This window comes from Rhodanobacter sp. Soil_C_14, from assembly GCF_057657335.1.
The window spans coordinates 512294-569288 of sequence record NZ_JBDGIQ010000002.1 but is presented as its reverse complement, the minus strand read 5'-3'; the positions used below and the strand labels follow the sequence as shown (position 1 = coordinate 569288).

The following is a 56995-nucleotide window of genomic DNA, read 5'->3' as shown; positions in this document are numbered from 1 at the left end:
CAGCAGCGCCAGCCACACGTTGTTGCGGCTGTCGTCCTTCGTGGCGTAACGGCGGCTGCCGAAGCGGTGCGCCAGCGAATTGATCGTCACCGTGGCGTGGAACAGCACGACGGTGGAGACGAAGAAACCCCACACCAGCATCTGCCCGCCGCTGGTGCCCAGCTGCGGCGCCACCTGTTGCAGCAATGCGCCCAGTCCGTACATCGCCACGGCCAGCAGCAGCGGCACCGCGATGTCGAAGCGGTCCAGCCAGCGCAGCTCCGGATACTTCGCCAGGTCCGGCACGCGCGTCAGGTCGGTGCGGAAATTGCGTGGGGTCAGGAACCAGCCGACGTGGCTCCACAGGAAACCGTGCAAGCGCGGCGAATGCGGGTCGGCCGGTGTATCCGTAACCCGGTGGTGCTGCCGGTGATGCGCCGCCCACCACAGCGGTCCGCGCTGCACGCAGGACGCGCCGATCAGCGCGAACACGAACTGCACCGCGCGCGAGGTCTGGAAGGTGCGGTGCGAGAAGTAGCGATGATAGAACCCGGTCAGCGCGAACATCCGCACCGCGTAAAGCGCGCCCGCCACACCCAACGCCACCGGCGACACGCCAACCCCGATCACCGCGAGACAGGCCAGGTGCATCGCCACGAACGGTGCGGCGCGCAGCCAGTCGATCCGGTCCTCGCGACCCTCGTCCACCTGCACGGTGGCGCTGGTATCAAACCAGCGACGCAGGGTGCGGCCCAGCCAGGAGCGGCCATGGCCGGCCAGCATGCCGGGCGGGCTGGCGGGTGCGCTGGAAGGGGCGGGTGAACGGGGCATGCGGCGTACCTGTGGGCGAGCGGCAAGTAGGGCTCGATGACAGATACGGGGGAAACGGCGGAGTGGATGCGTGGGATGGCTCGCAACGTGGCTCTTGCCGGGCATGGCCGTTGCGGGGGGGAGGGGGGCCGCTCAGCCCGGTTGCGCCGGATTCGCGGCCGTTCGACGTCTGGCGCGCGGATGGCGACGGGAACGTTCGTTCACAGCGGATGCTGGCGATAGAACAGCTCGAGTTGCCGATAAACCGCCGGCAGGTGTTCGCGCAAGGCGGCGGGCGCTTCGAAGAACTGTTCGCTGAGGACGGCGAAGAATTCGGCGTGGCTTTCCAGGCCGTATGGATCGATCGGCAGCTCGATGCCATGGCGCCGGGCTTCGCTCAGCTGCTCCCACGCGCTGGTGAAAGCCTGCGCCCATGCGCGTCGATCCATGCGCCGGTGCAGCGGCGGGAAACCGTCGGCGTCGCCGTTCAACATGTCGAGCTTGTGCGCCATTTCGTGGACGACCACGTTGTGCCCGGGTTGCCGCCCGATCGCCTGCACGTCATCCCACGACAGGATCACCGGCCCGCGGTTCCAGGCTTCGCCGGCCAGGATGTCGCGGCTGCGGTGCACCACGCCCGCGTCGTCCACTCGTTCGCGCTGCGGGCTGAAGGCGCGCGGGTAGACGATGATGCTGTGCCAGCCGTCGTACCAGTCGAGCCCGAGTTTCAGGATCGGCAGGCAGGCGTGGGTCGCCAGCAGGACGCGGTCGGCGTCGTCCAGATGCAGGCCCTCGACCGGCTCCAGCGACTTGCGTTCCAGGAACAGGGTGACCAGCACGCGCAGACTGGCCTGGTCCGAGGCACCTAGCCGGCGCGCGGCGGCGCAGCGTCGCAGCGCGTCGCGCCAGAGTCCTTCGGCGATCGGTCGTCGCGCGACGAGGCGTCGTATGCGCCAGTTTCTGATTCTGTCGAACATGAGCACATCCCGAAGAGTCGTACGAACGCGAATTGGCGGCGTCGGCGGCGAGTCCTGTTCCGATGCCTGGCGGGCACGTGCTGGCGAAGCGTTGCCACGGCCTTTGGCCACGAACCCAGGAGATGGGGCGGACGCGGGCTCTTCACAATGCGCAGGCGGGAGCTTCCGCACAGTTGCCACAAACACGCTCCGCTACGGGAGCCCCGCACGCACGCATATCCGGAGCCAGGCATGACGCACGCGAAGCAGTTCCTCGGTCTGGTCGGCTGGCTGTTGCTGAGCTTCGTGGCCGCCGCCATCGGTGCGGTGGCTTCGGTACAGGCGGCCGATTTCTATCAGCAGCTGGCCCAGCCCTCGTGGGCGCCGCCGTCCTCGGTGTTCGGCCCGGTATGGTCGGTGCTGTATGCGCTGATGGGCATCGCTGCGTGGCTGGCCTGGCGCGAAGGCGGCTGGCACCGGCAGCGTGGCGTGCTCACGCTGTTCGTGATCCAGCTGGCGCTGAACGCGTTGTGGAGCTGGCTGTTTTTCGGCTGGCATCGCGGTGCGCTGGCCTTTGCCGACATCGTGGTGCTGTGGCTGCTGATCGTGGCCACGGTGCTCGGCTTCTGGCGCGTGCGAGCGCTGGCCGGCGCCTTGCTGCTGCCGTACTTGGGCTGGGTGAGTTTCGCCTCGGCGCTGAACTTCGCGGTGTGGCATCTGAATCCGCAGATGCTGGGCTGATGCTGCGGCGGGTTTCGATGTCAGCGGGCCAATGCCGTGTAGGCATCCAGCGCCTGCTGGCGTGACTGGCCGAGGTCGACCATCGGCGCCGGGTAACCGCTACGCCTGAGCAGGGCCGCGTCCTTCCACGGTTCGTGCAGCAATGCCACGGGTGCGTCAGCCAGTTCCGGCAGCCAGCGGCGCAGGTAAGCGCCGTCGGGATCGAACTTCTTCGCCTGGGTGAGTGGATTGAACACGCGGAAATACGGCGCGGCATCCGCGCCGCAGCCGGCCACCCATTGCCAGCCCAAGGTGTTGTTGGCCAGGTCGGCGTCGACCAGGGTGTCGTGGAACCAGCGCGCGCCGTGCAGCCAGTGCTGGCGAAGGTTCTTGGTCAGGAAGCTGGCCACGATCATCCGCACGCGGTTGTGCATCCAGCCGGTGTGCCACAACTCGCGCATGCCGGCATCGACCAGCGGAATGCCGGTGCGGCCGCGTTGCCAGCGTTCGATCACGACTTCGTCGGCAGCGGCCCAGGCGAAATCGTCGAAGCGCGGGTTGAAGTTTTCCGTGAGCGTGTGCGGAAAGTGGAACAGCAGGTGATGGGCGAACTCGCGCCAGCCCAGTTCGCGCAGGAACGGTTCGAGGTCGGGTCGGCGTCTGGTGTCGATGGCGCGGGCGCGGCGGTCCAGCTCGAAGTGGATCTGCCGTGGCGAGATCTCGCCGAAATGCAGATGCGGCGACAGCCGCGAGGTGCCGTGCCGCGCGGGCAGGTCGCGGGCCTGGGCGTAGTCGCTGATGGCGTCGTCGGCGAAAATTTCCAGCAGGTCGCGCGCGCCGGTTTCGCCCGGCTGCCAGTGCGCGTGCAGGCCGCCGGCCCAATCGATGCGCGGCAGCAGATCCAGTGCATCGAGCGGAACGCCGCCGGGCAGTTCGCGCCAGCCCGGAACGCGCGGTGCGGGCAACGGTTCGACCGGTTGCAGTTCCGGCCGCAGCTTGCGCCAGTACGGCGTGAACACCTTGTACGGCTGGCCTTGCCCGGTGGCGATCCGCCATGGCTCGCACCACAACGCCGCGTTGTGGCTGTGCACCGCGATGCCGTCCTGCCGCAGGGCGCTCTTGAGCTGCGTGTCGCGCTCGATCGCGGCCGGCTCGTACAGGCGGTTCCAGTACACCGCGCCGGCACCGCTGCGACGGATCAGTTCGCGCAGGACGGCCAACAGCTCGCCACGGCGCAGGTGCAGGGCGGCACCGGCGTCGCGCAGATCCCGGTCCAGCGCGCGCAGCGCATGATGCAGCCACCAGCGGCTGGCGGAACCGGCCGGGCAGGCTTCGTCATCGGCATGGATGAACACCGGCAGCACGTGGGCATGCTCGGCGCAGGCCGAGCTCCACGCGGGATTGTCCGCCAGGCGCAGGTCGCGCCGGAACAGCACCAGCGCCGTGCTCATCGAGGCAGGCTCCGCGGCGGCACCGCGCTCAGAACCCGAACAGCGGCTGCAGCGTGCGCGCCATCCAGCTGGAAAACACCAGCGGGGCATCGGTGGCTGCCACGCAGATGCACGGCACGCCGGGTGAGGTCACCGGCTGGTGCAGGGTCTCGCCGTCCAGGTCGGCCACGTCGCCGGGGCCGAAGTGGCCGAGCAGGTCGTCGTAGGCGCCATCCAGGATCATCGTCAGTTCGCTGCCGCCGTGGCTGTGCAGCGGCAGTTTGCTGCCCGGCGCGATGCGCAGCAGCATCAGGTCGCCGCCGGCGATGCCGCTGGCGCGGATGCGCTGCACGCCCGGCGCCACGCGGCGCCAGCGCAACGCCCGCATGGACGGGCCGAACCACGGGTGCAGCGCGCTGGGCAGCCGGTCCGGGTTCCGCTCCTCGATGACCTCGGCGGGCGCCGTCGGTAGCGCCTCGGCCGGTTCGGCGTCGAGCAGGGCCAGCATCGCGGCGCGCGCATCGTCGGCCGGTACGTCGACGCGTTGCTGCTGCATCAGCACGCCACCGATCCGGTCGGCGTCGAGCAGGCGCTCGCGACAGGTGGTGCAGCGCTCCAGGTGGGCGGAGGCGACCACCGCCAGCGCGGCCGGCAAGGCGCCGGCGGAATAGCTGAGCAGGGTGGCGTCGTCGAGGTGGCGATTCGGCTTCATCGCGGGGCCCTCATGCTGCCCTGCAGTTTGGCAAACGAGCGCCGCAGCGAGGACTTGACCGAGCCCAGCGGCATGTCCAGCTCGCGGGCGATCTCGCTGTGACTTTTGCTTTCGAGGTAACACATGCGAACAAGCTTGGCCTGCACGGGTGGAAGGTGATCGATGGCCTGCTTCAGCAGATCCTGGTCGAAGGAGGATTCGGGTTGCGAGTCGAGCCGACCGGATTCGAGATGGTCGAGCCGGTCAAGACCTTCCTGGATCGGCAGCCAGTGCGGCTCCCTGCGCACGTGGTCGATGTAGAGGTTGCGTGCCACGCGATACAGCCAGGTGGCGAGGCTGGCGCGCGCCGGATCGAACATCGCGGCCTTGCGCCACAGCGTCAGCAGTGCCTCCTGCACCAGCTCGTCGGCGATCGACTCGGCCACGCCCAGGTTGCGCAGGTAGCGCTGCAGGCGCGGCGCGAAGTGATCGTAGATGCGCATGAAACTCGCACGGTCGCGCTGTACCGACACGGCCGCCATCTGTGCCGACCAGTACGATGCATCAGGCGCGCTGTGGTTCATGGGAGCGGACACGGATCGTTTGGCCCCGGCGGGCGTCATCCCGGTGACAGAGTGGTTCCGAACCATCATACGCAACTTCCCGCCCACGGCTGCGGCGCACCCCGACGCGAGGGTGTGCTCCATGCCGGTGCATACGGAGAAGCTGCGGATTCGGATTCATCGCAACCGGGGCGATGGTCGGAGATGCCGCATCACGAGTGGTGGGCCCACGAGGACTCGAACCTCGAACCAAGGGATTCGCGTGTTCCGGAGGTTTCCCTTCGGCGCGGACTATCTCTTCACCCTTCACACGTTGCATGGCTTCGTGCGGTTGGGGTGCGGGACGCTCTAGCCTGTCATCAAGGGCGCTGAAGCCCTCAGGTAGTCTCTGCACCTTCCGCCGGTGTACCGGCGGCTTGGCTCAGGGTTGCCACCGGCCGCGTCTGCGCCGCTGAGGTTTCCCTGAATTCATCCCGTTCCCGTCCATGCATTCCTGCACGGCGGCACCTTTCGATGAGTCCCCTGCTCTAACCATTGAGCTATAGGCCCGTATGCCTATGGTAGCAACGCCCGCAGGCAAAGCCACGCCTTGCGCGCGCTTTGGATTATGCTAATAGGATGAAATCCGAACTTGCCTGCATGGTGTGCGGTGCCATCCTGACAGGCAGGCAGCGCCGATTCTGTTCCCGGGTCTGCAAGAACCGGGATACCAATCATCGACACCAAAGCTACTCCAGCCAGCAGTTACGCGGCCTGTTACGCAAACGGCAACTGGTTGAGTCAGCAGGCGGATGCTGCGTGCGGTGTGGCTATCGCGCGAATCTTGCAGCGTTGACCTGGCACCATGGCAAACACGCACGCAAATCATTCAACCTCGACCTGCGCGCGCTCTCGAATCGGAGCATGGCTGAAGTCGAGCGCGAGCTGACCAAATGCATCTTGTTGTGCGCCAATTGCCATGCGGAAGAGCATCACCCCGAAATGGCCACGACAAATCGTGGTTCCAGAAAAGACAACGGCCGCATGCGCGACCGTTGAAAAGAAGCATCGCGGGCGAGCAGCTGTTACTCGACGTCGAGGAACGAGCGCAGCTGTTCGGAGCGGCTGGGATGACGCAGCTTGCGCAACGCCTTGGCTTCGATCTGGCGGATGCGCTCGCGGGTGACGTCGAACTGCTTGCCGACTTCTTCCAGCGTGTGGTCGGTGTTCATGTCGATGCCGAAGCGCATGCGCAGCACCTTCGCTTCCCGCGGGGTGAGGCCGGCGAGCACGTCGCGCACGGTTTCCATCAGGCCGGTTTCCGTCGCCGAGTCGATCGGCGAGCTGGCGTTGCCGTCCTCGATGAAGTCGCCCAGGTGGGAATCCTCGTCGTCGCCGATCGGGGTTTCCATCGAGATCGGTTCCTTGGCGATCTTCAGCACCTTGCGGATCTTGTCCTCGGGCATCTCCATTTCCTTGGCCAGTTCTTCCGGCGTGGCCTCGCGGCCGAACTGCTGCAGCATCTGGCGGGAAATGCGGTTCAACTTGTTGATCGTCTCGATCATGTGCACCGGGATGCGGATGGTGCGCGCCTGGTCGGCGATCGAGCGGGTGATCGCCTGGCGGATCCACCAGGTGGCGTAGGTCGAGAACTTGTAGCCGCGGCGGTATTCGAACTTGTCGACCGCCTTCATCAGGCCGATGTTGCCTTCCTGGATCAGGTCGAGGAACTGCAGGCCGCGGTTGGTGTACTTCTTGGCGATCGAGATCACCAGGCGCAGGTTGGCCTCGACCATTTCCTTCTTGGCGCGACGGGCCTTCGCCTCGCCACTGGCCATGGCGCGGTTGATGTCCTTGATGTCGATCAGCGGCAGGAACAGCTTGCGCTCGATAGCGGCGAGCTTCTCCTGCTCGGCGTCGATCGCTTCGCGATGGGTCTTGATGTTCGGCGACCACTTCTGGCGCTTGCGGCCCAGTTCGGCCGCCCACTCGAGGTTGCCCTCGTTGCTGGGGAAGGTCTTGATGAACTCGGCCTTGGGCATCTTCACCTGCTTGACGAAGATGTCCAGCAGCACGCGTTCGTGATGGCGGATGTCGCCCACCACTTCGCGCAGCTTGCGCACGAAGCCGTCGATCAGCGCGCTGGGCAGCTTGAGCTTGAGGAATTCCTCGGCCATCTGGTCGCGCAGCTTGACGATCTTTTTGTCGGTGATGCTGGCGGCTTTCGGGGCGGCCTTCTGGAACTTGCCGTAGTAGTCGCGCAGCAGCTCCATGCGGCGCTTGACCTCTTCCGGGTCGGGACCGCTGGGGCCGGCTTCTTCCTCGTCCTCGGCGGACTCGTCCTCGTCCTCGTCGCCTTCCTCGCCTTCCTCGACTTCGGGCGCGAGCAGGGCGGCGGCTTCCTTTTCCTTGCGGGCGAGGTCGGCGGCTTCTTCCAGGTCGAGGAAGCCGGCCAGGATTTCGCTGAGGCGGCGCTTGCCGTCCAGGTGCTGGTCGTATTCTTCCAGCAGCAGTTCGATGGTCAGCGGGAAGCTGGCCAGCGCGGTCTGCACCTGGCCGAGGCCTTCCTCGATGCGCTTGGCGATGGCGATCTCGCCTTCGCGGGTCAGCAGCTCGACCGTGCCCATCTCGCGCATGTACATGCGCACCGGGTCGGTGGTGCGGCCCACTTCGGCATCCACGGCGGAGAGCAGGGCCACCGCTTCTTCGGCGGCCGAGTCGTCGTCGCCGGAGCCGCCACCGGGGGCGGCGCCATCGGAGATGGTGTCGGTGTCCGGCGCGGCGTCGTGCACTTCGATGCCGACGCCCTTGAGCACCGCCATGATGTCTTCGATCTGCTCCGGATCGACGATGTCGTCGGGCAGGTGGTCGTTGATCTCGGCGTAGGTCAGGTAGCCCTGCTCCAGGCCCTTGGCGATGAGCGCCTTGATTTCAGACTGTTGCTCGTGGGGAGCTTTGCTATTCATTCACCGACCGCCGCAAGGTTCAAGAACCGGACATTATAGCGATGTGCTGCTTTTTTGACCAGTTTTCAAGTAGGAAAGGGTTGCGATCAGGCACGCAAAAATCGCGCCAAATCACGGAATTGCCGTGCATCGGCTGGCATCAGGCCGGGCCTCGCACGCGTCGATCCGTTCAGCCGGTGTCGAGCCAGAAAGTCACCGGGCCATCGTTCACCAGCTGCACCACCATATGGGCACCGAAGCGGCCGGTTTCCACCCCCGGGTGCGCCGCCCGCGCCGCGGCCAGCAGGTGCTCGAACCAGCGCCGCCCATGCTCGGGTGGCGCGGCGCGGGTGAAGCTGGGGCGCATGCCCGAGCGGGTGTCGGCGGCCAGGGTGAACTGGCTGACCAGCAGCAGGCCGCCGCCGGTGTCGCTGAGCGAGCGGTTCATCTTGCCGTTGTGGTCGGCGAACACGCGGTAGCCAAGCAGGCGTTCCAGCATGCGCCGGGATTGCGCCTCGCCGTCGTCCGGCTGCACCGCCACCAACGCCAGCAGGCCGGGGCCGATGGCGCCGACCGTTTCGTCGTCCACGCTGACGCTGGCTGAAAGGACTCGCTGGATCAGGGCAATCATGGCGGTGCGGTGGCGAGGGAGTGCCCAGCTTACGGTGCCGACCGTCGCGGTGAAAGATCGGCGGAGCGTCGCTTACACTGCGCGGATGCGTATCGACATGTTTCTCGTCTATCTCCTGCTGCGCCTGCTCGCGTTGCTGCCACTGCGTGCGCTGCATGGCGTCGGTGCCGGCTTCGGCCGCCTGCGGCTGCGACTCGGCGGCCGCACGGTGCGCAACACCGCGGTCAACCTGCGCATCGCGCGACCGCAGCTGGACGCGGCGGCACAATCGCGCCTGCTGCGTCAGGTCATGACGGAGAACGGCAAGTCGGGCAGCGAGATCGTCAAGGTCTGGGGTGCCGGTGCCGAGCGTGCGCTGGCGCTGGTGCGCGAGGTGCGCGGCGAGGCGCTGCTGGACGCCGCGCTGGCGGCGGGCAAGGGCGTGATCATCGCCGCGCCGCACCTGGGTTGCTGGGAACTGCTGAATTACTGGCTGTGCCGCAAGACGCCGATGGCGATCCTGTACCGGCCGCCGCGCTTCGCCGCGATCGAGGGGCTGCTGCGCAAGGTGCGCGGGGCGCTGGCGCCGGAGCAAGTGCGGGCCGATGGCGCCGGCGTGCGCACCTTGTACAAGCGACTGGCGGCGGGGGGCACGGTCGGCATCCTGCCGGACCAGAAGCCCCGCGCCGGCGAGGGCGAGTTCGCGCCGTTCTTCGGTCGCGACGCGCTGACCATGGTGCTGCTGCCGCGGCTGGCCGCCCGCACCGGCGCCAGCGTGCTCTATGCGTTTGCCGAACGGTTGCCGCACGGGGCGGGTTTCCGCATCCACCTGCTGCCGGCGCCCGCGGACCTCACCGATGCGGATCCGGCGATCGCCTGCCGCGCGCTCAACCAGGGCGTGCAGGATTGCGTGGAGCTGGCGTTCGCGCAGTACCAGTGGCAGTACCGGCGCTATTCTGCCGTGGGGCTGGTCAATCCCTATGACGGGAAAAACGGCTAGGACGCCGCCACACGTGCCGGAGTTCCCCGGCGCTCAGCCGAGCCGGCGCAGGAACACGGTCATTTCCTTTTCGGCCTGCTTGTCGCCGCGCGCGGTGGCCGCGCCGATGCCGCTGCGCCACGCGGCGGCCGCCGCTTCGTTGTCACCGCTGGCCAGGCAGGCCTTGCCCAGCAGCTTCCACGCGGCCGAGTAGCCCGGGTCGAAATCCGTGGCGCGCTGCAGCTCCCCGATCGCCGCCGCGTGGTCGCCCTCGGCGAGCAGGGCGCTGCCCAGCGAGAAGCGCAGCAGCGCGCCGTCACGGGGACCGCCGCATTGCCGGCGCAGGTTGGCGATCTGTTCGGCGCTCATGGCCGTGGCGAGTAGCGGCGGTCGTCCGACGGGTAGACGCGGGTGGGCTGCGCCGGCTCGGGCGGCGTTTGCCCCGCGCGCAGGTCGGCGAGTGCAACGGCTGGCCAGACTTCCAGCCACGACGAGCGAAACGGCTGCACCAGCAGAGCATAGCGCAGTGCCGTGGCATCCGGCTGGTCCACGCGGCGCACCACCACGCCATCCGGGTGGGCGCGGGAGAAATCCTGGATCGCCTGGTCCTGCACCGCCTGATTGCCGAACAGTTCCTGGATCGGCCGGGTCAGCCGGCCCTCGAAATGGAACTGGCCCTCGTAGTTGCCGAGGAAGGCGATCGGCCGCCCGGCCTGCTCGGCGGCGCCCAGCATCTGCGAGATCGGCCGCAGGTCGAAACGGTTCCACAGGGTCAGGGTGAACAAGGTGTTGAGGGCCAGCACGCCGATCAGCCCGGCCACCGCGAGGCGGCGCAGTTCGCCACGGCCGCGCAGCAACACCAGGGCGCCCAGCAGCAGGAACACCACGCTGAAGTAACGGCTGTAGGGCGCCGCGGCATCCGGCCATTCGCCATGCAGGTGGTTGCCGGCGACCAGCAGCGGCAACGCGAACAGGAGCAGGGCGAACACGATGCTGCCCAGCGCCAGTGGCCAGGTGCCCAGCCAGCCGCTGGCCGCCACGACCGGGCGGCGCTCGCGCAGCACGGCGATCGCACCGGCCATCAGCAAGGCCATGCCACCCAGTTCCGGCAGCGGGTAGTAGACCTGCTTGCCGCTGATCAGCGAGAACACCACGAAGCCCGGCAGCAGCCAGCACAGCGCGAAGCGCAGGCCCGACTCGAGCGGCCGCCGCAGGCTGGCCACGGCCACCCACATGCGCGGCCAGCCACTGAACGGGAACAGCATCACCGGCAGCCACAGCAGGTAGAACCAGAACGGTTCGGCGTGATTCTGCAGGTCCTTGCCCTGGGCCAGCTTGTCGACCACGCGACCGGCGGTCTGGGTGAAGAACAGCCGCTGCCGGTACGCCTCTCCGCCGGAGAATCCGGCCGGCAGCGCCCAAGCCAGCAGCATGGCGCCGCCAAGCAGGAAGGACAGCAGGCCGCGACCGTACCAGCGCGCGCGATGCTCGCTGGCCCAGTCGTTCCACAGCGGGCCGAGCAGCCACGGGAACACCACGTGGAGCAGCATCACCGGGCCCTTGGTCAGCAGGCCGAAGCCCAGGCACAGGCCGAACAGCAGCCACCGCGGCTCGGCGCGTTGCGACTTCGGGGTCAGGCACAGCAGCGCGGCCAGCGTCCATGTCGCCAGCAGCACGTCGTACATGATCTGCAGGCCGAACAGGAAGGCGTAGCCGAAGGCCAGCAGCATCCACGGCGTCGCCCTGGCCATCCACGGCCGGTGCGGGAAGAGTCGGCGTGCCAGCAGCGAGACCAGCACCAGCTGGGCGCCGCCGACCAGCACCTCGAGGATCCGCGGCCACACGTCGCTGACGCCGAACACGAACCAGCCGCCCTGGATCAGCCAGAACAGCAGCGGCGCCTTCTCGCTATAGGGCTGGCCGTTGATGTGCGGCACCAGCCAGTGACCCTGGTTCCACATTTCCCACGCCACCGCCAGGGTGCGGGTGGAATACAGCGGCATCGGCCCGTGCGAGAAGATCGCCGCCAGCGCCACCACGGCCCACAGCGGCAGCCACGGCCAGACGGCGCGAAGATGTTCGGAACGGCTATACGGGCTCAGTGACACGGGCAGGCTCTTGGCGGGCAGGGGATGATTCTAGCCTGCGCGGCGCGGCGGCAAGTGGCGCAGGCGCACGCATCGGTCAGGCCGGGCCCCAATAACCGATGCGCCGGCGGATCTTCAGCTTGCGCCACAGGTTCAGCGGCTTGCGCCGGCGATTCTTCGCGCCGCGGGTGATGAAGGTGTCGATCGCATCGAGCACCCGTTCGCTGGAACGGCCGTCGCGGTAGGGATGGATCGCGTCGGCGTAGTCGCGGATCGCCTGCATCAGCTCCGGCGGCCGCGCCAGCGCCCGCTCGATCGCGCTCTCGAACTGCGCCGGGTCGTCGATGTCGATCAGCTGCGGACCGGGGCGGCGGTTCTTGAACGTCACCACCGGCTTGCCGGTGAGCAGGAATTCGTTGAGTGCGGAGGAGGTGTCCGAGCACATCATGTCGACCTGCGGGAACAGCTCCAGGATGTTGTCGTTCTCGGCGAACGTGAGGTACTCGTTCTGCAGCGCCTTGAACTTCGCCGTGGTCTCCGGGTTCATCTTCGGGTGGAAGGTGACGATCCAGCGCCAGCGGCCATCGCGCGACAGCCGCCGCACTTCCTCGTACAGCGTCTCGGCCGCGCTCCACGAGGGCGAGAAGGTGGAGTGGTAGAGGATCACCGGGGGCTGGCGCACCGGCGGCAGCGGGCCGTCGATCTGCTTCATGAACGGATCGATCTTGGGGAAACCGGTCTCGATCACGCTGAAGTGGCCGACCTTGTCGGCGATCGCCTGGAACTGGGCGGTGTCGCGGGGGCCGGTGGTGCAGTACAGGTCGAAGAAGCCGCGCACGTAGATGTGCCGGGGCTTGCCGGCGTCGAAACCGTGGAAGGTCTCCACCTTCACTCCGGGAAAGAAGTGCGGCACCGCGTTGGACGAGGTGATCACCGCGATCGGATGCCAGGCGCGCACCTCGGCCACGCTCAGCAGGCGCTCGCCTTCGACCAGGTCCTCCGCGCCGGGGCCGTCGAAGAACCATGCGGTCTCGTCGCCGCGGGCGCGGATGGCTTCCTGCAGCGGGCGCAGGATCGCCAGCGCGTAACGCTCGGAGCCGTACAGGAGGTAGTGCTTCTTGGGAGTCATGGGCGAGTCGGGGTGGGATGGATGGAGGTTATGGCAGGCCCCGTACCCTCACCTCAATCCTCTCCCGGAGGGAGAGGAGGCAAAGGTGCCGTGCGGGTTCGCTACCTCGTGCATGGCCGCAAATCTGTGTTCAGCGATCTATGTGATGTTTGTTCAATAAGTCGGTCGCATCCACGACCGACTCCGGATGGTTGACCATCTCGTAGTAGCGCATGCGCTTGTACAGCGCGTAGCTGGCCGCGGTCTGGGCGATCAGGAAGCCGCGCCAGCCGTCCAGGAAGGCCAGCCGGAACAGGTAGTCCTTGAGGAAGGCCAGCAGGTAGACGAACGGCGCCTGCCACATCCGCACCGGCTTGCGCCTGTCCAGCCAGTCGCGGCATTTCAGCTCGGCGTAGCGCAGCACCTTCAGCTGCTTGTGCGGCAGGCTGGGGTTGTTGGCGTGGTCGAAGGCGGCGTGCAGCGTGGGCGCGACACCGTGGAAGCGCAGCGATTCGTGCACCCGCGCATCACTCCAGCGCGCACGGCCGCGATGGTATAGCCGCGCCAGTTTCTCGCCCACGTTCGGCCGGTACCAGCGCATCGGCCGGCCCATGTAGATCGTGCGGCGGCGCAGGTACGCCGCCGGGGCGTCGCCGGCCATCAGCCCGGGCAGGCGCTGCTGCAGTTCCACCGCGAGTTCCGGGCTGAGCCATTCGTCGGCATCCAGCACCAGGATCCAGTCATGGCTGCACTGGCTGCTGGCGAAATTGCGCTGGGCACCGAAGCCGAGCCAGTCCTGCTGGATCACGCGGGCGCCATGCGCCCGGGCAATCGCCACGGTGTCGTCGTCGCTGCCCGAGTCCACCACCAGTTTTTCGGCCGCGAACGGCACGCTGTCCAGGCAGCGGGCGATGCTTCCGGCCTCGTTGTGGGTGATGACGGCGAGGGTCAGCGGGAGGGTCGGCATGGGCGGGATTCTAGCCCATGCCCCGATTCACCCGGGTGGAAGTGGCGTGGCGGCGGGCAATTCGCCCATTCGGCCAGCCAGGTCGCAACTTCGCGGCGCCATCCATGACAAAATTCACTGGCGTCGATCAACCATGCGTGCGTCGGCACGCCCCCCGCCATCGCTAATTAACGGCTTTCCATGAAACGAATCCTTGTCACTGGTGGCGCCGGCTTCCTTGGCTCGCACCTGTGTGATCGACTGCTCCGCGACGGCCATGACGTGCTATGCGTGGACAACTTCTTTACCGGCAGCAAGCGCAACGTGGCACACCTGCTCACGCATCCGTATTTCGAACTGATGCGGCACGACGTGACCTTCCCCCTCTATGTGGAAGTGGAGCGCATCTTCAACCTGGCCTGCCCGGCCTCGCCGGTGCACTACCAGCACGATCCGGTGCAGACTACCAAGACCAGCGTGCATGGCGCGATCAACATGCTGGGCCTGGCCAAGCGGGTGAAGGCGCGCATCCTGCAGGCTTCCACCAGCGAGGTCTACGGCGACCCGGAAGTGCATCCGCAGGTGGAAGGTTACTGGGGCAAGGTCAACCCGATCGGCATCCGCAGCTGCTACGACGAAGGCAAGCGCTGCGCCGAAACGCTGTTCTTCGACTACCACCGCCAGCACGAGCTGGACATCAAGGTGGTGCGCATCTTCAACACCTACGGCCCGCGCATGCACCCGAACGATGGGCGGGTGGTGAGCAACTTCATCATGCAGGCGCTGCGTGGGGAAGACATCACCATCTACGGCGACGGCAGCCAGACGCGCAGCTTCTGCTACGTCGACGACTTGATCGAGGTGATCGTGCGGATGATGGATTCCGAGCGCGGCTTCACCGGCCCGGTGAACATCGGCAACCCGGTCGAGTACACCATGCTCGAACTGGCCGAGAAGGTGATCGCCCTGGTCGGCGGACGCTCGAAACTGGTGAACAAGCCGTTGCCGTCGGATGATCCGCGCCAGCGCCAGCCGGACATCTCCGTGGCGCGCGACCGGCTCGGCTGGCAGCCGAGCGTGACGCTCGAAGACGGCCTCAAGGAAACCATTGCCTATTTCCGTCGGCTGCGCGAGGAGGGTGCGGCGGCATGACCAGCTTCGCGGTCGTCATCACCAGCTACAACTATCGGGATTTCGTCGGTACGGCGGTCGACAGTGCGCTGGCGCAGACCCGCGCGGCGGCGCAGGTCATCGTGGTCGATGACGGCTCCGGCGACGGTTCGGCGGAGCTCCTGCGCGAACGCTACGGCAACGATCCGCGGGTCACCCTGGTCTGTGGCGAGAATGGCGGCCAGCTGGTGGCCTTCCAGCGCGGCGTGGCACGCGCCACGGCCGACGTGATCTGCTTTCTCGATGCGGACGACCGCTGGGAAGCGGACTATCTGTCGCGCCTGGGCGAGCTGTACGACGGCCGCCGCGATGTCGATTTCGTGTTTTCCGACATGCAGCTGTTCGGCGACGAAAATCGCTGGATGGGCTATTCGGAGCGCTCGCATGACCTGGGCTATACCGCCATCAGCACCTACATGCTGATGCACTGGTACGGTGCGCCGACTTCGGCGTTGTCGATGCGCGCGCTGTGGGCGCGGCGCACGCTGGAACTGCCGGAGGAACTGAGCCATACGTGGCGGCTGTCCGCCGACAACTGCCTGGTGTTCGGCGCCAGCGTGCTGGGCGCACGCAAGTATTACCTGCGCACCGGCGCCGTGCATTACCGCATCCACGGCAACAATGGCTGGTGGGGAAAACAGACGGCGACCAGCATCTATCTCAACCGCTTTCGCTCGCGCTGCCTGATCGAGATCTATGCCAGGAACATCGGCCTGGACACGCGCTCCGTCGACAACGCCAAACACGAGTTCCGCACCAAGCCCGAGCCATCCTGGCGTGAGGCCAGGCGCTACGCCAGACTGGTGCGCATGCGTCGTGGCAGCTGGCTGGGCAATCTGAATCGCGCGCTGGCCATCCTCGGCCCGGTCTGGTGGCGCGGCATCCGCGGCGATCATCGCCTGACCGACGACGAATGAGCGGAGCTGCCGTGCGCATCAGTGTCGCCGTGATCACCTACAACTGGCCGAACGCGCTGGCGCTGGTGCTGCAGGCGCTGGCGGCGCAGAGCGAGCTGCCGTACGAGGTGATCGTCACCGACGACGGCTCGCAACCGGCCACCCGCGCATTGCTCGAAGGCATCGCCCCCGGCTACCCGGTGCGCCTGGTCCATCTGTGGCAGCCCGACGACGGTGCGCGCATGAGCCGCGCGCGCAACCGGGCGATCGCCGCCGCCCGGGGCGACTACGTGATCCTGCTCGATGGCGACATGGTGGCCGAGCGGCACTTCGTCGCCGACCACCACGCGTTCGCCCGCCGCGGCTGCTTCGTGCAGGGGTCGCGGGTGCTGACCGACGCCGGACTGACCCGGCGGATGCTGGAAGAGGCCGCGCCGATGCCCGGGTTCCTCAGCCGGGGCATCGAGCGTCGGCGACACACGCTGCGGCTGCCGGCGCTGGCGCAGTGGTATGCCCGGCCGGGCACCAAGCAGCGCGGCATCAAGAGTTGCAACATGGCGTTCTGGCGCGATGACCTGCTGCGCCTGAATGGCTTCAACGAGGCAATGACCGGCTGGGGGCGCGAAGACACCGAACTGGCGATACGCGCCTTCCACGCCGGGCTGCTGCGGCGCGAACTGCGTTTCAGTGCGCTGGCGACCCATCTCTACCATCCCACCCGCAAGCATGTGGTGGGCAATCCGAACGACCTCATCGTCGACGATACCCGGGCACGCGGGCTGGTTCGCTGCGAGCGGGGTGTGGATGGCCATCTGGCCGAATTCGCCCAGCCACCGGCGGATCTGCGCCCCGGCTGAGGGCGCGCCGGGACCAAGACGGCCTTCAGGCCAGCTGGGCCAGCGCGGCTTCCACCCGCTGCGCGAATGTCGCCTCGTTCGTCTCGAACCATTCCCGCGCCTGCCGGCCCAGGCTGGCCAGTTCGGAGAACGGCATGCTGGTGAGTCGTTCGATCGCCTCTTCCAGCGCCGATTCGTCGAATTGATGGATGGATGCGAGGTTGAACGAGCCTTTCCCGATGGCTTTCACCAGCACGCCACGGTCCGCTTGCACCAGCTCGTTCATCGGGGCGGCATCGGAGGTGATCACCACGGCGCCGCAGCTCATCGCCTCGGCGATGTAATGGCCCCAGCCTTCGGTTTCCGACAGGCACAGGTGGAACAGGTGGGCATTCTGCAGCTGGCGAATCTCGCCCACGTCGCGCACATGGCCCAGCCGGTGCTCGATGTTGGCTGGCGTCGGCCCGGCCGCCTGTACGGCTGTTCGCGGTGACTGCAGCACCAGCAGCTTCGGCCATTCCGGATGGCGGCGCCACAAGGCCAGCAGGCGCTCCGTGCCCTTCATCCGGCTGGTGCCGGCCAGGTGCAGGAAGCTGGCCTTGCGCGGAACGGCGGCATCGAGGCAGTCGGTGCTGTCGAAGCCGATGTGCAGCGCGCGGCAACCGAGTGACTTGAACAGGTCGACGCCGTAGCGCGTCTTGCACAGGATCGCGTCGTAGCGCGGCAGGTATTGCCGGCTGCGGGGTGATAGCCATTCCGGATTGGGCACGAGCAGATTCAGCCGGGCCAGCGCGCACCAGTCCGGCCGGACGTGCTCCAGGGCGATATTGATGTCGTACGGCGTCCTGCCCCAGTCGGCGTGGCGCAGGCGTTGCCACCACATCCGCACACGCAGCATGAAGGCCTGCCGGCGACCGTCATGCCGGCGCGGGCCGAGCCGGGTCACCTGAACCTCGTGGCCCAGTCCGGTCAGCGTGCGGCACAACAGGCGGATGTCGTGGGTGAGTCCGCGCTGGTTGTCCCAGGCAAGCAGGTTGATTCGGGCCATGTGGATCGACTTCAGGGAAGGGCGGGATGGCGCAGCTGTCGACCGATGCCGACCGTCAGCCCCAGCACGAGGAACAGGAAAAGTGATTGCGGCATCGCCCGATAAAACACATTGTCGGTGAACGCACAAAGACTGTAGAGGCCGATCACCATCAATCCGGCGACCGCTGCACAGGCCACCGGCTCCCGCGGATGGTTCAGATGGCGGGCGAAGAAGACCGCCGGCACGATCAGCAACAGCAACAGCACCAGCAGCGCCGGCACACCCCCGGCGACCATCGATTCGAGATATTCGCTGTGCGGGTGCACGTACCCGGCAATCGTGGCGCTGGCCTTGCCGGCGGCCACCTGCGCGCGCGCATACACGCCGAACTGGTCCAGCCCGATACCGGCCAGCGGATGCTCAGTGAATGCCTGCCATGCGGTGCGCCACATCTCCAGGCGCTCGCCGATGGCGCCGGTGCTGCCGGCGGCGCTGTCGCCGTACTCGCTGATCTGGGCGGGCACATCAGCCAGCCGGTCGATCATTTCCCGGTGCAGGGTGGCGGTCACCGCCAGCATGCCGAACAGGGTGGCGGCCAGCGGAATGAGCACGCGCTTCCAGTGCCTCGTGCGGATCGCATGCCAGGACATCAGGCCGAGGAACACCGGCGCGAAGGACAGCAGTGGCCCACGACTCTGGGTAAGCACCGCGCCGTAAAGACCCACCACCACCGCCGCGCCGTGCAGCCAGCGGTCAGCGCGACGCGTGTCCGGCCGTATTGCCTGCAGCATCGACAACAGCGCCATGACCAACAGGTACATCGCGAACTCGACCGACGCCCAGTCGCCACCGTTCAGGCCGTAGGGACGGTCGGCACCCATGCCGTAACGTTGAACCATGCTGGCCGCGCCCAGCAGCAGCGTGGTCAGGCTGAAGCCGATCGCGATCACGCGCTGTCGCAACGGCAGGGTGAAGACCGCAGCAACCACCAGGAACAACAGCGTCTGCGCCGGCAGGTCGAGGGTCTTGCCGTCGAGCCCGTGACCCAGGAAGTTGCCGATGTCGTAAAGCAGGCGCAGCAGGCACACGGCGACCACCGGCCATACCCGCAGGAAGGTCTTCCGGGTTTCCGCGCGGGAAGCCAGCAGGATCAAACCGGCGACAAACAGCAGCCCCATTGGCACGGCTTTCAGGCGTCCGGATACTGCAAAACACAGTGGCAAGACTGCGAGCAGCAACGACGCCGTCCGGATCTTCCATGAAGCTTGTTCTTCGTGCACGGGCCAACCTTTCGAGCCTGGAACTCCCCCCGTTCGTCCATGCTAACCGGTGCTTGTCGCCGGCAAGCCGTCTGGACGCGCTGGTGTAACGCTCGGGTTCATTCGCAGTATGCATGGTAGAGGACGGATTGCGTCCCGGGTCGTGTTCGCGGCGTGATCACAGCCCTTCATCGGCTTCCGGCTCGGCGATACCTGTCGGCGCGCAGCCGGGTTTCACCGCGCCAGCCTGGAACATCCACCATTCGCGGCGGTTGGCGTGGCCGACATGGATGGCGCGCTGGCGATCCACGCAGTCGCCCATCGCCTGGTCGAGGCTGAAAATCCAGCGCCGCGACGCATCCTGCTGCAGCCAGGCCACGGCATCGGCGTACTGCTGCGGCCAGGGTTTCAGGAAGCCGAACTCGGCCACCGGGCCCTGGGCCATCAGCAGGTTCTGTTCCTTCCAGGCGAGCAGGCCGATCTCGGCCTGCGGCCCGGCGATGGAGCGTGCCTGCAGCATCACGTCGCGGGCAGAGCGATCGCCGTTGAGCATCGGATAGCCCCACAGGCCATAGACCCCCCAGAGGGCACCGGCAAACAGCAGCCAGCCCAGCGGCGCGTGGCGTACCCGGGTGAACGCCACGATGACCAGGCCGGCCAGGCCGATCGTCAGCAGCAGCCACCAGATCCGCGGGTCGAGGCTTTGCTCGATCTTCACCGCCCAGGCCGGGTGGCGATGGATTGCCAGCGCGGCCACCGCCGCGAGCACCGCAGACAACAGCAGGGTCAGTGCGAACACCGCGATGCGCACGCCGCGTCGCCGCAGCAGGCCGGGCAGCAGTGGCGCCAGTGCCAGCGCCATCATCGGCAGGGCCGGCAGGATATAGACGTCGCGCTTGCCCGGACTGAACGAGAAGAACAGCACGATCAGCAAGATCCAGCCCAGCGGCAACAGCAAGCGCGAATCGCGACGCTTCAGTCGCCGCCACCAGGCCGGCAGTGCCCACGGCAACAGCAACGACAGGGGCAACCAGTCGAGCGCGATGATGCCGAGGAAATAGAACGGCGAATGGATGTGTCCGGTGGGCGTGGCGTAGCGATGCACGGTCTGCCCGAACAGGATGTTCTGCACGTATTCGGCGTGCTGCGGATCGCCATCGGCACGGGCCACCAGCAGCATCGGCAGCAGCCAGCCCAGGATCGGCACGAAGAACAGCGCCAGCCCGCCAACCCAGCGCCAGCGGCCCGCGGGCAGCGCCAGTGAGCGCCAGTGGCCGCGCCGGGCGACCAGATAGGGAGCCAGCATCAGCAAGGCCAGCACGCCGACGCCCTTGGTCGCCACGCCCACGCCGGCGAAGAAGCAGCCCGTGGCGAACCAGCGCCAGGACGGCCCCAGCAACAGGTGGCGCAGCAGGCCGTAGTTGGCCAGCGTCATCCAGCCCAGCAGCAGCGGGTCGATCTGCGCGTTGCGCATCTGGTAGGTGAAGTGGATGGTGACCAGCAGCGTGGCCGTGGCCAGCAGGGCGCTGCGGTGGTTCCACAGCCGTCGGGCCAGGTCGTAGACCAGCACCAGTGCGCCCAGCGCCGCCGCCAGCGACGGCAGCAGGAAGGCCACGCGCCAGCTGCGGGTGAGAAAGTAGGCGAGTGCCTGCAGCCACATGAACACCGGCGGCTTGTCCGGATACAGCTCGTGGCCCCGGTGCGGGAACAGCCACTGGCCGTGCTCGACCATCCAGCGGGCGACCAGGGCGAAACGCGGCTCGTCGGACGGCCACGGATCACGCAGGCCCAGCCCCAGGCCGAGCAGCAGCAGGGCGAATACGCCGAACAGCAGGATTTCGATGCGCGCATCGCGCAACCACAGCGGGCGCGCGCGCGACAAGGGCACGGGGGACTTCATGACGTCGGGGATCCGTCAGCAGTGCGAGGGCGCGGCAAGCATAGCGCGCCGATATCGGGGCAGCGTGAACCACGACCTCAGGGCTGTTTCCGCAACACCGCGTAATACATGCCGTCGAGGTCGCCGTCGCCGGGCAGGATCTGCCAGCCGGTCGCGGCTGGCTGTCCAGCGGGCAAGCTGAAGGGCACGACCTCGGCGTCAGCCTGGGCCGCCAGCAACTCGCCCACGATCGCCTCGTTCTCGGCGCGCAACACCGAGCAGGTGATGTAGACCAGCCGCCCGCCCGGCGCCAGCAATGGCCACAGCGCGGACAGGATGCGGCGTTGCTGCGCGTGCATCGTGGCGATGTCGCTTTCGCGCCGATGCAGGCGCACATCGGGGCGACGACGCAGCACGCCGGTGGCCGAACAGGGCGCGTCGATCAGGATGCGGTCGAACGGCTGGCCTTTCCACCAGCCCTTGGGTGCACCCGCGTCACCGATCACCACCTTCGCATTGAGGCGCAGCCGCATCAGGTTCTGGCGGATGCGCTCGGCCCGCGGGGCGTCGAATTCAAGCGCGGTCAGGTCGATGTCGGCGCGTTCGAGCAGATGGCAGGCCTTGCCGCCGGGCGCGGCGCAGGCATCGAGCACGCGCAGGCTATCGCGCAGGTCGGCGAGGTCGGCGGCGACCTGGGCGGCGCCGTCCTGCACGGCGAAATGGCCGTCCTCGAAGCCGGGCATGCGGGTGACGTCGCCACTGTGTGGCAGCACCAGTGCGTCGGCCAGCCAGGGATGCGCTGCCGCTTCGTAGCCGGCCGCGCGCAACTGTTCGATCAGGGCGTCGCGTTCGCTGCGCTGGCGGTTGATCCGCAGCATCAACGGCGGTTCGCCGTTGTCCGCGGCCATCACCGCTTCGGCCTGTGCGGGCCAATCGCGCTGCAATGCGTCGGCCAGCCACTGCGGATGGGCGTGGCGGGTCTGTGCCTTCGCGTCGAGCCTGGCCAGCAGGCTGCTGCGTTCGCGCTGCCAGCGGCGCAGCACGGCGTTGACCAGGCCGGCCAGTTGCGGCCGCTTCAGCGCCCGCACGGCTTCGACCGTGGCGGCCACCGCGGCGTAGTCCTGCAGTTCCAGGATTTCCAGCTGGACCAGGCCGAGCACCAGCAGCGCATGCACGGCCGGATCCTTGTGCCGCAGCGATTTTTCCAGCAGGCCGTCGACGGCGGCGTCGAAACGCAGCCACCAGCGCGCGCCTTCGCTGAGCAGGGCCATCAGCAGGGCGCGATCGCGCGGATCGGCGAGCTTCGGCGCGTCGCGTTGCATGACCTCGCGCAGCGAGGCGCCACGCAGGGCGATTTCAGCCAGTCCCCTGGCGGCCAGTGCGCGGGTGTCGACCTTCATGGCAGGCGTCGCAGTTCGGGCCGGGCATTCAGATAATCGACCGCCCCGATGCGTTTGCCGCCGGCGCGTTGCACGGCGGTGACCCGCAACACGCCGGTGCCGCAGGCCAGGTCGATGCCCTGCCGCCCCGCGCCCAGCACCTCGCCGGGTGGCGTCTGATGATCCTGGGCGATCGCCTGCGCTGCCCACACCCGCAGGGTCTCGCCGGCGATCTTGCCTTCCGCCACCGGCCACGGATCGAACGCGCGCACCTGCTGCTCCAGGGCGATCGCGGGCCGGCTGAAGTCGAGCTTCGCCTCGGCCTTGTCCAGCTTGTGTGCGTAGGTCACGCCCGCTTCGGGCTGTGGCGTGGCCGGCAGGGTTTCGCCGGCCAGGGTGCGGCGCAGGCCTTCGGCCAGCGCGTCGGCGCCGAGTCGAGACAGCCGGTCATGCAGCGAGCCGCCGGTGTCGTCGCGACCGATCGGCGTGCGTCGCTGCAACATCACCGGGCCGGTATCCAGGCCAGCTTCCATCTGCATCAGGTCGACGCCGCTCTCGGCATCGCCGGCCAGGATCGCGCGCTGGATCGGCGCCGCGCCGCGCCAGCGCGGCAACAGGCTGGCATGCACATTCCAGCAGCCGAGCCGCGGGATCGCCAGCACCTTGCGCGGCAGGATCAGGCCGTAGGCGACCACCACCAGCAGGTCAGGTCGCCAAGCCGCCAGCGCCTGCTGCACCTCGGCGGACTTCAGCGACTCGGGTTGTTCGACCGGGATGCCGGCGGCCAGTGCGGCCTGCTTGACTGGACTGGGCGTCAGTTTGCGGCCCCGTCCCGCGGGACGGTCAGGCTGCGTATAGACGGCCACCACCTCGGCGCCGCTGTCGCGGCAGGCTTCAAGACAGGGCACGGAAAAGTCGGGCGTACCCGCGAAAACGATGCGCAGACCCCGGCGGTCAGGCTCGGCGCCGCTCAAGCACCGACCGCCTGCTTGCGGTGCTTCTCCAGCCGCTTCAGCAGCAGGCTGCGTTTCAGCGGTGACAGGTAGTCGACGAACACCTTGCCTTCCAGGTGATCCAGCTCGTGCTGGATGCACACGGCCAGCGGGCCTTCGGCCTCGATGACGATGTCCTTGCCGTCGACGTCCTGCGCCTGCACCTTGACCGCCAGTGCGCGGGTCACGTCGGCGTACAGGCCGGGGAAGGACAGGCAACCTTCCTGATAGACCTGCGAGCCGTCCTTCTCGACGATGCGGGCGTTGATCAGCACCAGCGGCTGGTTGCGTTCGTCGCTCATGTCGGCCACCAGCACGCGCTGGTGCACGTTGACCTGGGTGGCGGCGAGGCCGACGCCGTTGGCGGCGTACATGGTTTCCAGCATGTCGGCGACGAACTGCTTCAGCTTCGCGTCGAACACGGTCACCGGCTCGGCGCGGGTGCGCAGGCGCGGGTCGGGGAATTCAAGAATGGACAATACGGACATGATTTTTACCTCGGCGCCGAAAATGCGGGCGATTTGGTAAAAAGCCACCCTCGGAGCCATCTAGAATGTGTCTCATTGTACGTCGGCAAGCATCCGAGTGCAGACGATTTTTGCCAACTCGCACCTGTTGCGCGGGTTAACCATTCGGTTACACTCGACCGAGCATCTGGGGAAGGGGGATTCCCACCAATGATCAAGAAAATTATCGTGTTGCTGACGGGCATGCTGGTCACCGTGGCGGTCTATGCCGCGGGGGCGCAACTTCGCGCCGACCACCCCGACAGCTACACCGTTCGCCGCGGCGACACCTTGTGGGCAATCTCCGCCAAGTTCCTCGCCAAGCCGTGGCTGTGGCCGGAGATATGGCAGGCCAACCCCCAGGTGCGCAACCCCCACCTGATCTATCCCGGCGACGTGCTCAACCTGTCCTTCATCAATGGCCCCCGCGTGGGCCTGCAGCCCAGCGTCCATCGCGAAGGTGACGCGATTCCCGCCATTCCCCTGTCCGAACTGAAAATGTTCCTCAAGGAAATGCGGGTGATGGACTCGAACGCGGTCAGCTCCGCGCCTTACGTGGTGGGCCTCGAAGAGTCCCGTCTGCGTGGTGCCGTCGGCCAGAACCTGTACGTGCGTGGCCTGCAGGGCGAGCCGGGCCAGCGCTGGGCCATCGTGCGTCCGACCCACGTGTTCCGCGGCTTCAACCAGGATGACGCCTCCAGCGCCGACCTGGTCGCCCACGACATGGACAGCAACGCGGCGATGGTCAAGGCGCCGTGGAGCGAGGATTCGCGCAACGACGGCCATTACGGCAAGGGCGACGACCTCGGTGTCGAAGTCAGCGTGATCGGCACCGCCGAGACGCTGCGCACCGGCGATCCGGCCACCCTGCTGCTGCTCAATGCGACCCAGGAAGTGCGCAGCGGCGATCGCATCATGCCGATCGACGACAAGCCGTACGACGCCTACTACTACCCGCATGCGCCCAAGTCGGTGCCCGCCGATGCCAAGGTGATCGGCTTTGCCGACGCGATGGCCGCCGCCGGTCCCCGCCAGGTCATCATGCTGTCGGTGGGTGCCCGCGACGGGATCGACAACGGCAGCACGTTCACGATCTTCCAGCCGGGCGAGACGATCCACGACGACGTGGCCAGCAACAGCATGAACCGTGGCTTCGGCGAGACGGTCAAGCTGCCCGACGAGTACGTCGGCCACGTGATGGTGTTCCGCACCTTCGACCGGGTCAGCTACGGCCTGGTGATGGACGGCCTGCGTCCGGTGAGCATCGGCAGCCGGCTGACCGCGCCGCAATAAGCCGCAGCGGCATCTTCCTACACGACGGCGCGGTTTCCACCGCGCCGTTTTCTTTGCCGGGTGCTCCGTAAACTCGACGCATGACCAGGGACGATCTGCAGGAACAACGCGCGTGGCTGATCGCCCTGCGCACGCCGGGGCTGGGGCCGGGCGGGCTGCGGGCCCGGCTGGATGCGGCCGGCGGAGACATGCACGCCGCGCTGGCGCAATTGCAGCGCCAGGCGACATCCCTGGGTGAGCCCGCGCAGGCCTGGCTGGCCCGGCCCGATGCCGCGCTGCTGGATGCGGACATGGCCTGGCTGGCCGAGCCAGCCCGTCGCCTGCTGCGCTGCACGGACGCGGACTTTCCGCCGCTGCTGGAAGACATCCCGCAGCCACCGGCCGCGCTGTTTGTGGTAGGTGACAGCGATCTGCTGCTGTATCCGCAGGTGGCGATCGTGGGAGCCCGCAGCGCCAGCGCCAAGGGGCTGGCCCATGCCCGGGCGTTTGCCACGGCGCTGGCCGACGCCGGCTTCGCGATCACCAGCGGCATGGCTGACGGTGTCGACGGCGCCGCCCATGCCGCGGCCCTCGATGCCGGGGCGAAGACAGTGGCGGTGATCGGCACCGGGCCAGATCGCGTCTATCCCCGCAAGCACCATGCGCTGGCCCGGCGGATCGCGGCCCAGGGCGCGATCGTCAGCGAGTTTCCCCCCGGCACGGCGGCGCGCCCCGATCATTTCCCCCGTCGCAACCGGATCATCTCCGCGCTGACGCTGGGCACCCTGGTGATCGAGGCGGGGCTGAAGTCCGGTTCGCTTATCACCGCCCGCCTGGCGGCCGAGCAGGGCCGCGAGGTATTTGCGCTGCCCGGTTCCATCCATGATCCGCTGGCCCGCGGATGCCACCAGTTGATCCGCGACGGCGCCCGGCTGGTCGAGACGGCGACGGAAATTGTCGAGACATTGGCGCCTGCAGCGCGCATGCTTGGCGGCCAGCTGGCTGCCCGGCTGGACTCGGCGGGGTCGGATGATGCTGATCCGCGAGCCGTCGGAACCCCGGGAATCGATCGTTCCGGTCCTTGCGGCGATCCGGATTATCGGCGGCTTTTGACTGAACTTGGTCATGCGCCGGCGACGTTGGACGAACTTGTGCAGCGTACCGGGCAGTCCGCCGGCGCGCTTTCGTCGATGCTGCTGATGCTGGAACTGGAGCGGCGCGTCGAGAGCCTGGCAGGCAATCGCTACCAGCGCCTGCCCGACGGCTGAGCCTCGCCAGCGTGGCTCGGCCCCGCATGGCGGGCTTGACAGCCGCCGGCGGCGCGTGGTTTCAACTATATATATGTCCGGCACGGAAGCGCCGGTGGTTCACTCTCGGATATCCCGCTTCATGGCAAAAAACCTGCTCATCGTCGAATCACCGGCCAAGGCCAAGACGATCAACAAATACCTCGGCAAGGATTTCCAGGTCCTCGCCTCCTACGGTCACGTGCGCGACCTCAAGCCGAAGGAGGGCGCGGTCGATACCGAGCACGGCTTCGCGATGACGTACGAGGTGATCGAGCGCAACCAGAAGCACGTCGATGCGATCGCCAAGGCCGCCAAGCTGGCCGACGACATCTACCTCGCGACCGACTTGGATCGCGAAGGCGAGGCGATCAGCTGGCACATCAGCGAGATCCTCGGTGAGCGTGGCCTGACCAAGGGCAAGCAGTTGCACCGGGTGGTGTTCTCCGAGATCACGCCGAAGGCGATCAAGGCCGCGGTGGCCGCGCCGCGCCAGCTGTCGCACGACCTGGTCGACGCCCAGCAGGCGCGCCGCGCGCTGGACTACCTGGTCGGCTTCAACCTGTCACCGGTGCTGTGGCGCAAGGTGCAGCGCGGGCTGTCCGCCGGCCGCGTGCAGTCGCCGGCGCTGCGCATGATCGTCGAGCGCGAGGAGGAGATCGAGGCGTTCAAGGCGCGCGAATACTGGACCGTCGAGGCCCAGCTGAAGCATGTCGACGGCGACTTCAGCGCGCGCCTGTCACGCCTCAACGGCAAGAAGTTCGAGCAGTTCGACCTCACCAGCGAAACTGCTGCGCACGCGGCTCGCGAGGCGCTGAAGGCGGCTGCCCGTGGTCGCCTCGTCGTCAGCGAAGTCAGCTCGAAGGAGCGCAAGCGTCGCCCGGCGGCTCCGTTCACCACCTCCACCCTGCAGCAGGAGGCCGCACGCAAGCTCGGCTTCACCACCAGCCGCACGATGAAGGTGGCGCAGGGCTTGTACGAGGGCGTGGCGCTGGGCAGCGAGGGCAACGTCGGTCTGATCACCTACATGCGTACCGACTCGACCATGCTCGGCGACGATGCGATGGCCGAATTGCGCCAGCTGATCGCCCGCGACTTCGGCGGCCACGCACTGCCGGATGCCCCGCAGGTCTACAAGACCAAGTCGAAGAACGCGCAGGAAGCCCATGAGGCGATCCGCCCGACCTCGGCGATGTACACACCGAAGTCGGTGGCTGCTTTCCTCAATGACGATCAGCGCAAGCTGTACGAGCTGATCTGGAAGCGCACCGTCGCCTGCCAGATGATCCACGCCACGCTGAACACCGTGTCGGTGGAGTTCGCCCTGCCGGACATGGCCGGCGGCGATGCCTCGTTCCGTTCGACCGGCACCACGGTGGTCGATCCCGGCTTCCTCGCCGTCTACGAGGAAGGACGCGACCAGAAGAACGCCGATGACGACGACGAAGGCCGTCGCCTGCCCCGGCTGGAGAAAGGCGAGGCCGTGCCGCTGCACGAGATCGTCGCCGACCAGCACTTCACCGAGCCACCGCCGCGCTACTCCGAAGCGAGCCTGGTCAAGGCGCTGGAAGAGCACGGTATCGGCCGTCCGTCGACCTATGCCAGCATCATCCAGGTGCTGCAGAACCGCGAATACGTGTACCTCGACAGCCGCCGCTTCAAGCCCAGCGACGTGGGTCGCGCGGTCAGCAAGTTCCTCACCCAGCATTTCACCCAGTACGTCGACTACGATTTCACCGCCAAGCTCGAGGACGAGCTCGATGCGGTCAGCCGGGGCGAGGAAGCCTGGGTACCGCTGATGGAGCGCTTCTGGAAGCCGTTCAAGCAGCAGGTGGACGAGAAGGCCGAGTCGGTCGACCGCAGCGAGGCCACCGGCGCGCGCGAGCTGGGCACCGATCCGAAGACCGGCAAGCCGGTGTTCGTGCGACTGGGGCGGTTCGGGCCGTATGCCGCCATCGGCGACAAGGACAGCGAGGAGAAGCTGCAATTCGCCTCGCTGCGTCCCGGCCAGAGCATGCACACCATCGAACTGGCCGAGGCGCTGGAGCTGTTCAAGCTGCCGCGCAAGCTGGGCCAGGCGGAGAACGGCGACGAGGTCAGCGTGGCGATCGGCCGCTTCGGGCCGTTCGTGAAGCAAGGCAGCACCTATGCCTCGCTGAAGCCTGAAGACGATCCGTACACCATCGAGCTGCCCCGCGCGTTGCAGATCGTGCAGGAAAAACTGGAGATGCTGGCGAACCGGCTGATCCTCGATTTCGGCAACGGCGTGCAGGTGCTGAACGGCCGCTACGGCGCTTATATCACCGACGGCGAGAAGAACGCGCGCATTCCCAAGGAGCAGGAGCCGAAGGAACTGACCGAAGCCCAGTGCCTCGAACTGCTGGCCGCGGCGCCGGTGCGCAAGGGCCGTTTCGGCAAGAAGACCGCGAGCAAGAAGGCGGCCGCGAAAAAGGCGGCTCCGGCCAAGAAAACGACGGCCAGGAAAACGGCGGTGAAGAAGACCGCGACCAGGAAAGCCGCGACCAAGAAGACCGCGGCGAAGAGCACGGCGAAGAAAGCCGCCACGAAAAAGACGGTCGCGAAGAAGACTGCCAGCGACAGCGCCGAGGCCTGAGTGCTGCAGCGTTTCACCCTCGCCGACCTGGATGCCGCCGCCGCGCTGCTGCACGGTGGCGGCGTGCTGGCGTATCCGACCGAGGCGGTCTTCGGCCTCGGCTGCGATCCGCATGACCGGGTCGCGTTCGAGCGATTGTTTGCGCTGAAGCAGCGCCCGCCGACGCAGGGCGTGCTGCTGATTGCGGCGGACTTCGATCAGGTGGAGCGCTACATCGACCGGGCGTCCGTGCCGGAGGCGATGCTGCAGCAAGTGCTGGCCAGCTGGCCGGGACCGCACACCTGGATCTTCCCGCGCTCAGCCGAAGTGCCCGACTGGGTTGCCGGCAACCACGCCGGCATCGCGTTGCGGGTGACCGCCCACGAACCGGCAGCGGCGCTGTGCCGGGCCTATGGCGGCGCACTGGTGTCGACCAGCGCCAACCCCCACGGCCAGCCGCCGGCGCGCGCGGCCGAGCAGGTGGCGGACTATTTTGGCGACGCACTGGACGGCGTGCTGGAAGCCCCGCTGGGCGGCCAGCGCAGCCCCACGGTGATTCGCGACGTGCTGTCGGGCGCTATCATTCGCGGCTGAGCGTGCGGGGGAGCGCATGCCGGCAGGTCGGGGTCGAGCCGTCGCGGATCTGCGCGACCGCGTTCACGTCGCTGTTCACATGGCCGCGCGATGCTCGCGCACGCAACGTATCGAAGATCAGGGAGACAGCAGTTTGGTTATCGTCCACGACCCGCGCCAGCGCGAGCTCTCGCCGTTGCTGCCCCTGCTGGTGGCCGCCGACCCGGCACGGGTGGTGGCCTGGCGGCATGGCCAGGCGATCAGCGCCGCGCATTTCCTGGCCGACGTCCGGGCCGTGGCGGCGTTCCTGCCCGACGCGACGGCCGCGGTGAACCTGTGCGAGGACCGGTACGCCTTCCTGGTGGCGTTCTGCGCGGTGGTGTTGCGCGGCCAGACCAACCTGCTGCCTTCCTCGCGCGCGCCGCAGGCGGTGGACGAGGTGATGCGGGCTCATCCGGGTTGCCATGCCCTGGGCGAGCAGCGGCTCGATCCGCCGCCGCCGAACTATCGGCAACTGCCGTCGTTCGACGCGCTGCCGCCCGCGCAGGTCGAGGCCGGCTGGCCCACGATTCCCGCCGACCAGGTGGTGGCGATCGGCTATACCTCCGGCTCCACGGGGATGCCCGGGGCGAACCGGAAGACCTGGGGCAGCTTCCACGCCAGCAACGCGGGCAACCTGGCGCGGTTGCATGCCACCGTCGGCGACCGCTTCGAGGTGGTCGCCACGGTGCCGCCGCAGCACATGTACGGGATGGAGATGTCGGTATTGCTGCCCCTGCTGGGCGACGTGGGCGTGCACACCGGCCGCCCGTTTTTTCCCGGCGACGTCGCGGCGGCGCTGGCCACGGTGCCGGAACCACGGGTGCTGGTGACCACGCCGGTGCATCTGCGTGCGCTGATCGAATCGGGCATTGCCCTGCCGCCGATCGCGGCGATGGTGTCGGCCACCGCGCCCTTGCCGGTCGAGCTGGCGCGGGCCGCCGAGCAGCGCTTCGACGCGCCGCTGCTGGAGGTGTTTGGCTCCACCGAGACCTGCGTGTTCGCCAGTCGCCGCCCCACCGTGGACGAGGACTGGTCGCTGTATGACGACGTGACCCTGCACCCGCAGCCCGATGGCACTGCAATCGAGGCGCCCCAGCTCGGCGCGCCGGTCACCCTGGCCGACATCGTCAGCCTGTCCGGCGGCGGTCGTCGCTTCCGCTTGTGCGGTCGGCATGCGGACATGCTGGAAATCGCCGGCAAGCGCGCCTCGCTGGCCGATCTCACCCGCCGCCTGCTGGCGATCCCCGGCGTGCGCGACGGCGTGGTGTTCCAGCATGGCGACGGCGACGCGCTCGGCGTGCACCGGATCGCCGCTCTGGTGGTCGCGCCCGGACTGGATGAACAGGTCATCCTCGATGCCCTGCGCCGGGCCATCGACCCGCTGTTCCTGCCGCGTCCGCTGAAGCTGGTCGAGGCACTGCCGCGCAACGAGACCGGCAAACTGCCGCGAGCCGCCCTGCTGGATCTTCTGCAAGCCCGCGACTGAGCGCAGCTGCTTCACGGCGCTCCCGCCGCAGCCGTTACAATGCGCAGCTGCGTCGTGTGGCGCACGGGAGTGCAGGCATGAAGGTTCTGGTGATCGGCAGTGGCGGGCGCGAACACGCGCTGGCGTGGAAGCTGGGGCAGTCGGTGCAGGTCGACGAGGTGATCGTCGCCCCTGGCAATGCAGGCACGGCGCGCGAGCCCGGCGTGCGCAACGCCGATGTGGCGATGAACGACATCGATGGCCTGCTTGCGCTGGCGAAGCGCGAAAAGATCGGCTTGACCGTGGTCGGTCCCGAGGTGCCGCTGGTCGCCGGCGTGGTCGACAGGTTCCGCGCGGCCGGCCTGCGCATCTTCGGCCCGCGCGCGATCGCCGCGCAGTTGGAAGGCTCCAAGGCGTTTGCCAAGGATTTCCTGCAGCGGCACAACATTCCCACCGCGCACTACGCGGTTTTCACCGAACTCAATCCCGCGCTCGCCTACGTGCGCAAGCAGGGCGCGCCGATCGTGATCAAGGCGGACGGCCTGGCCGCCGGCAAGGGCGTGGTGGTGGCACTGACCCTGGCCGATGCGGAACTGGCGCTGCACGACATGCTTGGCGCGCACAGCTTCGGCGATGCCTCGGCGCGCGTGGTGATCGAGGAATTCCTTGACGGCGAGGAGGCCAGCTACATCGTGATGAGCGACGGCAGCCACGCGCTGCCGATGGCCTCCAGCCAGGACCACAAGCGCCGCGACGAAGGCGACCTCGGCCCCAACACCGGCGGCATGGGTGCGTACTCGCCCGCGCCGGTGGTTACGCCGGAAGTCGAGCAGCGCATCCTGAAGGAAGTGATCGAGCCGACCCTGCGTGGCATGGCGGCCGAGGGTGCACCGTTCATCGGCTTCCTTTACGCCGGCCTGATGATCGACAAGTCCGGCGCGCCGAAGGTGATCGAGTTTAACGTGCGTTTCGGCGATCCGGAAACCCAGCCGATCATGCTGCGCCTGAAGTCCGACCTGGTGGACCTGATCGATGCAGCGCTGGATGGTCGCCTGTCCCACACGACGGCGCGTTGGGATGCGCGCCCGGCGATCGGCGTGGTGATGGCCGCCGGTGGTTACCCGGGGCGGGTGCGCCTGGGTGATGCGATCAGCGGACTGGATTCGCCGGAAGGCGGCGACGTGAAAGTGTTTCATGCCGGCACCCGGCTCGATGATGCCGGGCGCGTGGTCAGCGCCGGCGGCCGCGTGCTGACCGTGTGTGCGCTGGGCGCGGACATCGGCGCGGCGCGCGAAAGCGCCTACGCCGCGGTCAGCCGGATTCGCTATGACGGCGCGTTCTGCCGCCGCGACATCGCCCACCGGGCGCTGCATCGGGGCTGATCCTGCAACCAGTACGCAGGCGAATGGTAGGCCGTTGGATGGCTTGACTTTTCCGGGCCGCGCTTTTTGGGCTATGCTTGGAACTTCCCCCGCGTAAAAGTCGTGGCGCCGAGCGCCTGAACGGACACGTGCCTGATTTCACGCTTGAAGAGGTTTCCCCGATGCGCAAGACGGTTTTGTCGCTGATGTCGGTTGCTGCACTGGCCCTGGCCGGCTGCAACAACGCTTCCAATTCGTCCCCGCAGGCGGACTCCTCCGGTCCCGCTTCGGCGAACACCGCGGGCACCGTGGCGAAGACGCCGAGCCAGGTGAGCGGAACGATTTCGCTGCGTGCCGGCTCGTCGACGCCGTCGGACAAGGCCAGCCTGGTGCTGAACCTGGTCGACGTGTCCTCCACCGCCGTGGGTTCGGCGCCGCTGGCCAGCAAGACCTCGCCGGCCGGTACGTTCCCGCAGTCGTTCACGCTCAGCTTCAACCCGGCTGACGTGAAGCCGAACGACCTGTACGTGATCCAGGCCACCATCACCGACGGTGATCGCCAGTACACCATGCCGATCCAGGCGCCGGTGCTGGCCAAGGGCAGCAACAACGACGCGGTGGCGATCCAGTTGCAGTCGGAGCAGACCCCATCCGAGAAGCTGCTGGCCGAATTCGGCGAGGTCAAGGCGCAGATCGGCGGCATGAAGATCAGCCATGGCACCAAGCTGGAGGCCAATGACTCGCGCGGCTGGCAGCTGTTCCGCCAGGCCGGCGAAGTGAAGTACATCCGCGAGGAAGTCGACTACGGCGACAAGGGCTACACCAGCACCGATTACGCCTACAAGAACGGCAAGCCGTGGGTGATCGTGCAGGAAACCAAGGCCAACCGCGACGGCAAGCCCAGCGCGATCGACCGCGCCGGCTGGAGCGAGGACGGCACCCTGGTGCTCCAGCAGCATCAGGTCGGCGCCGACGTGCAGCCGCTGGATGCCGCCGCTGCCGCCACCATGAAGAAGGACGCGGTGTCGATCCTCGGCATCGCCACCGGCGGCAAGAACAAGTAAGCCGTCCAGACGTCCAAAAGAAAAGCCGCCGGGAGACCGGCGGCTTTTTTTGTGCCTTCCGAAAACTCAGAGCCTATCGCACGTCCGGTACATGCCCGGACGTGCTCACGTGAATCAGTCACTTGCGTGACCGATCCACGTCCGGCCCTCCATGGCCGGGCTTCGAGGTTGAAAAAATCACAACCTCTCAGAACTTGATCCGGAAGCCCATGTTGAAGGCGTTGTAGCGCTGGCTGGTATCGCTGAAGCGGGCGTTGTAGCCGATCCAGCTGGTCACCTTCGGGGTGAGCTGGGCGGACAGCCCCAGGTCGACCGTGCCCCAGGCCTTGTCCGGGACGAAGCCGACCATCGAGAACGAGCCGTTCATGGTGTTCAGGCCGGTGCTGACCGTGCGCACGGAGTCGGCCTTGCTGTCGCGCGTCCAGGCCAGTTCGGCGTAGGGCGACATGACCAGATTGGCCACCTGCCACTGACCCTGCAGCCGCCAGCCGATGCTGCCAAGCAGCGCGCGCCGGCGCTGCTTGCCGAACCACATGGCGGTGGCGTCACTGCCGATTTCGGCATAGCCGTCGACCTTCGCGTCCTGCCATTCGAAGCTGGCGAACGGGCCGGTACGGATGTCGTCGAAACTGAACCACCAGCCGCCGTTGATGTTGGCGCCGACGTGCGAGCCGTCGGTGTTGCCGACTTCGCTGATGCGCGCCGCGCCGACCTGGAAGTTGCGTTCGATGTGTTTGAAGTCGGACTCGCCGTAGTGGACGATGCCGCCCACGTAGCCGCCGCCGGCCTGCCACGTCACGTAGCCCAGGCCCGAGTAGTCGACCAGGTGGTAGCCACCGCCGCCGTTCATGTGCGCGGTGTCGCGGGCGATGCCCAGCGCCACGCCGGCGGACAGGTTCTCGTTGACGCGCATGTCGTAGCCCAGCGTGAAGTGCGCGTTGTCGCTGTTCACCGACGGCGAGCTGGGGCTGGCGTCGAAACGCTGCTGGGCATAGTCGATGTTGACGAAGGCGCGGGTGCCTTCGCCCAGGCTGTCCTGCAGAATCTGGTTGTGCAGGGCACGGCCATAGGCGGTGATCGCGGACAACGGTGCTTCACCGAGCAGGGAGACCTGCTGCGGCGCGGCCAGTTCGGACGACACCACCTGGCCGAGCATCCGGTGCGCAGCGGTCGTGGGGTGGACGCCGTCGGCGAACAGATAGTTCTGGTCCGCGCCGGCGGCGACCAGGGTCGTGCCGTCGCAGTCGTGGGAGCTGGACGTGGTGCAGGCCGGCGTGGTGACGTTTACGAAACCATACTTGCCCGGATCGGCCAGCACCTGGTCGAACAGCGCGTAGGCATTCACCGCCAGCGTGTGGTCGCCGAGGCCCGCATTGAGGATCTGGTTGTAGGACTGCGACACGTCGGTGAGCACGCCGCTGATGCCCGGCACCAGGGCCTCGTTGGCCCGGGCCGACGGGGTGGCGCCGATGTTGGGCAGGTTGAACACCACCAGGTGCTGGGCGCCGGCCTGTTTCAGCTGGTTGATCAGCGCCACTTCCTGGGTGGCCGCGGCGTTGATGTTCGTCGTGGCCTGCTGCAGGGTTTCGCCGTAACCGGGGATGACCACGCCCACGCCGTACTGGGTGGAGTGATAGAAGATGTCGTTCGCGCCGCCCCAGATCATGTACAGGCTGTGCGGATCGGCCTTGGCACCGTTGGCCAGGTAACCGTTGACCTGCTGGGTGATGGTCTGGATCTGCGGCGCCGGATCGCTGTTGGTGGTGATGCCCGCGCCGCCGTAGGCGTAGTCGCTGCCGCCCAAGCGGGATGGCTGCAGGTCGAGGCCCAGCTGGTCGGCCACGTTCTGCACGGTGACCTGGCCGGGGTTGGTGGTGAACTTGTCGTACGCGCCGGCGGTGTTGGGCAGGTTGCCCGCATCACTGAGGCTGTCGCCGAACACCACGACATGGTTGAACGTGGAGCGATCGGTGGCCTGCGCGGCGTTGGCCAGCAGCATGGCGGCGGCGATCGCGCCGGCCAGATGACGTGTGCGAAGCATGCGTGGACTCCTGGAGTAGCGGCCCCGGAAGGGCCGCGTAGATATTTCACTAAAGTAACGGAAAGCCTGCGGCTGCACCATCGACGTCAGTTCTTGCGAGCCTTCGCAAAAGCATCCGCGAAGGCGCCGCTGGCGGGTGGCGGCGTGGGCTTGGGCAGGCCGCCACGGCTTGGCGGACGGCCATCGCGTGGTCCGCGGCCTTCCGTTGCGCCGGCGCCGCGTTCGCGCGTTTGTCCGGGTTCGTCGTCCAGCCGCATGCTGAGGCCGATGCGCTGGCGCGGCAGGTCGACTTCCATCACCTTGACCTTGACGATGTCCCCGGCCTTTACCGCGTCGCGCGGGTCCTTGACGAAGGTATGCGACAGCGCCGAGACATGGACCAGGCCGTCCTGGTGCACGCCGATGTCGACGAAGGCACCGAACGCCGCCACGTTGGTGACGCGGCCTTCGAGGATCATGCCCGGCCGGAGATCCTTCACGTCCTCGACGCCTTCGGCGAAGCTCGGCGCCACGAATTCCGGGCGCGGATCGCGGCCGGGCTTCTCCAGTTCCTTGAGGATGTCGCGCACGGTCGGCACGCCGAATTTCTCGTCGGTGAACTGTTCGACCTTCAGCCCGCGCAGGAAGCCGGTGTCGCCGATGATGTTGCGCACCTCGCGGCCGCACTGGGCGATGATCCGCTCGACCACCGGATAGGCTTCCGGATGCACCGAGCTGGCGTCCAGCGGATTGTCGCCGTTCGGCACGCGCAGGAAACCCGCGCATTGCTCGAATGCCTTGTCGCCCAGCCGCGGCACTTTCAGCAGCGCCTTGCGGTTGGCGAACGGACCGTTGGCGTCGCGGTGCTTGACCACGTTCTCGGCGACGCTGGCGCTGAGGCCGGCGACGCGGGACAGCAGGGCGGCCGAGGCGGTGTTGACGTCCACGCCGACGGCATTGACGCAATCCTCGACGCGGGCATCCAGCGCGCGGGCCAGCTTGATCTGGTTCACGTCGTGCTGGTACTGGCCCACGCCGATCGCCTTCGGCTCGATCTTCACCAGCTCGGCCAGCGGGTCCTGCAGGCGGCGGGCGATCGACACCGCGCCGCGCAGGGTGACGTCGAGGTCGGGGAATTCCCTGGCGGCGGTTTCGGACGCCGAATACACCGAGGCGCCCGCCTCGCTCACCACGATCTTGGCGATCGTGTGCGAGGCGTCGGCCTTGGCCAGGCCCTTGATCAGTTCGCCGGCCAGCTTGTCGGTCTCGCGCGAGCCGGTGCCGTTGCCGATCGAGATCAGGTCGACGTGATGCTGCTTGCACAGCCGGGCCAGCGAGGCCAGCGATTCGTTCCACTGCCGCTTCGGCTCCAGCGGGTAGATGGTGTCGGTGGCGAGGACCTTGCCGGTGGCGTCGACCACGGCGACCTTGCAGCCGGTGCGGATGCCGGGGTCCAGCCCCATCACTGTCTTCGCGCCCGCCGGGGCGGCCAGCATCAGGTCCTTCAGGTTGTCGCCGAACACCCGGATCGCCTCGTCCTCGGCGCCTTCGCGCACGCGGCCGAACAGGTCGAGGGTGAGGTGCAGGTGCAGCTTCACGCGCCAGGTCAGGCGCACGGTTTCGCGCAGCCAGGCATCGGCGGCGCGGCCGCGGTTGTGGATGTTCGCGTGCGCCGCCACCCGGCCCTCGGCTTCGGCGTGGCCCTGCTCGCTGTCGGCGGCGGGTGCCAGCTCGATCTCGATCACGCCTTCGTTGCGGGCGCGCATCAGTGCCAGCAGGCGGTGCGAGGGAATCTTGCCGATCGGTTCGACGTGGTCGAAGTAGTCGCGGAACTTCGCGCCCTCGTTCTGCTTGCCCTCGACCACGGTCGCGCGGATCTGCCCCTGCGTCCACAGCCAGTCGCGCAGCTCGCCGACCAGGTGAGCGTCTTCGGCGATCGACTCCATCAGGATCGCGCGGGCGCCATCCAGCGCCGCGCGCACGTCGGTGACGCCTTTCTCCGCGTCGACGAAGGGCTCGGCGAACGCTTCCGGGGTCAGCGTGGGATCGTCACGGAGGCCCAGCGCCAGCGGTTCCAGCCCTGCCTCGCGGGCAATCTGAGCCTTGGTGCGGCGCTTGGGCTTGAATGGCAGGTACAGGTCTTCCAGCCGCGCCTTGGTGTCGGCGGCGAGCAGGTCGGCCTTCAATGCGTCATCGAGCTTGCCCTGTTCCTCGACGCTGGCGAGGATCGCCGCGCGACGTTCTTCCAGCTCGCGCAGGTAGCGCAGGCGTTCTTCCAACAGGCGCAGCTGGGTGTCGTCGAGGCCGCCGGTGACCTCCTTGCGATAGCGCGCGATGAACGGCACGGTGGCGCCGCCGTCGAGCAGTTCGACCGCGGCGCGGACCTGGGCGGTGCTGGCGGCGATATCGGTGGCGATGCGTTGTTCGATGCTTTGCATGAGCGACTTTCGATTCCTTGCAACGGCGCGCGGCGCCGGATAAACGGGACTGACCCTCGATGATAACAAGTGATCCCGAGGGCGCTGTCCCGCCAAACAAAACGGCGCCGCGGATCGACCGCGGCGCCGCTGCTGTCCTGATTCAGGCCAGGATCACGCGTTGAACGAATTGTTCTTCTTGCCGGCGGGCGCGCCGTTGAACTCGCTGGCGCGGCCGTTCAGCACCAGGGTGCCGCAGATCATGTCGTGCAGGCCCTGCTTGCGCTGGGTCCAGCCGGCCATCAGGAAGCCGACGCCGAGAATGATCGCGCTGAGGAATTTGGCGAAATAGCGGCCCAGTGCCTTCAGGAAGCTGATCCGGTTGCCGTCCAGGTCGGTGACCCGGATGCCCAGCGCCAGCTTGCCCACCGTGCCCTGCCAGGCCGAACTTTCGCAAACCACGAAGTAGAGGATGCCCATCACTAGGATCAGCAGCATCGCCGGCCACATCGTGCCGTAGTAATGCGCGTTGGCCGCCATCATCGCGTCAGGGTTGCCAGCACCATCGAGGATCGCCTGCTGCAGCGCGGCCTTCGCCGCGGTGCCACCGAACGCCTTCTCGATCAGCATCTGCGGGATGTACAGGATGATCGCGTCGAGGATGTAGGCGGCGAAGCGCTTCCAGAAGCCGGCATAGTCTTCCAGCGCGGCGGCCGTGGTCTGCGGCAGTAGCGGTGCAGCAGGTGCGGCGTATGGGTTGCTGCCTGCGGCGGCCGCAGGTACCGCGTTCACCGCGTCGGGAAACAGCACCGACAGCGGCTGCCAGTCGGCGAGGCCTTCGTACCAGGCCAGGTCGGCCGGGCTGACCTGGCCGCTGCGCAACCACTGGCGCACGTCTTCTTCCTTGTAGGGGCCATGTCGTTCACCGTCGCGGCCGATCCAGATCTCCATTGCGCACTCCCCATGCTGGTCAAAGTGGGCATGATGCCATGACCGGCCGCGATTGCCGCAAGCTCAGGCCGCGTTGCGGCGCTTCAGGTGCACCAGCAGCAGCGAAATCGCGGCGGGCGTCACGCCGCTGACGCGGGCGGCCTGGCCGACGGTGGCCGGCAGCGAACGCTTGAGCTTCAGCAGCACTTCGGCGGACAGCCCGCGCACCTTGTCGTAGTCGAACCCGGCCGGGATCGGCAGGTGCTCCTGGCGACGCTGGCGCTCGATCTCCTCGCGCTGGCGCTCGAGGTAGCCGGCGTACTTCACCTGCACCTCGACCTGTGCCACGACATCCTCGGCGGTCAGCGTCGGGCCCAGTTCGGCGACCTCGGCAAGCCCGGCGTAGTCGAGTTCGGGGCGGCGCAGCAGGTCGGTGGCGCTGGTTTCGCGGGTGACCGCGATGCCGAGCTGGCGCTGCACGGCCGCGCCCAGCGCATTCGTCGGCGAGATCCACAGCGAGCCGAGTCGCTGCAGTTCGCGCTCCACCGCGTCGCGCTTGGCGCGCAAGGCATCGAAGCGCACCTGCGCCACCACGCCCAGTTCGAAACCCTGCTCGGTAAGGCGCAGGTCGGCGTTGTCCTCGCGCAGATGCAGCCGGTATTCGGCGCGCGAGGTAAACATGCGGTAGGGCTCGATCGTGCCGTTGCTGGTGAGGTCGTCGATCAGCACGCCGATGTACGCCTCGTCGCGGCGCGGATACCACGGCGCCTTGCCCTGCACCGACAGTGCCGCGTTGAGGCCGGCGATCAGGCCTTGCGCGGCGGCCTCTTCATAGCCGGTGGTGCCGTTGATCTGACCGGCGAAGTACAGGCCGGGGATCGCCTTGGTCTCCAGCCACGGGTTCAGGCCGCGCGGGTCGAAGTAGTCGTACTCGATCGCGTAGCCGGGACGGGTGATGTGGGCGTGCTCGAAACCCTTGATCGACCGCACCAGGGCCAGCTGCACGTCGTACGGCAGCGAGGTGGAGATGCCGTTCGGGTAGATCTCGAACGTGTCCAGCCCTTCCGGCTCGATGAAGATCTGGTGCGAGGACTTCTCGGCGAAGCGCACCACCTTGTCCTCGATCGACGGGCAATAGCGCGGGCCCACGCCCTCGATCTGGCCGGTGTACAGCGGCGAGCGGTCCAGCGCGCCGCGGATGATCTCGTGCGTGCGCTCGGAGGTATGCGTGATCCAGCAGCTGACCTGGCGCGGGTGTTCGTCACGCGAGCCGAGGTAGGAGAACACGGGTGCCGGCGTGTCGCCGGGCTGCTCGTCGAGGCCGCTGAAATCGATGCTGCGCAGATCGATCCGCGGCGGCGTGCCGGTCTTCAGGCGGTCGGCGGCCACCGGCAGTTCGCGCAGCTTTTGCGCCAGCGTGCTGGCCGGCGGATCGCCCGCGCGACCACCCGCGTACTGCGCCTGGCCGATGTGGATCTTGCCGGCGAGGAAGGTGCCCGCAGTGAGCACCACGCTGCGGGCGTTGAACGTGAGGCCCATCTGGGTGACCACCCCGCAGACGCGTTCCCCTTCGATGATCAGGTCGTCCACCGCCTGCTGGAACAATTCGAGATTGGGCTGGGTTTCCACGATGTAGCGGATCGCCGCCTTGTACAGGGCGCGGTCGGCCTGGCAGCGCGTGGCGCGCACCGCCGGGCCTTTCGACGCGTTCAAGGTCCGCCACTGGATGCCGGCGCGGTCGGCCGCATGCGCCATGGCACCGCCCAGCGCGTCGATCTCCTTGACCAGGTGGCCCTTGCCGATGCCACCGATGGCCGGGTTGCAGCTCATCTGGCCGATCGTCTCGATGTTGTGGCTGAGCAGCAGGGTGCGCGCGCCGGTGCGGGCGGCGGCCAGCGCGGCTTCGGTGCCGGCGTGACCGCCACCGATCACGATGACGTCGTAACGGGTCGGGTGGTGCATCAAACTGACCTGAGCGTGCAGAAAGTGACGAAACGGGGCGACATGGTAACGCCATCAAGGGTTTGTGAGCCGAAACCGATGGATGGCACGCTTCCTGCTTAGACTGCGTCAGCACTTTCCAGGGCAGACGCTGCGCGACTACGCGCGCCGAGATCGAACTGACAGGGGTTCGATCGCGTACCGGGAAAGGAAGCAAGACGGCACCCCTCGGGGTGCCGTCGTCTTTTGTGCGGTCCGAACGGCCGTGCGCACTGGCCGGATCGCCCAAATGACGAGGCCCCGCGGTGGTAGCCGCGGGGCCTCGTGCTTTTAGATCTGGCGCTCGGCGGTCTCAGGAACAGGGGGAATCCAGGATGACCGTATTGCCGAACGCCAGAAACCGGAAATTCGCTGAAACGAAAGCAGCGTCTGCCGTCTCGTGGTGCGGGTCGATAGTCACCGAAAATGCGTGAACAAAGGGTGACTGAAAAGGAATTTTGTGCCGGACCGCGGCAGCTGATGACGTGCTGCGTCAGTCGTGTGATCCATGCCCGGAAAAACTGTGACGAGCATCACACATGGCATGGCGGTTGCATTCCCTTTGCTACCAACCACGAAGGAGATATGTCATGGACATGAGCTTCGATTTCCAACCCGTCTATCCGCATCATGACCTGCTGGTCGAACTGGGCCAGGTCGAAATGGACATCGACGAGCTGTATGACCGCAATGACAGCGAGCGTGACGCACTGCAGCCCGACCTGGAATCGCGCATGCAGAGCCTGCTGGACGCGCTCGATCATCTGGCCGTCTGAATGAAGAACCCGCCCACGTGCGTGGTGACACCACCACGCACCGCAGGGCGAGATACCGGGGCAGCCCCACTGCGCGGCACCCCGTCGACGGTCAGTGATTCAACACGCTGCCGATGATTTCGGCGAGATTGCGGGACAGCCCGCGATGCGCCGCCAGCTCCACGATCACCGTCCGCGCCGCCTCGCGCCGCCGCGGCTCCAGCCGCTGCCAGCCGTTGAACGCCGTGGCCAGTCGCGCCGCGACTTGCGGGTTCAGCGCATCCAGCGACACCAGGCGCTCGGCCAGCAGGCGATAGCCGGCACCATCGATGCGATGGAAGCCGCTGGGGTTGTTGCGCACGAACGCACCCAGTAGCGACTGCACCCGGTTCGGATTCTTCAGCGTGAACGCGTCGTCGCGCTCCAGCAGTTGCACGCGCTCCAGCGCGGGCTCGCCCGGCAATTGCGCCTGCACCGCAAACCACTTGTCCAGCGCCAGCGCATCGCCGGCATGACGTGCGCGGTATTCGAGCAGGGCTGCGGACGCCTGCGGCGCGCCACTGCGCACCAGCACGGACAGCGCGGCGAGGCGATCGGTCATCCCCGGCGCGTCGCGGAACTGCGCGGCCGCCAGTTCGGCCGCGCCGTCACGGTCCAGCAAGGCCAGCAACTCCAGCACGCGGCGCTTGAGCCGGCGACGCGCCTGGCTGACGGCGTCCAGCGCGATGCTGGTGTGTGCGGCCAGCGCGGCGTAGCGCTGGCGCAGGGCGTCGGCGCCCAGGCGCGCGGCCAGCCGCTGCTGCAGTTCCTGGCGCAACTGGTGAATGCGCTGCGGATCGATCGCCGACTCGCGCTCGGCCAGTTCCACCTCGCCCGGTGGGGTCAGCAGGTCGGCCAGCAAGGCGTCGTCGATCGTGGCGTTGCCGAACAGCGAGGCCAGCGCATCGCACCAGGCCAGCAAGGCGTCGGACGCGTTGCCGTCGCGCAGGTTCTCGTAGGCGCGCGCCGCCAGTTGCTGGCCGGCTTCCCAGCGGTTGAAGCCGTCGATGTCGTGGGCCAGCAGCAGGGCCAGTTCGTCCGGTGCGTAGTCGCACTCCAGCACCACCGGCGCGGAAAATCCTCGCAGCAGCGAGGGCACCGGCGCGGTGATCACGTTGGTGAACACGAAGTTCCGTTCGGCCTGGTCCAGCACCACCACCATCTCGTTCGATGGTCCGGACGTCTGGCCGTCCAGATGCAGGGGCAGCATGTCGCCGTGGCGGGTGAACAACGCCAGCTTCACCGGGATCGGCAGCGGCGGCCGTGCCTCCGCGCCGTTGCCGCCGGGCGCGCGCTGGCCCAGGCTCAGCGTGTAGGTATGCGCGGCTGCGTCGTACTGGCCGTGAGCCTTCAGTCGCGGCGTGCCGGCCTGGCCGTACCAGGCCAGGTACGGGGAGAGGTCGGTGTCGTTGGCCTCGCCCAGCGCGGCGAGGAAGTCCTCGATCGTGGCGGCGCGTCCGTCGTTGCGCTCGAAATACCGGTCCATGCCGCGGCGGAAGCCGTCCTGGCCCAGCGCGCCGGCCAGCATGCGCACCAGTTCCGAGCCCTTCTCGTAGACGGTGGCGGTATAGAAATTGTTGATCTCGCTGTACTGCGCCGGGCGCACCGGATGCGCCAGCGGGCCCGCGTCTTCGGGGAACTGGGCGCGACGCAGCAGCGACACGTCCTCGATCCGCTTCAGCGGCGCCGAGTTCATGTCGGCCGAGAAGCTCTGCTCGCGGAACACGGTGAGCCCTTCCTTCAGGCTCAGCTGGAACCAGTCGCGACAGGTGACGCGGTTGCCGCTCCAGTTGTGGAAATACTCGTGGGCGACCACCGCCTCGACGTGGCGGTACTCGTCGTCAGTGGTCGAATCCGGATCGGCCAGCAGGCACTTCGCGTTGAAGATGTTGAGGCCCTTGTTCTCCATCGCGCCCATGTTGAAGTCGTGGGTGGCGACCACGTGGAACACGTCCAGGTCGTAGTTGCGGCCGTAGGCCTGCTCGTCCCAGCGCATCGAGCGCTCCAGCGCGTCCATCGCGTAGTGGCAGCGATCGATCGCGTCGGCCTCGGCCCAGATCTTCAGCTGCACCGCGCGGCCGTCGGCGGTGACGTAGTCGCGCTCGATCACCTCCAGCCGGCCCGCGACCAGGGCGAACAGGTAGCTCGGCTTGGGATGCGGGTCGACGAAGCGCGCCCAGTGCCGGCCGCCCTCGAGTTCGCCGGCGCCATCCGGGTTGCCGCCGGCCAGCAGCACCGGGAAGCGCGCGCGATCGGCGCGCAGGGTGACCGTGTAGCTGGACAGCACGTCGGGCCGGTCGGGGAAGAAGGTGATGTGGCGGAAGCCCTCGGCCTCGCATTGGGTCAGCAGAAAGCCGGCCTCGCGCGAGCCGGACAGGTACAGGCCTTCCAGTGCGGTGTTCGCCGCCGGGCGCAGCCGCACGCGGGTCTCCAGCACGCTGCCATCGCGCGCGCCGTCGACTTCCAGCACGTTGTCGGCGTAGCGGTAGGCGGTAGCGGGCAACGGCACGCCATCCAGGCTGATCGACAGCAGCTGAAGGTTCTCGCCATCCAGGCGCAGCGGCGCGTCCTGGGCGGGGTCGCGGCGCAGGCGCAGGCGCGAACACAGTTCGCTGGCGTCGATGCCAAGGTCGAAATCCAGTTCGACCGTCTCCACGCGCCAGGCCGGCGCACGGTAGTCGCAAAGACGGATCAAGGCCGGGGCGGCTTGTTCGGGGAGTGCATGCATGGGGTAGAGATGGGGCGTGGGGATCGAAAAGGATACCATGCACCTGTTAAACCACAGGAAAATCCCATGGGTGCGACGCGCTACACCGCCGGGCTCAGCCGCTTTGGCGATCAGGACATCGTGGTGCTGACGGACGTCGACGGCGGCCGCTGTGTCCGCATCGCGCGACGTGGCGCGGCCCTGCTCAGCTTCGAGGCTGATGTCGACGGCACAACCCGCGACCTCGCCGCCGGCTATGAAGACGCCAGCGAGATCGTGCACCGGCCGGGTTCGCGCTTCGCGATCATGGTGCCGTTCGCCGGCCGCATCGCCGATGCGCGCTATGACTTCGACGGCCAGCCGCAGGATCTCGATCCGGGCGTCACTGGCGCCGATCGGGCCAGCCGCCACGGCTTCGTGCGCGACGCGGTGTTCGAGGTCGCCGATCTCGGTGCGGACGACGATGCCGCCCGGGTCACCTTGCGCACCAGCGCGATCCGCCCGCAGCCGGGCTATCCGCACGCGATCGACCTGGCGGTGACGTTCACCCTCGACTACGCCGGACTCGGCCTGGAGGCCGTCATGCGCAACGTCGGCGACAGCGCGGCGCCGTGCTTCTTCGGCTGGCACCCGTACTTCCGAGTGGCCGATGGCGAGGTCGACGACTGGCAACTGCAGGTTCCCGCGCAGACCCTGATCCGCACCGGCGCCGACCTGATCGCGCTGGCCGGCGCCGAGGCGCATGTACCGCTGGACGATGCGCCGGCGCTGGATTTCCGTCGGCCGCGGCTGATCGGCGACAGCATCCTCGACCAGGGCTATACCGACCTGGCGGCCGACGCCGATGGCCGCATCCGCACCCGCCTGGTCGATCCGGCCAGTGGCTTCGCCGTCACGGTGTGGCAGGAGCGCGGCGTGATGCACGCGTTCACCGCCGACACGGTGAGCCGCGATGCGCGCCGCGCGATCGCGCTGGAGCCGATGGAGTACATGGCCGACGCCTTCAACCGTCCCGAATGCGCCGCGGCGATCCGGCTGGAGCCGGGCGCCGAGCGCACTTTCCGCTGTGGCGTGGAGATCGAATCGTGAAAGATGCCCTGCCTCGTTTCGACGACATCCGCGATGCCGCCGCACGCATCGCTCCGCACGCGCGACCCACCCCGGTCCTGCGCAGCGCCCGGCTCGATGCGCTGGCCAACGCCGAGCTGCACTTCAAGGGCGAGCACCTGCAGCGTGGCGGGGCGTTCAAGTTCCGCGGCGCCTGCAATGCCGTGTGGTCGCTCGACGACGCCGCGGCGGCGCGCGGCGTGGTCACCCATTCTTCCGGCAACCACGGCAACGCGCTGGCGCTGGCCGCAGCCACCCGCGGCATCGCCGCCCACGTGGTGGTGCCCGAGGGCGCGGTGCGCGCCAAGCTGGAGGCGATCGAGCGCGCCGGCGCGATCCTGCATCGCTGCGCGCCGACCCAGGCGGCCCGCGAGGCGAAGTGCGCCGAAGTGCAGCGCGACACCGGCGCCGAGCTGGTGCATCCGTATGCCGACACGCGGGTGATGGCCGGGCAGGGCACGCTCGCCCTCGAACTGCTGCAGCAGGCCGGCGCGCTGGACGCGCTGATCACCCCGGTCGGTGGTGGCGGCCTGGCCAGTGGCGTGGCGATCGCCGCCCACGGTCTCGACCCGGCGCTGGCGCTGTTCGGCGCCGAGCCGCTGGGCGCCGACGACGCGGCGCGTTCGCTGGCCCGGGGCACGCGGGTCACCAGCGTGGTGCCCGACACCGTCTGCGACGGCCTGCGCGCCCTGATCGGCGAGCGCAACCTCGACGCGCTGCGCGCTCATCATGTCGAGGTGATCACCGTCAGCGACGCGGAGACCATCGCGGCCATGCAGTTGCTGTGGTCCGAACTGAAGCAGGTGGTGGAAGTGTCCAGCGCCACCGTGCTGGCGGCGATCCTGCAGCAGCCGCAACGCTTCGCCGGCAAGCGCGTCGGCGTGGTGCTGACCGGCGGCAACGTGGATCTCGCCGCGTTGCCGTGGTGATCAGGTGCGGCGTTTCGCACCCACGCCGCTGACCGCCACCAGCCCGGCCAGCACGAACACGATGCCCAGCAGCTCCATCATCGACGGCTGCTCGTGCAGGATCAGCCAGGCCAGCAGCACGCTGACGATCGGCACGCCCAGGCTGGAAATGCTGGCGACCGTGGTCGGCAGCCGCTGCAGCACGATCGACCACAGCCACCAGGCCAGGCTGGAAGCCAGCAGCACGCTGTAGGCCAGCCCCGCGACGAAGGCCGCGTTCCACTCGATCGCCCGCTCGGGCACGGCCAGCGCGATCGCGCCCAGCGCCACGCCGCCCAGCAGCATCTGCCACGCGGTGAGGTTGAGCACCGACGGCGCGTGCCGCTGGAACATCCGCTTGCTGAGCACCGTGCCGGCCGCCCAGGCCGCGCCGCCGGCGATTGCCAGCGTGGTGCTCAGCGCGCTGCCCAGGTCATGCCACGGTTCGATGATGCAGAGCAGCCCGATCGCCGCCAGCCCCACGCCGATCCAGTGGCGTCGCGTGGGCCGGTCGCCCAGCACCAGCCAGGCCAGCAGCACCGCCCAGAACGGCATGGTGTAGGCGAGCAGGGCGACATGGCCGGCGCCACCGCCGATCAGCGCCCATTGCTCCAGCCCCTGGAACGCGGTGGTCTGGCACAAGCCGATCAGCAGGGTGGGCAACAGCGGCGGTGGCCGCAGCGATTGCCGCGACAGCAGCAGCGCGCCGAACAGCACGGCAGCGCCGAGCAGGTAACGCAGCGCCGCGAAATGGAACGGGCCGGCATACGCCAGCACCTGTTTCATCACGACCCAGCTGTACGCCCAGATCAGGATGGTGACGAACAGCGCGGACAGCGCGCCGCGTGAGGGCGAGGGCGACATGGGAAACCGGGCGCGGATGGGGCGACAAGTCTAGCGGGCTGGGTTAGCTTGTGCGGCACCTCGTGAGCACGTGCCCGCCATGACCAAGACCACCGAACCGCACCGTTGCCAATGGGCCGCCGCCGGCGACGCCCTGATGCGCGACTACCACGACACCGAATGGGGCACGCCGCTGCACGACGACCGCGGCCTGTTCGAGTTCCTCTGCCTGGAAGGTGCCCAGGCCGGCCTGTCGTGGCGCACCGTGCTCAACAAGCGCGACAACTACCGCAAGGCCTTCCACGATTTCGAGATCGCCCGGGTGGCCGCGATGAGCGATCGCGAGCTGGAAAAATGCCTGCTCGACCCCGGCATCATCCGCAACCGCCTCAAGGTCTCCTCGGTCCGCGACAACGCCGTCGCCGCGCAGAAGGTGATTGGGGAATTCGGCAGTCTGGACGTCTGGCTGTGGTCCTTCGTCGACGGCAAGCCGCTGCGTAATCGCTGGCGCGAGCAGGCCGAGGTGCCGGCCAGCACCGAACTGTCCGACCGCATGAGCAAGACGCTGAAGAAGCGCGGCTTCCGCTTCGTGGGCACCACCATCTGCTACTCGCTGCTGCAGGCCACCGGGATGATCAACGATCACCTGGTGGGCTGCTTCCGGCACAAGGCCTGCGCCGAGGGACGTTGAGCGACCGATCGCTGTCTATCGCGCTGGCGCCGCCACGGCGCGGCTTCATGTGCAGGGCGGGACCGCGGTCGAGAAGTGATCCTGCATGGCCTGCTCCGCCCTGGCACGGGCTTCAGCGACGGCCTGGGGGCCAAACGCCGTCCCCTGAACGGAGAAGAAGGTCAGGTCGTGCAGCCCGATCATGCCCAGGATGGCTTGCAGATACGGCACGAGAAAATCCGGCTGGCGCGCGCCAGGGCCGGAGAATCTTCCACCCGAGGACACCGCGACGAAGACCGGACGGTCCTTCAGCAGGGCGACCTTTCCGTCCCTGCCGACATCGAACGTCCGACGCACCCGGACCACGTGGTCGAGCCACAGTTTCAGCGCGGCGGGAACGGTGAAGTTGTGCATCGGCGTGCCGATCACCACGATGTCGGAAGTTTCCAGCTCACGGATCAGTTCGTGGGAGCAGGCAGCCGTGCCTTCCCCGGAGATGTCCGCTGCCGCCTGCTGGGAAACGGCGTAGTCCTCGTCGATGGGCGACAGCGCGCTGTCGCTGATGTCCCGGCGGATCACCGTGGACGCCGGCATGATCCGCCGCAGTGATCCGATGATCCGTTGCGAGAGCCGATGGCTTTCGGAGTCTTGCCCGCGCGGGCTGCAGGTGACGTGCAGGATTTTCATGAGCCGCTTCCGTGATGTCACGATGGAGCCTTCATGCTAGGCATGGCATGGCCTGCCTCCAAGGTCCATGAATGGAGATTTTGATCAGGCCATGATTGCCGCCGTCTCGACGCGCGGTGGTACATTCGTTCGCGAACCATCTGCGGAATGGGCCGAGCCATGCGCGTCGCGAAAAGCCGCACCATCTCGCCGCTGGACCCGGCGGCGGCCGAACCGTTCTACCGGCAGATCTACGACCGGTTTCGGGGCGCCATCGCCAGCGGGCTGCTGAAGCCGGGTGACCGGATACCTTCGGCGCGCGCGCTGGCCACGGAACTGGGGTTGGCCCGGGGCACGATCGAGACGGCGTATGCGCTGCTGGCTGCCGAGGGCTATATCCAGGCCCGCGGCCAGGCGGGCACCGTGGTGACGCCGGACCTCCGGCTGCAGGCGCCCGTGGCGGGCACGGTGCGCCGACCCGACAGCCGTGTTGCCACGACCAGTTTCCGCCCGGATTCGATCCTGCCGTTCCAGATGGGCCTGCCCGCCCTCGATGCGTTTCCCCGGAAGATCTGGGCGCGCCTGGGCGCGCGCTGCGTGCGCGCCATGCAGCCTCCGGACATGGTGCATCCGCCGGTATGCGGCCTGCCGAACCTGCGCGGCGAGATCGCCACCTATCTCCAGGTGTCGCGGGGGATCGACTGCTCGCCGTCGCAGATCTTCGTGACGTCGGGCTACCGCCACAGCATGGAATTGATCGCCCATGCCCTGCTGAAGGCGGGCGATCGCGTCTGGCTCGAAAACCCCGGTTACCCGCCCACGCGGGAGTTGTTGCGGCTCATGCGGATGACGGCCGTCCCGGTGGCGGTGGACGGGGAGGGCATGGTCGTCGCCGATGGATTGAAGAGCGCGCCGCGGGCACGCGCCGCCGTGGTCACGCCGGGGCATCAGAGTCCGCTGTGCGTGTCGCTGTCGCTGCCTCGACGACTGGCGCTGCTGGACTGGGCGGCACGAACCGGCTCCTGGATCGTCGAGGACGACTACGACGGTGAGTACCGCTACGTCAGCCGTCCCCTGCCGGCGTTGAAGAGCCTGGATCGCGATGGTCGGGTGCTTTATGCGGGCACCTTCAGCAAGGTGCTGTTTCCGGGCATCCGGCTGGCCTATCTGGTCGTGCCGGAAACGCAGGTCGAACGGTTTGAACAGGTCAGCCAGGCCTTCGCCGGTGGCAGTCCCCAGCTCAGCCAGGCGCTGGTCGCGGCCTTCATGCGCGAAGGACACTTCGCGCGGCATGTCCAGCGCATGCGCAAGCTCTACGCCGAGCGTCGGGAAGCGACCGCCGCCGGCCTGGAGAACGTGTTGGGGAAACATGTGCGCATCGACCCGCAGCCGGGCGGCATGCATCTGATCCTGCGCCTGCAGGGCAAACGGTCGGACCGCCGCCTCGTTGCGCGTATGCACGAAGAGGGGCTGTACGGCGAGGCGCTGACCGACTGGTTCGTGGGCGGCAAGGGCGCCTCGGCCCTGCTGCTCAACTTCACCAACATCGATTCCCGGCGTACCGCCGAAGGCCTGGCGCGGCGCCTGTTGAAGCTGATGTGAGAAGGCGGCACTCGGCCGGACGAAAGAGCATGGCCCAGCATGAAATTGCAATCATGGCTCTCACGATGTAGGCCAAGATGCAGCACGATGAAGTCCTTCATCAACGCATGCAAGGATTCCTCATGACCAGCCGCATCGACTACGCCAAGGCCGCCCCCGAGGGTTACAAGGCTTTCGGCGGGGTGTACCTCACGCTTCAGAAAAGCAGCCTGCCCAGGGAGCTGGTCGACCTCGTCTACCTGCGGGTTTCCCAGCTCAACGGCTGTGCCTACTGCATCGACATGCATTCCCGCGACCTGCTCAAGTCCGGACTGGCGGTGGACAAGCTTGTCCTGGTGCCGGCATGGCGCGACGCCGGCAAGCTGTTCAGTGCCCGCGAACGCCGTGCACTGGCCTGGGCGGAAACCGTGACGCGAGCGGCCGACACCGGCGTTCCCGATGCCGACTACGAGGCCGTCGCCGCCGAATTCGGCGACAGGGAGCTCGCCGATCTCACCTATGCGATCGCCTTGATGAACGCGTTCAACCGGTTCGGCATCGCGTTCCGGTCGACCCCGGCGGCGGTTGCCGCGATCGCCTGAGGCGAGCCGCCGGCGAACCGGCCCCGTGCGCGGCCCTGCCGCGCACGGGGACCTCACCCCATTCGCCAGGCCACGACACCCGGCGAATCCACAAACGGAGTCGATGACTCATGGCTTGGCTACTGCTCGGCGTCGCCGGCATCTTCGAAATCGCCTTCGCCTTCGGGATGAAGTGGTCCGAAGGCTTCACGCGCTGGCTGCCTGCGCTGTTCACCGTGGGCACCGGCTTGTCGAGCGTGTTTCTTCTTTCGTTCTCGCTGCGCACCCTGCCGGTGGGGACCGCCTATGCGGTGTGGACCGGCATCGGTGCGGCGGGCACCGCGATTCTCGGCATGGTGGTGCTGGGTGATTCCGCGGCGCCGCTGCGGTTGCTCTGCATCGCGCTCATCCTGGCGGGCGTCATCGGATTGAAGCTCGTTTCGGGAAGCTGAGGGCGGGCGCGCCACGCTGCAGGCCGCGGGCCGGAGGCAATAGACTGGGCCCTCGAGTCTGCGGAGCCCACCCATGCGCAACCTGGATTTCAGTTCCTGGCAGACCCTGCTGTCGACCCTGTTCGGGCTGGCGGTGATCACCCTGATCGGCGTCGGCATCCGCTTGCTGGCGATGCAGACGATCCAGCAGCGGCGCGAGCGCGAGAACCGGCAGATCAACGAACGCCTGCGCACGCTGATCGCCGCGTACAAGACGCTGGGCGGTTCCTTCACCGGCAATCTCGCGGTCGATCCCAGCCATCTGCGCGACCTGCGCCGCCGGGCCGAGCCGGGTGGTGATGCGGCGGCTGAACCGACCGGCCACGAAGGCGCCGGCAGCGACCGTTCGCGCCGCATCCGCGATGCGGTCGAGGCGGCGTTGTCGGACATCATCCTGCTGGGCACCGAAGAACAGGTGCAGCTGGCGGCGAAGGCCGCCGCGGACATGGTCGCCGGGCGCCCCGCCCACATGGCCGAGCTGGTCGCGTCGCTGCGCAACTTCATCCGCCGGGTGCTGGACCTGGAGTCGGTACCCTCCGGCCTGGCCATCCCGCAGCAGGGTCCGACCCGGATGCCTGCGTCGCGCGGCAAGGGCGATGGTGGTGCGAAGGATGGCGCCAGGGGCGGCGGCAAGGGCATGGGCGGCGGCGCGAGCGGCATGGGCGTGGGCCTCGGCGCTGGCGACAGCGGCGACGACGGCCACGAGCCGCGTCACTGAGGCGTGGCGTCGTTTTTGACGTCCCTTGCGCGGTGACCGGTTGCCGGCAGTAGGCGGCCGACTCCGTCGCAGGCATCATGGCCACCGTTGTCCCCGTCGGCCCCCACCCGTGTCCCCACGTTCCGATTACGCCCCGGTGTTGTTCGCGGTCGCCATGCTGCTGGTCAGCATGGTGTCGTACCAGTGCGGCGCCGCGCTGGCCAAGCAGCTGTTTCCGCTGATCGGTGCGCAGGGCGCCACGGCGTGCCGGCTGGGCCTGGGCGCGCTGATCCTGTTGCTGATACGGCGACCCTGGCGCTCGCCACGACGAGTGCGCGATACGCGTGCGCTGTGGGGCTACGGCCTGTCGATCGGCGCGATGAACCTGGTGTTCTACATGTCGCTGCGCACGATCCCGCTGGGCATCGCGGTGGCGCTCGAGTTCACCGGGCCACTGGCGCTGGCGCTGTTCGGCTCGCGCCGCTGGCTGGATTTTGCGTGGATCGCCCTGGTGCTGGCGGGACTGGCCCTGCTGTTGCCGTTGCGCGGGCAGGCGCAGGCGCTCGATCCGGTGGGCGTGATGTACGCGCTGGCCGCCGGCGTGGGCTGGGCGCTGTACATCGTGCTGGGCCAGAAGGCGGGCGCGGTGCATGGCGCGGACACGGTGACCCTGGGCACCTGCATCGCGGCGCTGCTGGCCATCCCGTTCGGCGTGGCGCACGCCGGCAGCGCGCTGTTCGCGCCTGCGTTGCTGCCGCTGGCGCTGGGCGTGGCCGTGCTCAGCTCGGCCCTGCCGTACTCGCTGGAGATGCTGGCGCTGACCCGCCTGCCCACGCGCAGCTTCGGTACCTTGCTGAGCCTGGAACCGGCCATCGCGGCACTCGCCGGCGTGGGCTTCCTCGGCGAACACCTGAGCTTGCTGCAGTGGCTGGCGATCGTGGCGATCATCGTCGCCGCGGCCGGCACGGCACTCAGCGTGCGCCGGCCGGTGGCCGAACCGCCGCTCAACTGAGCAGGTTCGTCAACGGCCTTCCTGCGTTTGCTTCGTCCACCGCTGCGTGCAGCTTAATGAAAAGAGTAGATCTCGGCGCCACTAACTAATGTCCGCTCTTGGGTTCATTTGCATGATTGACGGTCACCCTGCGGAGTGCTTTTTGGGTGACGTCAAAGCAGAGCGCTGGACAAATGGTGGTTCGGAACGAAGGGTCACTCATGCTGCATGGCCTGCTCTAGCCTGCCCCTATTTGCGGCCCCGAGCTTTTGCAGCCCCAGTGCGTGGGTCATAGCGTAGAGGGCTTCTTCTCCGAGCTTTCCTTTAGCTCTCATTTCATGGGCTAACGCGCCAAGCTCTTGAATGCAGATTTCGTCGACCGAACGAATATTGTTTTCATCGATAGGGCGGCGAAAAGCGAGTGTGGCACTGGAGCCTTGATCGCAGGGCCAGAAAAAGGCTCCGACATCTTCGCTTGAACTCTGGTGTACTTGATTTGCGATAAGGATGACGCGATCGCGGATACGTCCGCCCGTACGAAGCCAGCCATGTGCCCTGGCGATGCGGCGAGCCAGGACGACATCGAGAATGGGGCCTTCATGGTTGATGACGTGGGTGATCATCCGGGTCAACGAGGGCGTATAGGAATCGGCGAAGAACCTGTCTGGTTCCACAAGATCCACGGCTTCACTCGGGTCGGCTTCGGAATACGTGTTGCCTGTTTGCGTTGCAGGAACGTCCGGTTCGTCGGTAAGTGATTTCGCATACGCAGCCTCGATGACATGTGATGTGGATGCGGTGGTCTCGGACAAATTCGGATCTGGCCTGGTCACGGAGCTGGTGGTCGTTACGGCAGCATCATGTCCGGCGGCTTCGAGCGCTTGCGCGAGTGCAGCTTCGGCTGCCAGCCGCGAAGCTTCCTCGCGAGCTTCAAGCTCGGCTTTGATGCGTGTGGCCTCCTCGGCACGATGTGCGCGGACCACGCCGAGAAGATCTTGCAGGCATTTGTCGATGCGCTCGACAACGTCGGTGGGATCGATCCACCAGTCAGTTGACCAGATACGCAGAATCTCCCAGCCCAAGCCGCGCAGGACCTGCTCGCGCAGCTTGTCGCGGTCACGTGCAGTAGCGCTACGGTGATAGGTGGCGCCGTCACATTCGATGCCGGCCAAATAGCGCCCCGGTGCATCTGGGTCGACCACACCCAGATCAATACGAAACTGCGAGACGCCGATCTGGGTGTGCAGATGCCAGCCGCGCTTTGCCAGTGCGTCAGCAACGGCTTGCTCGAAGGGGCTGTCGTACCCACCGCGACTTCCTGATGTGACTTCAGCAAGGGCACGGGAGCCACGCGCCGCAAATTCTAGGAAATGCTTGAGGTCGCGTACTCCCGCTGCGCTGGTGCGTGCAAGATCCATTTGCTCGGCATGCAGGCTCGCGAATACACGGAGTTCATGGCGAGCCCGTGTGATCGCGACGTTCAGTCGGCGCTCTCCCCCTTGGCGATTCAGTGGCCCGAAGTTCATCGAGAGAAGTCCGGCGCGGTCCGGACCGTAGGTGATCGAGAAATACATGATGTCGCGCTCGTCACCCTGGACGCTTTCGAGATTCTTGACGAAGAGAGGCTCGAGTGCGGCCTCCTCGAAGTAGGATTCGAGCGATGGATCCTGCCGGCGCGCCTCGTCGAGAAGATCCTCAATCAGGCGTTGTTGTTCGGCATTGAACGTGACAACACCGATGGTAAGTCGGCTCTCCCTGAAACCGGGCGAGCGCAGACGCGCGACGATATCGGCGACGAGTGCTTTGGCCTCGGCGGGGTTTGTACGCGATGCACCTTTCTCATAGACGCCAATCACGGGATGCAGGCTGACAGCCTGGTCGTTGGTTACCGGAGAAGGGAACGTAACCAGTTTGCTTTCGTAGTAACGCTGATTGGAGAACGCGATCAGGCTCTCATGGCGACTGCGATAGTGCCAGTTGAGATTACGCATGGGCAGGTTGGCGCCGATGCATTCGTCGAGAATGCTTTCGAGATCGCCTTCGACGTCCTCGTCGTCACTTTCAGCATCGGGCCCAGTGCGGTCGAAGAATGACGTTGGCGGCAGTTGCTTGGGGTCGCCAACCATGACGACCTGTTTGCCTCGCGCTATCGCGCCGATGGCGTCCCAAACAGGAATCTGCGAAGCCTCATCGAACACGACAAGGTCGAACGTGCTCGCATCTGGCGGCAGGTACTGCGCAATCGACAATGGGCTCATCAACAGGCAGGGAGTGAGTTTGGTCAACACTGTGGGCGCACGCGACATCAACTCGCGCAGTGGCAGATGGCGGGACTTTTTGCTGATTTCATGACGCAGCGTCCCCCATTCCGATGCGCGGTCGACGCTTTCCGGGTCGGGCAGATCGGCACAAAGGCGCGCGCGCAGCCAGTCACGGGTTAGGGTCGTGAATCGTTCGTCGAGTTCGCGGAAGTCCCGGATGCGCTTCTCGTGTTCTGCGCTGACAAAATCCCGAATGACGGGTTCGTTGTCCACCACCGCATTAAGCCACCAACGACAATAGTTGGTCTCAAAACTGCGACGTACGTTACCAAGGCCTACGGCGCCGCTCTCCATGCCGGAGACAAGTGGTGCGAGACCAAGGCCGATCGCCTCAGCACGGATGCGGCGCCAAGCCGTCCAAGCGCGAAGGCGTGGTTCGGATTGAATGATGCCCTCGCATAGAGAACGCACGTCATCGAGCGAGAGCGAGCCCAGTTGAGCGCGGCCATCTTCGGTAAAGCAGGCTGTGGTCGCCAGTTCGGTGAGTAGTCTCGGCAGCAGCTCCGCTGCATTCAGCAGCGCGCGCGCTTCGGCGACGATCGGGCCACCCGACTCCAGCAGACTGTTGGCGTCGCCGAGGAGGTGATGGAGTGTTGTTTTGACCGGACCAAGACCTTCCGGCGTCGCTGCAAGGCCCGCGATGGAAGCGGTGATTTGCGCATGGAAGCTCAGTGCGTTCGCTACATCCTCGGCGTGGGTATGCAGCCCGTTCCAGATGCCGCCAGTCATGCTGCGTAGATCATCGAGTTCACCCAGGGACTTTTCGATCCGCGAGCGTTCGTTCAACAGCTTCCAGTCGGCGGACATGGCATCGCCAGCTTCGCCACGCCCGATCGCGTCGTGAGTTCCGTCAAGGCTGCCTTCCTCGCGCAACTGACGCAGCTCGCGCTGGAATGCCAGCGCGGCGCGAAGTTTATCCACGGATGTCGAAAGTCCCAACCACAGCGATGCTGTGTTGGCCTGCAGATCTGCAAGCTTGTCGATCTCCCTTTCCAGAAGGCGCACCGCGCGCATGCGGGCAAGCTCCGCACGTAGACGTTGGCCACAACTGCCGTCGGCGATGGTTTCAAAGCCACGATCTTCCCAAGTTGCTTGCTGTCGAGCGGCCGCAAGCGCGAGCTGGAAGCGCAAGGCGCAACGGATGTGTTGGGGCTTGCTGTCCAAGGCTTTCCAGACATCTGTTGATGCGGTGCCCGGATTGAGCTCGATAATCTTCGCGCGCAAATCGCGAATGTCGGCCCAAGTTGTCAGGTCCCTGGCAACATCGGGTTTGCCGTTGCCGATGGTTGCTGCGGATAGACGGGCTGTGACGCGGTGCTTGAGATACCAGGATTTAGGCCAGATCGACTGCTCGGCGCGGGTCCATTCCTGCTGGAAGGTGGAGATGTCGATTTGCTCGATATCGGTGGCATAGCCGACCGAGAGATTTTTCGTGGCCTGGTCGAGCCGGGCGATCAGTGCCAATCCCTTGTTCAGACCTGTCACGGTGGATGTTGGCCACGGTTCGGCCAGTTGATCGAGCAACTGGCGATGTTTATCCATGTGCTGCAGACCACGTTCGCAGGCGTCGACGACCTCCCCGGGCCATGACACAGACAGACGCGAACTCAGGTCAAGATGCCGATTTATCAGTTCGATACCTTCCTGCAGGCGCCGCGAGATATTGCGTGCATCCGGGAGCAGCACGAAACGCCAGTCGCGGCCTGCCGCAGTCGGTAGGCACAGGGCAAGCTGTTCCAGCGCTTGCACGGCCCGCCGATCTGGTGTTGGCAAAGGTAGCTCGATGGCCTGCGCAAACCGCACAACGCCTTGCTGCATCGCACGCACGGCAGGAAGCGTCTTTCGT

The 56995-nt window shown here is 67.2% G+C and carries 47 protein-coding genes (2 of these 47 cut by a window edge); 22 read left to right on the top strand and 25 right to left on the bottom strand.

The annotated features are described in order from the left end of the window. On the bottom strand, nucleotides 1-810 hold the 5' portion of the coding sequence (locus AC3A56_RS08030; protein WP_487769951.1) for an acyl-CoA desaturase. Its footprint begins 177 nt before the window's first position; 810 of the gene's 987 nt are visible here — the first part of the coding sequence; its start codon is at nucleotides 808-810; its stop codon lies beyond the left edge, outside the window. A 200-nt stretch (nucleotides 811-1010) separates the two neighbouring features. Then, nucleotides 1011-1766, bottom strand: coding sequence for a M90 family metallopeptidase (locus AC3A56_RS08025; protein ID WP_204110236.1), 756 nt, complete (start codon nucleotides 1764-1766; stop codon nucleotides 1011-1013). Nucleotides 1767-1997: 231 nt separating this feature from the next. On the opposite strand from AC3A56_RS08025, the gene AC3A56_RS08020 reads away from it, so the two are divergent. Next, nucleotides 1998-2486: a TspO/MBR family protein gene (locus AC3A56_RS08020; protein WP_487769950.1), complete on the top strand. Its 489-nt coding sequence runs from the start codon at nucleotides 1998-2000 to the stop codon at nucleotides 2484-2486. 20 nt (nucleotides 2487-2506) lie between these two features. Here the strand turns inward: AC3A56_RS08020 and AC3A56_RS08015 are convergent, their stop codons facing one another. From AC3A56_RS08015 to AC3A56_RS08005, 3 genes are read right to left on the bottom strand one after another with little or no spacing between them, the layout of a single operon-like run. Then, nucleotides 2507-3916: a cryptochrome/photolyase family protein gene (locus AC3A56_RS08015; protein WP_487769949.1), complete on the bottom strand. Its 1410-nt coding sequence runs from the start codon at nucleotides 3914-3916 to the stop codon at nucleotides 2507-2509. A 28-nt stretch (nucleotides 3917-3944) separates the two neighbouring features. Continuing rightward, complete coding sequence (locus tag AC3A56_RS08010; RefSeq protein WP_056715095.1) at nucleotides 3945-4607, bottom strand: ChrR family anti-sigma-E factor; 663 nt, start codon at nucleotides 4605-4607, stop codon at nucleotides 3945-3947. Beyond that, nucleotides 4604-5209, bottom strand: coding sequence for a sigma-70 family RNA polymerase sigma factor (locus AC3A56_RS08005; RefSeq protein WP_193385074.1), 606 nt, complete (start codon nucleotides 5207-5209; stop codon nucleotides 4604-4606). Before AC3A56_RS08005 ends, AC3A56_RS08010 begins: the two co-directional genes overlap by 4 nt. Before the next feature lie 558 nt (nucleotides 5210-5767). Between AC3A56_RS08005 and AC3A56_RS08000 the strand changes: the two genes are divergently transcribed. Next, on the top strand, nucleotides 5768-6187 hold the full coding sequence (locus tag AC3A56_RS08000; RefSeq protein WP_157598738.1) for a hypothetical protein: 420 nt from the start codon (nucleotides 5768-5770) through the stop codon (nucleotides 6185-6187). A 26-nt stretch (nucleotides 6188-6213) separates the two neighbouring features. On the opposite strand, the gene rpoD is transcribed toward AC3A56_RS08000, so the two are convergent. Both rpoD and dtd read right to left on the bottom strand, forming a co-directional pair. Next, nucleotides 6214-8094: an RNA polymerase sigma factor RpoD gene (gene rpoD, locus AC3A56_RS07995; RefSeq protein ID WP_056715098.1), complete on the bottom strand. Its 1881-nt coding sequence runs from the start codon at nucleotides 8092-8094 to the stop codon at nucleotides 6214-6216. Nucleotides 8095-8263: 169 nt separating this feature from the next. Further along, on the bottom strand, nucleotides 8264-8704 hold the full coding sequence (gene dtd, locus AC3A56_RS07990; protein ID WP_056715101.1) for a D-aminoacyl-tRNA deacylase: 441 nt from the start codon (nucleotides 8702-8704) through the stop codon (nucleotides 8264-8266). Nucleotides 8705-8789: 85 nt separating this feature from the next. Between dtd and AC3A56_RS07985 the strand changes: the two genes are divergently transcribed. After that, nucleotides 8790-9683, top strand: a complete 894-nt coding sequence (locus AC3A56_RS07985; protein WP_487769948.1) for an LpxL/LpxP family acyltransferase — start codon at nucleotides 8790-8792, stop codon at nucleotides 9681-9683. A 33-nt stretch (nucleotides 9684-9716) separates the two neighbouring features. On the opposite strand, the gene AC3A56_RS07980 is transcribed toward AC3A56_RS07985, so the two are convergent. The 4 genes from AC3A56_RS07980 to AC3A56_RS07965 form a co-directional block, all read right to left on the bottom strand. After that, entirely contained in the window at nucleotides 9717-10031 is a 315-nt protein-coding gene (locus tag AC3A56_RS07980; protein ID WP_056715106.1) for a tetratricopeptide repeat protein, read from the bottom strand. Then, the gene (locus tag AC3A56_RS07975; RefSeq protein ID WP_487769947.1) at nucleotides 10028-11770 is read right to left on the bottom strand and encodes an ArnT family glycosyltransferase; all 1743 of its coding nucleotides are present in this window, start codon (nucleotides 11768-11770) and stop codon (nucleotides 10028-10030) included. Before AC3A56_RS07975 ends, AC3A56_RS07980 begins: the two co-directional genes overlap by 4 nt. Nucleotides 11771-11846: 76 nt before the next feature. Further along, entirely contained in the window at nucleotides 11847-12878 is a 1032-nt protein-coding gene (locus AC3A56_RS07970) for a CDP-glycerol glycerophosphotransferase family protein (RefSeq protein WP_487769946.1), read from the bottom strand. Between the two features lie 130 nt (nucleotides 12879-13008). Continuing rightward, nucleotides 13009-13824, bottom strand: a complete 816-nt coding sequence (locus AC3A56_RS07965) for a glycosyltransferase family 2 protein (protein WP_487769945.1) — start codon at nucleotides 13822-13824, stop codon at nucleotides 13009-13011. A gap of 180 nt (nucleotides 13825-14004) precedes the next feature. On the opposite strand from AC3A56_RS07965, the gene AC3A56_RS07960 reads away from it, so the two are divergent. From AC3A56_RS07960 to AC3A56_RS07950, 3 genes are read left to right on the top strand one after another with little or no spacing between them, the layout of a single operon-like run. Then, nucleotides 14005-14955, top strand: coding sequence for a UDP-glucuronic acid decarboxylase family protein (locus tag AC3A56_RS07960; protein WP_204110247.1), 951 nt, complete (start codon nucleotides 14005-14007; stop codon nucleotides 14953-14955). Then, entirely contained in the window at nucleotides 14952-15890 is a 939-nt protein-coding gene (locus AC3A56_RS07955) for a glycosyltransferase family 2 protein (RefSeq protein ID WP_487769944.1), read from the top strand. Before AC3A56_RS07960 ends, AC3A56_RS07955 begins: the two co-directional genes overlap by 4 nt. 11 nt (nucleotides 15891-15901) lie before the next feature. After that, a complete protein-coding gene (locus AC3A56_RS07950) occupies nucleotides 15902-16726 on the top strand; it encodes a glycosyltransferase (protein ID WP_487769943.1) in 825 nt (274 codons plus the stop codon). Nucleotides 16727-16751: 25 nt separating this feature from the next. Here AC3A56_RS07950 and AC3A56_RS07945 read toward each other — a convergent pair whose 3' ends face one another. From AC3A56_RS07945 to def, 6 genes are all read right to left on the bottom strand, one after another. After that, nucleotides 16752-17753, bottom strand: coding sequence for a glycosyltransferase (locus AC3A56_RS07945; RefSeq protein WP_487769942.1), 1002 nt, complete (start codon nucleotides 17751-17753; stop codon nucleotides 16752-16754). Between the two features lie 11 nt (nucleotides 17754-17764). Then, nucleotides 17765-18913: an O-antigen ligase family protein gene (locus AC3A56_RS07940; RefSeq protein ID WP_487769941.1), complete on the bottom strand. Its 1149-nt coding sequence runs from the start codon at nucleotides 18911-18913 to the stop codon at nucleotides 17765-17767. Between the two features lie 259 nt (nucleotides 18914-19172). Further along, a complete protein-coding gene (locus AC3A56_RS07935; protein WP_487769940.1) occupies nucleotides 19173-20894 on the bottom strand; it encodes an ArnT family glycosyltransferase in 1722 nt (573 codons plus the stop codon). A 77-nt stretch (nucleotides 20895-20971) separates the two neighbouring features. Next, nucleotides 20972-22273, bottom strand: a complete 1302-nt coding sequence (gene rsmB / locus AC3A56_RS07930) for a 16S rRNA (cytosine(967)-C(5))-methyltransferase RsmB (protein WP_487769939.1) — start codon at nucleotides 22271-22273, stop codon at nucleotides 20972-20974. Then, a complete protein-coding gene (gene fmt / locus AC3A56_RS07925; protein ID WP_487770035.1) occupies nucleotides 22270-23196 on the bottom strand; it encodes a methionyl-tRNA formyltransferase in 927 nt (308 codons plus the stop codon). Before fmt ends, rsmB begins: the two co-directional genes overlap by 4 nt. A 26-nt stretch (nucleotides 23197-23222) precedes the next feature. Then, a complete protein-coding gene (def, locus tag AC3A56_RS07920; RefSeq protein ID WP_487769938.1) occupies nucleotides 23223-23732 on the bottom strand; it encodes a peptide deformylase in 510 nt (169 codons plus the stop codon). 189 nt (nucleotides 23733-23921) lie between these two features. On the opposite strand from def, the gene AC3A56_RS07915 reads away from it, so the two are divergent. The 7 genes from AC3A56_RS07915 (at nucleotide 23922) to AC3A56_RS07885 (ending at nucleotide 33406) form a co-directional block, all read left to right on the top strand. Continuing rightward, nucleotides 23922-25043, top strand: coding sequence for a LysM peptidoglycan-binding domain-containing protein (locus AC3A56_RS07915; RefSeq protein WP_056715136.1), 1122 nt, complete (start codon nucleotides 23922-23924; stop codon nucleotides 25041-25043). 80 nt (nucleotides 25044-25123) lie between these two features. Next, nucleotides 25124-26290, top strand: a complete 1167-nt coding sequence (gene dprA / locus AC3A56_RS07910) for a DNA-processing protein DprA (protein WP_487769937.1) — start codon at nucleotides 25124-25126, stop codon at nucleotides 26288-26290. 121 nt (nucleotides 26291-26411) lie between these two features. Further along, a complete protein-coding gene (locus AC3A56_RS07905) occupies nucleotides 26412-28922 on the top strand; it encodes a DNA topoisomerase I (RefSeq protein WP_487769936.1) in 2511 nt (836 codons plus the stop codon). Continuing rightward, a complete protein-coding gene (gene tsaC / locus AC3A56_RS07900) occupies nucleotides 28923-29495 on the top strand; it encodes an L-threonylcarbamoyladenylate synthase type 1 TsaC (protein ID WP_487769935.1) in 573 nt (190 codons plus the stop codon). A gap of 133 nt (nucleotides 29496-29628) precedes the next feature. Beyond that, on the top strand, nucleotides 29629-31002 hold the full coding sequence (locus AC3A56_RS07895) for an AMP-binding protein (RefSeq protein WP_487769934.1): 1374 nt from the start codon (nucleotides 29629-29631) through the stop codon (nucleotides 31000-31002). Nucleotides 31003-31079: 77 nt separating this feature from the next. Next, nucleotides 31080-32363 carry a phosphoribosylamine--glycine ligase gene (gene purD, locus AC3A56_RS07890; protein ID WP_487769933.1) on the top strand — a complete coding sequence of 428 codons (1284 nt, stop codon included), beginning with the start codon at nucleotides 31080-31082 and terminating at the stop codon, nucleotides 32361-32363. A gap of 161 nt (nucleotides 32364-32524) precedes the next feature. After that, a complete protein-coding gene (locus tag AC3A56_RS07885) occupies nucleotides 32525-33406 on the top strand; it encodes a YbaY family lipoprotein (protein ID WP_487769932.1) in 882 nt (293 codons plus the stop codon). A 187-nt stretch (nucleotides 33407-33593) separates the two neighbouring features. Here AC3A56_RS07885 and AC3A56_RS07880 read toward each other — a convergent pair whose 3' ends face one another. From AC3A56_RS07880 to mnmG, 4 genes are all read right to left on the bottom strand, one after another. Beyond that, nucleotides 33594-35447 carry an autotransporter outer membrane beta-barrel domain-containing protein gene (locus AC3A56_RS07880; protein ID WP_487769931.1) on the bottom strand — a complete coding sequence of 618 codons (1854 nt, stop codon included), beginning with the start codon at nucleotides 35445-35447 and terminating at the stop codon, nucleotides 33594-33596. Nucleotides 35448-35533: 86 nt separating this feature from the next. Next, entirely contained in the window at nucleotides 35534-37864 is a 2331-nt protein-coding gene (locus AC3A56_RS07875) for a Tex family protein (RefSeq protein WP_487769930.1), read from the bottom strand. Nucleotides 37865-38017: 153 nt separating this feature from the next. After that, complete coding sequence (locus AC3A56_RS07870; RefSeq protein WP_056716569.1) at nucleotides 38018-38794, bottom strand: RDD family protein; 777 nt, start codon at nucleotides 38792-38794, stop codon at nucleotides 38018-38020. A 63-nt stretch (nucleotides 38795-38857) separates the two neighbouring features. Continuing rightward, nucleotides 38858-40735 (bottom strand): tRNA uridine-5-carboxymethylaminomethyl(34) synthesis enzyme MnmG, encoded by a 1878-nt coding sequence (mnmG, locus tag AC3A56_RS07865; RefSeq protein WP_487769929.1) that lies wholly within the window; start codon nucleotides 40733-40735, stop codon nucleotides 38858-38860. A 608-nt stretch (nucleotides 40736-41343) separates the two neighbouring features. On the opposite strand from mnmG, the gene AC3A56_RS07860 reads away from it, so the two are divergent. Next, nucleotides 41344-41529: a hypothetical protein gene (locus tag AC3A56_RS07860; protein ID WP_007808674.1), complete on the top strand. Its 186-nt coding sequence runs from the start codon at nucleotides 41344-41346 to the stop codon at nucleotides 41527-41529. Nucleotides 41530-41620: 91 nt separating this feature from the next. On the opposite strand, the gene pepN is transcribed toward AC3A56_RS07860, so the two are convergent. Then, entirely contained in the window at nucleotides 41621-44275 is a 2655-nt protein-coding gene (pepN, locus tag AC3A56_RS07855) for an aminopeptidase N (RefSeq protein WP_487769928.1), read from the bottom strand. A gap of 66 nt (nucleotides 44276-44341) precedes the next feature. Between pepN and AC3A56_RS07850 the strand changes: the two genes are divergently transcribed. Both AC3A56_RS07850 and AC3A56_RS07845 read left to right on the top strand, forming a co-directional pair. Continuing rightward, nucleotides 44342-45343, top strand: coding sequence for an aldose epimerase family protein (locus AC3A56_RS07850; protein WP_487769927.1), 1002 nt, complete (start codon nucleotides 44342-44344; stop codon nucleotides 45341-45343). After that, nucleotides 45340-46290 (top strand): pyridoxal-phosphate dependent enzyme, encoded by a 951-nt coding sequence (locus tag AC3A56_RS07845; RefSeq protein ID WP_487769926.1) that lies wholly within the window; start codon nucleotides 45340-45342, stop codon nucleotides 46288-46290. Before AC3A56_RS07850 ends, AC3A56_RS07845 begins: the two co-directional genes overlap by 4 nt. On the opposite strand, the gene AC3A56_RS07840 is transcribed toward AC3A56_RS07845, so the two are convergent. Next, nucleotides 46291-47172 carry a DMT family transporter gene (locus AC3A56_RS07840; protein ID WP_487769925.1) on the bottom strand — a complete coding sequence of 294 codons (882 nt, stop codon included), beginning with the start codon at nucleotides 47170-47172 and terminating at the stop codon, nucleotides 46291-46293. Nucleotides 47173-47251: 79 nt separating this feature from the next. Here AC3A56_RS07840 and AC3A56_RS07835 point away from each other — a divergent pair, with 79 nt between their 5' ends. Continuing rightward, nucleotides 47252-47842: a DNA-3-methyladenine glycosylase I gene (locus AC3A56_RS07835; RefSeq protein WP_487769924.1), complete on the top strand. Its 591-nt coding sequence runs from the start codon at nucleotides 47252-47254 to the stop codon at nucleotides 47840-47842. A 45-nt stretch (nucleotides 47843-47887) separates the two neighbouring features. Here the strand turns inward: AC3A56_RS07835 and AC3A56_RS07830 are convergent, their stop codons facing one another. Further along, nucleotides 47888-48508 (bottom strand): FMN-dependent NADH-azoreductase, encoded by a 621-nt coding sequence (locus AC3A56_RS07830; RefSeq protein WP_487769923.1) that lies wholly within the window; start codon nucleotides 48506-48508, stop codon nucleotides 47888-47890. 159 nt (nucleotides 48509-48667) lie between these two features. On the opposite strand from AC3A56_RS07830, the gene pdxR reads away from it, so the two are divergent. The 5 genes from pdxR (at nucleotide 48668) to rhtA (ending at nucleotide 52849) form a co-directional block, all read left to right on the top strand. After that, nucleotides 48668-50089 carry a MocR-like pyridoxine biosynthesis transcription factor PdxR gene (pdxR, locus tag AC3A56_RS07825; protein WP_487769922.1) on the top strand — a complete coding sequence of 474 codons (1422 nt, stop codon included), beginning with the start codon at nucleotides 48668-48670 and terminating at the stop codon, nucleotides 50087-50089. A 77-nt stretch (nucleotides 50090-50166) separates the two neighbouring features. Further along, complete coding sequence (locus AC3A56_RS07820) at nucleotides 50167-50670, top strand: carboxymuconolactone decarboxylase family protein (protein ID WP_487769921.1); 504 nt, start codon at nucleotides 50167-50169, stop codon at nucleotides 50668-50670. A 110-nt stretch (nucleotides 50671-50780) separates the two neighbouring features. Continuing rightward, nucleotides 50781-51101 carry a DMT family transporter gene (locus AC3A56_RS07815; protein WP_487769920.1) on the top strand — a complete coding sequence of 107 codons (321 nt, stop codon included), beginning with the start codon at nucleotides 50781-50783 and terminating at the stop codon, nucleotides 51099-51101. 73 nt (nucleotides 51102-51174) lie between these two features. Next, the gene (locus AC3A56_RS07810; RefSeq protein ID WP_487769919.1) at nucleotides 51175-51858 is read left to right on the top strand and encodes a hypothetical protein; all 684 of its coding nucleotides are present in this window, start codon (nucleotides 51175-51177) and stop codon (nucleotides 51856-51858) included. Nucleotides 51859-51967: 109 nt separating this feature from the next. Next, entirely contained in the window at nucleotides 51968-52849 is an 882-nt protein-coding gene (gene rhtA / locus AC3A56_RS07805; protein WP_487769918.1) for a threonine/homoserine exporter RhtA, read from the top strand. A gap of 194 nt (nucleotides 52850-53043) precedes the next feature. Here rhtA and AC3A56_RS07800 read toward each other — a convergent pair whose 3' ends face one another. Continuing rightward, a protein-coding gene (locus AC3A56_RS07800; RefSeq protein WP_487769917.1) for a DUF3320 domain-containing protein crosses the window boundary here: on the bottom strand, nucleotides 53044-56995 show its 3' portion. 2693 nt of this gene lie beyond the right edge of the window; the window shows 3952 of its 6645 coding nt (coding positions 2694-6645); the start codon falls outside the window, past its right edge — the gene reads right to left on this strand; it ends in the stop codon at nucleotides 53044-53046.

What these genes read in the sequence shown, in the direction of transcription:
- AC3A56_RS08025 (WP_204110236.1), bottom strand. Translation starts at nt 1,766, where the DNA reads ATGTTCGACAGAATCAGAAACTGGCGCATACGACGCCTCGTCGCGCGA.
- AC3A56_RS08020 (WP_487769950.1), top strand. Translation starts at nt 1,998, where the DNA reads ATGACGCACGCGAAGCAGTTCCTCGGTCTGGTCGGCTGGCTGTTGCTG.
- AC3A56_RS08015 (WP_487769949.1), bottom strand. Translation starts at nt 3,916, where the DNA reads ATGAGCACGGCGCTGGTGCTGTTCCGGCGCGACCTGCGCCTGGCGGAC.
- AC3A56_RS08010 (WP_056715095.1), bottom strand. Translation starts at nt 4,607, where the DNA reads ATGAAGCCGAATCGCCACCTCGACGACGCCACCCTGCTCAGCTATTCC.
- AC3A56_RS08005 (WP_193385074.1), bottom strand. Translation starts at nt 5,209, where the DNA reads ATGACGCCCGCCGGGGCCAAACGATCCGTGTCCGCTCCCATGAACCAC.
- AC3A56_RS08000 (WP_157598738.1), top strand. Translation starts at nt 5,768, where the DNA reads ATGAAATCCGAACTTGCCTGCATGGTGTGCGGTGCCATCCTGACAGGC.
- rpoD (WP_056715098.1), bottom strand. Translation starts at nt 8,094, where the DNA reads ATGAATAGCAAAGCTCCCCACGAGCAACAGTCTGAAATCAAGGCGCTC.
- dtd (WP_056715101.1), bottom strand. Translation starts at nt 8,704, where the DNA reads ATGATTGCCCTGATCCAGCGAGTCCTTTCAGCCAGCGTCAGCGTGGAC.
- AC3A56_RS07985 (WP_487769948.1), top strand. Translation starts at nt 8,790, where the DNA reads ATGCGTATCGACATGTTTCTCGTCTATCTCCTGCTGCGCCTGCTCGCG.
- AC3A56_RS07980 (WP_056715106.1), bottom strand. Translation starts at nt 10,031, where the DNA reads ATGAGCGCCGAACAGATCGCCAACCTGCGCCGGCAATGCGGCGGTCCC.
- AC3A56_RS07970 (WP_487769946.1), bottom strand. Translation starts at nt 12,878, where the DNA reads ATGACTCCCAAGAAGCACTACCTCCTGTACGGCTCCGAGCGTTACGCG.
- AC3A56_RS07965 (WP_487769945.1), bottom strand. Translation starts at nt 13,824, where the DNA reads ATGCCGACCCTCCCGCTGACCCTCGCCGTCATCACCCACAACGAGGCC.
- AC3A56_RS07960 (WP_204110247.1), top strand. Translation starts at nt 14,005, where the DNA reads ATGAAACGAATCCTTGTCACTGGTGGCGCCGGCTTCCTTGGCTCGCAC.
- AC3A56_RS07955 (WP_487769944.1), top strand. Translation starts at nt 14,952, where the DNA reads ATGACCAGCTTCGCGGTCGTCATCACCAGCTACAACTATCGGGATTTC.
- AC3A56_RS07945 (WP_487769942.1), bottom strand. Translation starts at nt 17,753, where the DNA reads ATGGCCCGAATCAACCTGCTTGCCTGGGACAACCAGCGCGGACTCACC.
- AC3A56_RS07940 (WP_487769941.1), bottom strand. Translation starts at nt 18,913, where the DNA reads ATGGGGCTGCTGTTTGTCGCCGGTTTGATCCTGCTGGCTTCCCGCGCG.
- AC3A56_RS07935 (WP_487769940.1), bottom strand. Translation starts at nt 20,894, where the DNA reads ATGAAGTCCCCCGTGCCCTTGTCGCGCGCGCGCCCGCTGTGGTTGCGC.
- rsmB (WP_487769939.1), bottom strand. Translation starts at nt 22,273, where the DNA reads ATGAAGGTCGACACCCGCGCACTGGCCGCCAGGGGACTGGCTGAAATC.
- def (WP_487769938.1), bottom strand. Translation starts at nt 23,732, where the DNA reads ATGTCCGTATTGTCCATTCTTGAATTCCCCGACCCGCGCCTGCGCACC.
- AC3A56_RS07915 (WP_056715136.1), top strand. Translation starts at nt 23,922, where the DNA reads ATGATCAAGAAAATTATCGTGTTGCTGACGGGCATGCTGGTCACCGTG.
- dprA (WP_487769937.1), top strand. Translation starts at nt 25,124, where the DNA reads ATGACCAGGGACGATCTGCAGGAACAACGCGCGTGGCTGATCGCCCTG.
- AC3A56_RS07905 (WP_487769936.1), top strand. Translation starts at nt 26,412, where the DNA reads ATGGCAAAAAACCTGCTCATCGTCGAATCACCGGCCAAGGCCAAGACG.
- purD (WP_487769933.1), top strand. Translation starts at nt 31,080, where the DNA reads ATGAAGGTTCTGGTGATCGGCAGTGGCGGGCGCGAACACGCGCTGGCG.
- AC3A56_RS07885 (WP_487769932.1), top strand. Translation starts at nt 32,525, where the DNA reads ATGCGCAAGACGGTTTTGTCGCTGATGTCGGTTGCTGCACTGGCCCTG.
- AC3A56_RS07880 (WP_487769931.1), bottom strand. Translation starts at nt 35,447, where the DNA reads ATGCTTCGCACACGTCATCTGGCCGGCGCGATCGCCGCCGCCATGCTG.
- AC3A56_RS07875 (WP_487769930.1), bottom strand. Translation starts at nt 37,864, where the DNA reads ATGCAAAGCATCGAACAACGCATCGCCACCGATATCGCCGCCAGCACC.
- AC3A56_RS07870 (WP_056716569.1), bottom strand. Translation starts at nt 38,794, where the DNA reads ATGGAGATCTGGATCGGCCGCGACGGTGAACGACATGGCCCCTACAAG.
- mnmG (WP_487769929.1), bottom strand. Translation starts at nt 40,735, where the DNA reads ATGCACCACCCGACCCGTTACGACGTCATCGTGATCGGTGGCGGTCAC.
- AC3A56_RS07860 (WP_007808674.1), top strand. Translation starts at nt 41,344, where the DNA reads ATGGACATGAGCTTCGATTTCCAACCCGTCTATCCGCATCATGACCTG.
- pepN (WP_487769928.1), bottom strand. Translation starts at nt 44,275, where the DNA reads ATGCATGCACTCCCCGAACAAGCCGCCCCGGCCTTGATCCGTCTTTGC.
- AC3A56_RS07850 (WP_487769927.1), top strand. Translation starts at nt 44,342, where the DNA reads ATGGGTGCGACGCGCTACACCGCCGGGCTCAGCCGCTTTGGCGATCAG.
- AC3A56_RS07840 (WP_487769925.1), bottom strand. Translation starts at nt 47,172, where the DNA reads ATGTCGCCCTCGCCCTCACGCGGCGCGCTGTCCGCGCTGTTCGTCACC.
- AC3A56_RS07835 (WP_487769924.1), top strand. Translation starts at nt 47,252, where the DNA reads ATGACCAAGACCACCGAACCGCACCGTTGCCAATGGGCCGCCGCCGGC.
- AC3A56_RS07830 (WP_487769923.1), bottom strand. Translation starts at nt 48,508, where the DNA reads ATGAAAATCCTGCACGTCACCTGCAGCCCGCGCGGGCAAGACTCCGAA.
- pdxR (WP_487769922.1), top strand. Translation starts at nt 48,668, where the DNA reads ATGCGCGTCGCGAAAAGCCGCACCATCTCGCCGCTGGACCCGGCGGCG.
- AC3A56_RS07820 (WP_487769921.1), top strand. Translation starts at nt 50,167, where the DNA reads ATGCAGCACGATGAAGTCCTTCATCAACGCATGCAAGGATTCCTCATG.
- AC3A56_RS07815 (WP_487769920.1), top strand. Translation starts at nt 50,781, where the DNA reads ATGGCTTGGCTACTGCTCGGCGTCGCCGGCATCTTCGAAATCGCCTTC.
- AC3A56_RS07810 (WP_487769919.1), top strand. Translation starts at nt 51,175, where the DNA reads ATGCGCAACCTGGATTTCAGTTCCTGGCAGACCCTGCTGTCGACCCTG.